64 protein-coding genes, 1 pseudogene and 1 other annotated feature (1 of these 66 running past the window's edge) are annotated in these 54,398 nt (G+C 64.8%); of the genes and pseudogenes, 43 read left to right on the top strand and 22 right to left on the bottom strand.

Features of this window, described 5'->3' with window-relative positions; genetic code table 11:
• The coding region (locus VQ042_RS12915) for an MFS transporter (protein ID WP_331819865.1) at positions 1–831 on the top strand (831 nt) is incomplete at its 5' end.
• The gene (locus tag VQ042_RS12920; protein WP_331819867.1) at positions 824–1,261 is read left to right on the top strand and encodes a YqaA family protein; all 438 of its coding nucleotides are present in this window, start codon (positions 824–826) and stop codon (positions 1,259–1,261) included. The genes VQ042_RS12915 and VQ042_RS12920, both read left to right, overlap by 8 nt.
• A 10-nt stretch (positions 1,262–1,271) precedes the next feature.
• Here the strand turns inward: VQ042_RS12920 and VQ042_RS12925 are convergent, their stop codons facing one another.
• On the bottom strand, positions 1,272–1,871 hold the full coding sequence (locus VQ042_RS12925) for an ABC transporter permease (protein WP_331819869.1): 600 nt from the start codon (positions 1,869–1,871) through the stop codon (positions 1,272–1,274).
• Positions 1,872–2,309: 438 nt separating this feature from the next.
• Positions 2,310–2,358: a sequence feature (sul1 is cis-regulatory element that is thought to sense ions involved in sulfur or methionine metabolism; They are found in Alphaproteobacteria), on the top strand.
• Between the two features lie 58 nt (positions 2,359–2,416).
• Here VQ042_RS12925 and VQ042_RS12930 point away from each other — a divergent pair.
• The 7 genes and pseudogenes from VQ042_RS12930 (at position 2,417) to VQ042_RS12960 (ending at position 9,062) form a co-directional block, all read left to right on the top strand.
• Positions 2,417–3,901 carry a SulP family inorganic anion transporter gene (locus tag VQ042_RS12930; RefSeq protein WP_331819871.1) on the top strand — a complete coding sequence of 495 codons (1,485 nt, stop codon included), beginning with the start codon at positions 2,417–2,419 and terminating at the stop codon, positions 3,899–3,901.
• 11 nt (positions 3,902–3,912) lie between these two features.
• A complete protein-coding gene (locus VQ042_RS12935) occupies positions 3,913–4,767 on the top strand; it encodes a universal stress protein (RefSeq protein WP_331819873.1) in 855 nt (284 codons plus the stop codon).
• Entirely contained in the window at positions 4,767–5,333 is a 567-nt protein-coding gene (locus VQ042_RS12940; RefSeq protein ID WP_331819875.1) for an NYN domain-containing protein, read from the top strand. Before VQ042_RS12935 ends, VQ042_RS12940 begins: the two co-directional genes overlap by 1 nt.
• A 283-nt stretch (positions 5,334–5,616) precedes the next feature.
• Positions 5,617–5,907, top strand: a pseudogene (locus VQ042_RS12945) (transposase); the annotation flags it as partial.
• Positions 5,908–6,360: 453 nt separating this feature from the next.
• The gene (locus VQ042_RS12950; protein WP_331819876.1) at positions 6,361–6,906 is read left to right on the top strand and encodes a cysteine hydrolase family protein; all 546 of its coding nucleotides are present in this window, start codon (positions 6,361–6,363) and stop codon (positions 6,904–6,906) included.
• A 13-nt stretch (positions 6,907–6,919) separates the two neighbouring features.
• Positions 6,920–7,480, top strand: a complete 561-nt coding sequence (locus VQ042_RS12955) for a peroxiredoxin-like family protein (protein WP_331819878.1) — start codon at positions 6,920–6,922, stop codon at positions 7,478–7,480.
• A 151-nt stretch (positions 7,481–7,631) separates the two neighbouring features.
• Entirely contained in the window at positions 7,632–9,062 is a 1,431-nt protein-coding gene (locus tag VQ042_RS12960; RefSeq protein WP_331819880.1) for a dihydrolipoyl dehydrogenase, read from the top strand.
• Positions 9,063–9,217: 155 nt separating this feature from the next.
• Here VQ042_RS12960 and VQ042_RS12965 read toward each other — a convergent pair whose 3' ends face one another.
• The 9 genes from VQ042_RS12965 to VQ042_RS13005 all read right to left on the bottom strand — a co-directional run bounded on the left by VQ042_RS12965 (position 9,218) and on the right by VQ042_RS13005 (position 15,405).
• A complete protein-coding gene (locus tag VQ042_RS12965; RefSeq protein WP_331819882.1) occupies positions 9,218–10,456 on the bottom strand; it encodes an MFS transporter in 1,239 nt (412 codons plus the stop codon).
• Entirely contained in the window at positions 10,453–11,037 is a 585-nt protein-coding gene (locus VQ042_RS12970; RefSeq protein ID WP_442880077.1) for an urease accessory protein UreH domain-containing protein, read from the bottom strand. The genes VQ042_RS12965 and VQ042_RS12970 overlap by 4 nt, the downstream gene beginning before the upstream one ends.
• Before the next feature lie 140 nt (positions 11,038–11,177).
• On the bottom strand, positions 11,178–12,629 hold the full coding sequence (gene merA / locus VQ042_RS12975) for a mercury(II) reductase (protein ID WP_331819886.1): 1,452 nt from the start codon (positions 12,627–12,629) through the stop codon (positions 11,178–11,180).
• 61 nt (positions 12,630–12,690) lie between these two features.
• The gene (locus tag VQ042_RS12980; protein WP_331819888.1) at positions 12,691–14,046 is read right to left on the bottom strand and encodes a dihydrolipoyl dehydrogenase family protein; all 1,356 of its coding nucleotides are present in this window, start codon (positions 14,044–14,046) and stop codon (positions 12,691–12,693) included.
• The gene (locus tag VQ042_RS12985) at positions 14,043–14,201 is read right to left on the bottom strand and encodes a hypothetical protein (RefSeq protein ID WP_331819890.1); all 159 of its coding nucleotides are present in this window, start codon (positions 14,199–14,201) and stop codon (positions 14,043–14,045) included. The genes VQ042_RS12980 and VQ042_RS12985 overlap by 4 nt, the downstream gene beginning before the upstream one ends.
• An 11-nt stretch (positions 14,202–14,212) precedes the next feature.
• Positions 14,213–14,437, bottom strand: a complete 225-nt coding sequence (gene merF / locus VQ042_RS12990; RefSeq protein ID WP_331819892.1) for a mercury resistance system transport protein MerF — start codon at positions 14,435–14,437, stop codon at positions 14,213–14,215.
• Positions 14,424–14,687, bottom strand: coding sequence for a hypothetical protein (locus VQ042_RS12995; protein WP_331819893.1), 264 nt, complete (start codon positions 14,685–14,687; stop codon positions 14,424–14,426). Before VQ042_RS12995 ends, merF begins: the two co-directional genes overlap by 14 nt.
• A 5-nt stretch (positions 14,688–14,692) precedes the next feature.
• Positions 14,693–14,998, bottom strand: a complete 306-nt coding sequence (locus VQ042_RS13000) for a cation transporter (protein ID WP_331819895.1) — start codon at positions 14,996–14,998, stop codon at positions 14,693–14,695.
• A gap of 17 nt (positions 14,999–15,015) precedes the next feature.
• Positions 15,016–15,405 carry a mercuric transporter MerT family protein gene (locus tag VQ042_RS13005; protein WP_331819897.1) on the bottom strand — a complete coding sequence of 130 codons (390 nt, stop codon included), beginning with the start codon at positions 15,403–15,405 and terminating at the stop codon, positions 15,016–15,018.
• A gap of 76 nt (positions 15,406–15,481) precedes the next feature.
• On the opposite strand from VQ042_RS13005, the gene VQ042_RS13010 reads away from it, so the two are divergent.
• A complete protein-coding gene (locus VQ042_RS13010; protein WP_331819899.1) occupies positions 15,482–15,898 on the top strand; it encodes a MerR family transcriptional regulator in 417 nt (138 codons plus the stop codon).
• A gap of 347 nt (positions 15,899–16,245) precedes the next feature.
• Here the strand turns inward: VQ042_RS13010 and VQ042_RS13015 are convergent, their stop codons facing one another.
• Entirely contained in the window at positions 16,246–16,728 is a 483-nt protein-coding gene (locus VQ042_RS13015; RefSeq protein WP_331819997.1) for a cytochrome P460 family protein, read from the bottom strand.
• A gap of 214 nt (positions 16,729–16,942) precedes the next feature.
• Between VQ042_RS13015 and VQ042_RS13020 the strand changes: the two genes are divergently transcribed.
• From VQ042_RS13020 to VQ042_RS13055, 8 genes are all read left to right on the top strand, one after another.
• On the top strand, positions 16,943–17,593 hold the full coding sequence (locus tag VQ042_RS13020) for a TetR/AcrR family transcriptional regulator (RefSeq protein WP_331819901.1): 651 nt from the start codon (positions 16,943–16,945) through the stop codon (positions 17,591–17,593).
• A 492-nt stretch (positions 17,594–18,085) separates the two neighbouring features.
• A complete protein-coding gene (locus VQ042_RS13025; protein WP_331819903.1) occupies positions 18,086–18,892 on the top strand; it encodes a deiodinase-like protein in 807 nt (268 codons plus the stop codon).
• A gap of 35 nt (positions 18,893–18,927) precedes the next feature.
• Positions 18,928–19,347: a DUF6789 family protein gene (locus VQ042_RS13030; RefSeq protein WP_331819905.1), complete on the top strand. Its 420-nt coding sequence runs from the start codon at positions 18,928–18,930 to the stop codon at positions 19,345–19,347.
• A complete protein-coding gene (locus tag VQ042_RS13035) occupies positions 19,344–20,402 on the top strand; it encodes an SDR family oxidoreductase (protein WP_331819907.1) in 1,059 nt (352 codons plus the stop codon). Before VQ042_RS13030 ends, VQ042_RS13035 begins: the two co-directional genes overlap by 4 nt.
• Complete coding sequence (locus VQ042_RS13040; protein WP_331819909.1) at positions 20,399–22,297, top strand: glycoside hydrolase family 15 protein; 1,899 nt, start codon at positions 20,399–20,401, stop codon at positions 22,295–22,297. Before VQ042_RS13035 ends, VQ042_RS13040 begins: the two co-directional genes overlap by 4 nt.
• 105 nt (positions 22,298–22,402) lie before the next feature.
• The gene (locus VQ042_RS13045) at positions 22,403–22,924 is read left to right on the top strand and encodes a hypothetical protein (protein WP_331819911.1); all 522 of its coding nucleotides are present in this window, start codon (positions 22,403–22,405) and stop codon (positions 22,922–22,924) included.
• A gap of 61 nt (positions 22,925–22,985) precedes the next feature.
• A complete protein-coding gene (locus VQ042_RS13050) occupies positions 22,986–23,807 on the top strand; it encodes an alpha/beta fold hydrolase (protein ID WP_331819913.1) in 822 nt (273 codons plus the stop codon).
• Positions 23,791–24,507, top strand: coding sequence for a TVP38/TMEM64 family protein (locus tag VQ042_RS13055; protein WP_331819915.1), 717 nt, complete (start codon positions 23,791–23,793; stop codon positions 24,505–24,507). Before VQ042_RS13050 ends, VQ042_RS13055 begins: the two co-directional genes overlap by 17 nt.
• A gap of 27 nt (positions 24,508–24,534) precedes the next feature.
• Here VQ042_RS13055 and VQ042_RS13060 read toward each other — a convergent pair whose 3' ends face one another.
• The 4 genes from VQ042_RS13060 to VQ042_RS13075 all read right to left on the bottom strand — a co-directional run bounded on the left by VQ042_RS13060 (position 24,535) and on the right by VQ042_RS13075 (position 27,991).
• Complete coding sequence (locus VQ042_RS13060) at positions 24,535–25,431, bottom strand: FG-GAP repeat domain-containing protein (RefSeq protein WP_331819917.1); 897 nt, start codon at positions 25,429–25,431, stop codon at positions 24,535–24,537.
• 313 nt (positions 25,432–25,744) lie between these two features.
• The gene (locus VQ042_RS13065) at positions 25,745–25,918 is read right to left on the bottom strand and encodes a hypothetical protein (protein ID WP_331819919.1); all 174 of its coding nucleotides are present in this window, start codon (positions 25,916–25,918) and stop codon (positions 25,745–25,747) included.
• Positions 25,915–27,039, bottom strand: a complete 1,125-nt coding sequence (locus tag VQ042_RS13070) for a YeeE/YedE family protein (RefSeq protein WP_331819921.1) — start codon at positions 27,037–27,039, stop codon at positions 25,915–25,917. The genes VQ042_RS13065 and VQ042_RS13070 overlap by 4 nt, the downstream gene beginning before the upstream one ends.
• Positions 27,040–27,046: 7 nt before the next feature.
• Entirely contained in the window at positions 27,047–27,991 is a 945-nt protein-coding gene (locus VQ042_RS13075) for a sulfurtransferase (RefSeq protein ID WP_331819923.1), read from the bottom strand.
• A gap of 128 nt (positions 27,992–28,119) precedes the next feature.
• Between VQ042_RS13075 and VQ042_RS13080 the strand changes: the two genes are divergently transcribed.
• The 6 genes from VQ042_RS13080 to VQ042_RS13105 all read left to right on the top strand — a co-directional run bounded on the left by VQ042_RS13080 (position 28,120) and on the right by VQ042_RS13105 (position 33,527).
• Positions 28,120–28,278 carry a hypothetical protein gene (locus VQ042_RS13080; RefSeq protein WP_331819925.1) on the top strand — a complete coding sequence of 53 codons (159 nt, stop codon included), beginning with the start codon at positions 28,120–28,122 and terminating at the stop codon, positions 28,276–28,278.
• A 464-nt stretch (positions 28,279–28,742) separates the two neighbouring features.
• Positions 28,743–29,741 (top strand): DUF3179 domain-containing protein, encoded by a 999-nt coding sequence (locus tag VQ042_RS13085; RefSeq protein ID WP_331819927.1) that lies wholly within the window; start codon positions 28,743–28,745, stop codon positions 29,739–29,741.
• A gap of 284 nt (positions 29,742–30,025) precedes the next feature.
• The gene (locus VQ042_RS13090) at positions 30,026–31,186 is read left to right on the top strand and encodes an adenylate/guanylate cyclase domain-containing protein (RefSeq protein ID WP_331819929.1); all 1,161 of its coding nucleotides are present in this window, start codon (positions 30,026–30,028) and stop codon (positions 31,184–31,186) included.
• Positions 31,187–31,674: 488 nt separating this feature from the next.
• On the top strand, positions 31,675–32,112 hold the full coding sequence (locus tag VQ042_RS13095) for a hypothetical protein (RefSeq protein ID WP_331819932.1): 438 nt from the start codon (positions 31,675–31,677) through the stop codon (positions 32,110–32,112).
• A gap of 667 nt (positions 32,113–32,779) precedes the next feature.
• Complete coding sequence (locus VQ042_RS13100) at positions 32,780–33,019, top strand: NrsF family protein (protein ID WP_331819934.1); 240 nt, start codon at positions 32,780–32,782, stop codon at positions 33,017–33,019.
• A gap of 43 nt (positions 33,020–33,062) precedes the next feature.
• The gene (locus tag VQ042_RS13105) at positions 33,063–33,527 is read left to right on the top strand and encodes a DUF302 domain-containing protein (protein ID WP_331819936.1); all 465 of its coding nucleotides are present in this window, start codon (positions 33,063–33,065) and stop codon (positions 33,525–33,527) included.
• A gap of 40 nt (positions 33,528–33,567) precedes the next feature.
• Here VQ042_RS13105 and VQ042_RS13110 read toward each other — a convergent pair whose 3' ends face one another.
• The 3 genes from VQ042_RS13110 to VQ042_RS13120 all read right to left on the bottom strand — a co-directional run bounded on the left by VQ042_RS13110 (position 33,568) and on the right by VQ042_RS13120 (position 35,541).
• Positions 33,568–34,131, bottom strand: a complete 564-nt coding sequence (locus tag VQ042_RS13110) for a L,D-transpeptidase (RefSeq protein WP_442880078.1) — start codon at positions 34,129–34,131, stop codon at positions 33,568–33,570.
• Between the two features lie 213 nt (positions 34,132–34,344).
• On the bottom strand, positions 34,345–34,878 hold the full coding sequence (locus VQ042_RS13115; protein ID WP_331819938.1) for a peroxiredoxin-like family protein: 534 nt from the start codon (positions 34,876–34,878) through the stop codon (positions 34,345–34,347).
• 39 nt (positions 34,879–34,917) lie between these two features.
• Positions 34,918–35,541 carry a TetR/AcrR family transcriptional regulator gene (locus VQ042_RS13120; protein WP_331819940.1) on the bottom strand — a complete coding sequence of 208 codons (624 nt, stop codon included), beginning with the start codon at positions 35,539–35,541 and terminating at the stop codon, positions 34,918–34,920.
• 113 nt (positions 35,542–35,654) lie between these two features.
• Here VQ042_RS13120 and VQ042_RS13125 point away from each other — a divergent pair, with 113 nt between their 5' ends.
• The 7 genes from VQ042_RS13125 to VQ042_RS13155 all read left to right on the top strand — a co-directional run bounded on the left by VQ042_RS13125 (position 35,655) and on the right by VQ042_RS13155 (position 42,250).
• Positions 35,655–36,062: a thioredoxin family protein gene (locus VQ042_RS13125; protein WP_331819942.1), complete on the top strand. Its 408-nt coding sequence runs from the start codon at positions 35,655–35,657 to the stop codon at positions 36,060–36,062.
• Between the two features lie 76 nt (positions 36,063–36,138).
• Complete coding sequence (locus VQ042_RS13130) at positions 36,139–36,852, top strand: cytochrome c biogenesis CcdA family protein (protein WP_331819944.1); 714 nt, start codon at positions 36,139–36,141, stop codon at positions 36,850–36,852.
• A 35-nt stretch (positions 36,853–36,887) separates the two neighbouring features.
• Positions 36,888–38,321: a dihydrolipoyl dehydrogenase family protein gene (locus VQ042_RS13135; protein ID WP_331819946.1), complete on the top strand. Its 1,434-nt coding sequence runs from the start codon at positions 36,888–36,890 to the stop codon at positions 38,319–38,321.
• Between the two features lie 49 nt (positions 38,322–38,370).
• On the top strand, positions 38,371–39,813 hold the full coding sequence (locus VQ042_RS13140; RefSeq protein ID WP_331819948.1) for a DUF547 domain-containing protein: 1,443 nt from the start codon (positions 38,371–38,373) through the stop codon (positions 39,811–39,813).
• Positions 39,814–39,832: 19 nt separating this feature from the next.
• Positions 39,833–40,444 carry a CDP-alcohol phosphatidyltransferase family protein gene (locus tag VQ042_RS13145; RefSeq protein WP_331819950.1) on the top strand — a complete coding sequence of 204 codons (612 nt, stop codon included), beginning with the start codon at positions 39,833–39,835 and terminating at the stop codon, positions 40,442–40,444.
• A gap of 50 nt (positions 40,445–40,494) precedes the next feature.
• Complete coding sequence (locus tag VQ042_RS13150) at positions 40,495–41,262, top strand: haloacid dehalogenase type II (RefSeq protein ID WP_331819952.1); 768 nt, start codon at positions 40,495–40,497, stop codon at positions 41,260–41,262.
• A gap of 241 nt (positions 41,263–41,503) precedes the next feature.
• A complete protein-coding gene (locus tag VQ042_RS13155; protein ID WP_331819954.1) occupies positions 41,504–42,250 on the top strand; it encodes a flavodoxin family protein in 747 nt (248 codons plus the stop codon).
• Positions 42,251–42,292: 42 nt separating this feature from the next.
• On the opposite strand, the gene VQ042_RS13160 is transcribed toward VQ042_RS13155, so the two are convergent.
• From VQ042_RS13160 to VQ042_RS13175, 4 genes are all read right to left on the bottom strand, one after another.
• Entirely contained in the window at positions 42,293–42,856 is a 564-nt protein-coding gene (locus VQ042_RS13160) for a carboxymuconolactone decarboxylase family protein (RefSeq protein WP_331819956.1), read from the bottom strand.
• Positions 42,857–43,355: 499 nt separating this feature from the next.
• Positions 43,356–44,087: a DUF6969 family protein gene (locus VQ042_RS13165; RefSeq protein ID WP_331819958.1), complete on the bottom strand. Its 732-nt coding sequence runs from the start codon at positions 44,085–44,087 to the stop codon at positions 43,356–43,358.
• A complete protein-coding gene (locus VQ042_RS13170; RefSeq protein WP_331819960.1) occupies positions 44,084–44,725 on the bottom strand; it encodes a DUF1109 domain-containing protein in 642 nt (213 codons plus the stop codon). Before VQ042_RS13170 ends, VQ042_RS13165 begins: the two co-directional genes overlap by 4 nt.
• Positions 44,725–45,318 (bottom strand): sigma-70 family RNA polymerase sigma factor, encoded by a 594-nt coding sequence (locus tag VQ042_RS13175; protein ID WP_331819962.1) that lies wholly within the window; start codon positions 45,316–45,318, stop codon positions 44,725–44,727. Before VQ042_RS13175 ends, VQ042_RS13170 begins: the two co-directional genes overlap by 1 nt.
• A gap of 179 nt (positions 45,319–45,497) precedes the next feature.
• On the opposite strand from VQ042_RS13175, the gene VQ042_RS13180 reads away from it, so the two are divergent.
• The 12 genes from VQ042_RS13180 to VQ042_RS13235 form a co-directional block, all read left to right on the top strand.
• The gene (locus VQ042_RS13180; protein ID WP_331819964.1) at positions 45,498–46,646 is read left to right on the top strand and encodes a hypothetical protein; all 1,149 of its coding nucleotides are present in this window, start codon (positions 45,498–45,500) and stop codon (positions 46,644–46,646) included.
• A 59-nt stretch (positions 46,647–46,705) separates the two neighbouring features.
• A complete protein-coding gene (locus VQ042_RS13185; RefSeq protein ID WP_331819966.1) occupies positions 46,706–47,677 on the top strand; it encodes a DUF3179 domain-containing protein in 972 nt (323 codons plus the stop codon).
• A 183-nt stretch (positions 47,678–47,860) separates the two neighbouring features.
• Positions 47,861–48,685, top strand: a complete 825-nt coding sequence (locus tag VQ042_RS13190; RefSeq protein WP_331819968.1) for a YiiX/YebB-like N1pC/P60 family cysteine hydrolase — start codon at positions 47,861–47,863, stop codon at positions 48,683–48,685.
• 601 nt (positions 48,686–49,286) lie between these two features.
• On the top strand, positions 49,287–49,631 hold the full coding sequence (locus VQ042_RS13195) for a hypothetical protein (protein ID WP_331819971.1): 345 nt from the start codon (positions 49,287–49,289) through the stop codon (positions 49,629–49,631).
• Between the two features lie 241 nt (positions 49,632–49,872).
• Positions 49,873–50,751: a hypothetical protein gene (locus VQ042_RS13200; protein ID WP_331819973.1), complete on the top strand. Its 879-nt coding sequence runs from the start codon at positions 49,873–49,875 to the stop codon at positions 50,749–50,751.
• Between the two features lie 11 nt (positions 50,752–50,762).
• Positions 50,763–51,266 carry a DUF411 domain-containing protein gene (locus VQ042_RS13205; protein WP_331819975.1) on the top strand — a complete coding sequence of 168 codons (504 nt, stop codon included), beginning with the start codon at positions 50,763–50,765 and terminating at the stop codon, positions 51,264–51,266.
• Positions 51,267–51,398: 132 nt separating this feature from the next.
• Positions 51,399–51,887, top strand: coding sequence for a c-type cytochrome (locus VQ042_RS13210; protein WP_331819977.1), 489 nt, complete (start codon positions 51,399–51,401; stop codon positions 51,885–51,887).
• Between the two features lie 166 nt (positions 51,888–52,053).
• The gene (locus VQ042_RS13215) at positions 52,054–52,254 is read left to right on the top strand and encodes a hypothetical protein (protein WP_331819978.1); all 201 of its coding nucleotides are present in this window, start codon (positions 52,054–52,056) and stop codon (positions 52,252–52,254) included.
• A gap of 25 nt (positions 52,255–52,279) precedes the next feature.
• Positions 52,280–52,582, top strand: a complete 303-nt coding sequence (locus VQ042_RS13220; protein ID WP_331819979.1) for a hypothetical protein — start codon at positions 52,280–52,282, stop codon at positions 52,580–52,582.
• Positions 52,583–52,988: 406 nt separating this feature from the next.
• Positions 52,989–53,591, top strand: a complete 603-nt coding sequence (locus VQ042_RS13225; protein WP_331819981.1) for a peroxiredoxin family protein — start codon at positions 52,989–52,991, stop codon at positions 53,589–53,591.
• 89 nt (positions 53,592–53,680) lie between these two features.
• On the top strand, positions 53,681–54,124 hold the full coding sequence (locus tag VQ042_RS13230) for a DUF411 domain-containing protein (RefSeq protein ID WP_331819983.1): 444 nt from the start codon (positions 53,681–53,683) through the stop codon (positions 54,122–54,124).
• Positions 54,125–54,147: 23 nt separating this feature from the next.
• Positions 54,148–54,398: the 5' portion of a copper chaperone PCu(A)C gene (locus tag VQ042_RS13235; RefSeq protein WP_331819984.1), read on the top strand. 211 nt of this gene lie beyond the right edge of the window; 251 of the gene's 462 nt are visible here — the first part of the coding sequence; its start codon is at positions 54,148–54,150; its stop codon lies beyond the right edge, outside the window.

The following is a 54,398-nucleotide window of genomic DNA, read 5'->3' on the forward strand; positions in this document are numbered from 1 at the left end:
GTCGCGCTTCCGGTCGCGAAGGCCGCCGCAGGAGGGCGGTTCGTCGACAAGCTGACCCGGGGCATCCGCGTCTACCTCGCGACGCCGCGCCTGCGGGGCCTCTTGGCACTGTCCTTCGCGGCCTCGTCGGGCGGGTCGATGGTGATCGTCAACACCGTCGTGCTCGTGCGCGCCGATCTTGGAGGCACCAACGACGACGTCGCCTTCCTCTTCGCCGCCTATGGCCTCGGCTCGATGGCCGTCGCCATACTCCTCTCGCGGCTTCTCGACCGGGTTCCCACCCGCACCGTCATGCTCATGGGTGCGAGCGCCATGGCAGGTCTCCTCGTCGCCGCCAGTCCAGGCCCCGGATGGACGGGCAGCCTCTTCCTCTGGGCGCTGCTCGGCGCGGCCGCCTCGGCGATCGGCACGCCCGGCGGACTTCTCCTGCGCCGCTCCTCGGACAGTGAGAGCCGGCCCGCCGTGTTCGCCGCCCAGTTCGCCCTTTCGCACGCCTGCTGGCTCGTCACCTATCCGGCGGCCGGGTGGCTCGGCGCCACGATCGGCCTCGGTCCCACCTTCCTCGTCATGGCGGCGGGTGCGGCGGCGGGCGTTGCCTCGGCGTTGGTCCTTTGGCCCGCGAACGATCCCGTCGAGGTCGCGCATGTCCACCAGGCATTCGCGCATGACACCCCTCACGTCCACGACGAGCACCACCGGCACGAACACGAAGGCTGGGAAGGCCCGGAGCCACACAGCCATCCGCATCGCCACCAGCCGGTCCGCCACCGGCACGCCCTGGTGATCGACGACCACCACGCGACCTGGCCGACCGGCACCGCTGGTGGGTGACCTGACGGCCTATGCCGGGGTGTTCTGGTCGGCCTTTCTGGCCGCCAGCATCCTGCCGGGTGCCTCCGAGGTGCTGCTCGTCCGCGGGACGGGCGAGCCATTGTTCGTCATCGCCACCGCAACTGTCGGAAACACCCTCGGCTCCGTCACGAACTGGGCCTGCGGCCGCTTTCTCTTGCACTATCGCGACCATCGCTGGTTCCCGGTATCCCCACGGCAGATCGATCGCTTCTCCGGCCTCTTCCAACGCTGCGGGATGGGATCGCTCCTGTTCGCCTGGGCGCCGGTCGTCGGCGACGCGCTGACCGTGATCGCCGGGACGCTGCGTGTCCCGATCGTGCAGTTCACGCTCCTCTTCGGAATCGGCAAGCTCGGGCGCTATCTCGTCGTCGCGGGCGGTGCGATGGCTATGGGTGGGAGCGAACCGTGAAGGCCGCCGGTCACGGTCGAGACAGTTCGGCCATCGCGATGACGATGAGGAACACCCCGGCAGCCGCCTCGATTCCCCGACCCGCCGCCACCCAACCTGCGCCACCGAGGATCGCGGCCGCCCGCTCTCGTAGGAAGACCGTCGCGAGCGCGACGACGGAAAGGGTGAACGCGACGCCGATCATCATCGCGAAGGCAAAGGCGATCCCCGCTTCCGGAACACCTCGGGTCACCGCGAAGGTCATGGCGAAGAGGGTCAGCGGGCAAGGGATCAGTCCAGCCGCCATCCCGACCCAGGCTCCGCCGTGCACGTGTCCACGCGGCCCCCGTGCGGCACGCCACAGCATCCAGAGGCCGACGGCGACGAGGATCCCGCGGCTGACGTTCATCAGGAGAGGGGCCTGCCCGGCATCGCGCCCGAAAGCGAACTTCACCAGGGGAAGCGACAGCCAGGCGATGGCGACCGCGGTCAACACGTGCGTGAACGCCAGCGCCAAGGTGACGCCGAGGCTGCGTCGCCATCCTATGGGCGATCCCGCCAGATAGGCGGAGAGGACCGTCTTGCTGTGGCCGGGCGTGATCGCGTGGATCGCCCCGAACAGGATCCCCATTGGGAGGACGGACGCGAGCGAGAACCAGTCCCGGCTCTCGGCAAAGGCTTTCAGGTGTCGGCCAATCCGGCGTGGAGTTCCGTCTGGATTTGGACGAGATAGGGGAGCATCGAAAGCGCATATACCGTTTTGGCGGCAGCGTCTGGGAATCCAGGCCACAGATCCCGACATCCATGATCGGTCTAAACCCCTCGCCTCCGGCTTATTAATGTATTACAACATCAGCCTGACTTGCGCCCCGGCGACTGTGCGTACTCAACATGTCTATGACGGTTCAGTCCTAGGTAGAGGCCAAGGCGCTTTCTAGCGCTGAAGGTGCTAAGGCAGACAATAGCTGTTCCGACACAAGTACTTGCGCCATTCGGGAGCAAGCTCTGAGAGCACGAACCGATGGCTCAGCTTGATTTTGCAGTTGCGAGATGGCAGAAGGTAGGCACGCAAGGACCCAATTGGGTGGCTACGCCGGGCGCCTATCCCCCGGCTAATTTACGACCGATCTGTCGAGCCGCGGCCGACACCTCGCTCCTCCCTGCAAAAAGCAATCAATGAATTCCATGGAAACACTCCGTCGCGAGTGGTTCGGCAACGTGCGTGGCGATCTTCTCGCCGGGCTCGTCGTCGCCCTTGCGCTGATCCCCGAAGCCATCGCTTTCTCCATCATCGCCGGCGTCGATCCGAAGGTCGGCCTCTACGCCTCCTTCTCGATCGCCGTGCTGATCGCCTTCACCGGCGGGCGCCCGGGGATGATCTCGGCCGCGACGGCCGCGACCGCCGTGCTGATGATTACGCTGGTGCGCGATCACGGGCTGGAATACCTGCTCGCCACGACGGTTCTTGCGGGACTCTTGCAGATCGCGGCGGGCTTCCTGAAGCTCGGCAACGCCATGCGCTTCGTTTCGCGGTCGGTCATGACCGGCTTCGTCAACGCGCTGGCGATCCTGATCTTCATGGCGCAGATCCCCGAACTCGTCGGGGTCCCGAGCCTTACCTACGTTATGGTCGCGGCCGGGTTAGCGATCATCTATCTGTTTCCCCGCCTGACCACGGCGATCCCGTCGCCGCTGGTGGCGATCGTCGTCCTGACTGCGGTGTCGCTGTTCTTCGGCTTGGATCTGCGCGTCGTCGGCGACATGGGCGAGCTCCCCTCGACCTTGCCGTTCTTCCTCATTCCGAACGTCCCGCTCAATCTCGAGACGCTGATGATCATCCTGCCCTATGCGGCGGCGGTGGCGGTGGTCGGCCTGCTCGAGTCGCTGATGACGGCGCAGATCGTCGACGACCTGACCGACACCGGCTCCGACAAGAACCGCGAATGCGTCGGGCAGGGCATCGCCAACACGGTGACCGGCTTTCTCGGTGGCATGGCTGGCTGCGCCATGATCGGCCAGTCGATCATCAATGTGAAGTCCGGTGGCCGGGGCCGGCTCTCATCCTTTGCCGCGGGTGTGTACCTCCTCTTCATGATCGTCGTCCTCGGCGAATGGGTAGCGGCAATCCCGATGGCGGCGCTGGTGGCGATCATGATCATGGTGTCGATCGGCACCTTCTCCTGGGGATCGATCAAGAACCTGCGCGACCATTCGCGGCGCTCCTCGGTGGTCATGCTGGCGACCGTGATCACCGTCGTGTGGACCCATAACCTCGCGATCGGCGTGCTCGTCGGCGTCATGCTATCCGGCGTGTTCTTTGCCTGGAAGGTGGCGCAGATCTTCCGCGTCACCTCGGATCTGTCGGAGGAAGGCCGCACCCGGACCTACCGTGTCGAGGGGCAGGTGTTCTTTGCCTCGACCGACCAGTTCGCCGAGGCATTCGACTTCAAGGAGTCGCTCGACAAGGTCGTCATCGACGTCGGCGCCGCACACATCTGGGACCTCTCTGGAGTCGCCGCCCTCGACCGGGTGGTGCTTAAGTTCCGGCGGGAAGGTGCCGAGGTGGAAATCCTCGGCCTCAACGAAGCGAGCGCGACGATCGTCGACAAGCTCGCCATCCATGACAGGCCCGGGGCGATGGACAGCCTCTCGGCTCACTAGGGAGGATTGCCATGAACAAGATCATCGCCTGCATCGACGGTTCGAACTACGCGACGAGCGTCTGCGACCATGCAGCCTGGGCCGCCAAGCGGCTGGACGTGCCGGTGGAGATCCTCCACGCGCTCGGCCGCCGCGAGACGTCGAGCCGACCGTTCGATCTCAGCGGCAGCTTGGAATTCGGTGGCCGCGAGACGCTGCTCGCCGAACTCGCCGAGCACGATGCGCAACGGGCGAAGCTTGCCAGCCAGCGCGGTCGGCTGATCCTGGAACAGGCGGCGGCGCGCGTGAAGGCCGACGGCGTGTCCGAGGTGACGGAGCGGTTGCGCAACGGCGAGGTCACCGACGCGATCAAGGAGATCGAGCCGGAGGCCCGGCTGGTGGTCATCGGCAAGCGCGGCGAGGCCGCCGACTTTGCTAAGGGCCATCTCGGGTCGAACCTCGAGCGGGTGGTGCGTTCGATGACCAAGCCGCTGCTGGTGGCCTCGCGCGCCTTCCAGCCGATCGAGCGCTTCATGGTCGCCTTCGACGGCGGCCGCAGCTCGCCGATGATCGTCGAGCGGCTTCTGGCGAGCCCATTGCTCAAGGACGTCGCCTGCCATTTGTTCATGGTCGGTGACGGAAGCGGCGAGCCCGGCCAGCGCCTGCAAGGCGCCCGCGAGCAGCTCGCGGCTGCCGGCTATGCCGTCACCGTCGGTGTCGAGAGCGGCGAACCGGAAACGGTGATAGCTGAGAAAGTGAAGCGCGACGGCATTGGCCTTCTGGTCATGGGCGCGTACGGCCACTCGCGGATCCGCAACCTCATCGTCGGCTCGACGACGACGGCGCTGATCCAGGCCTGCACCGTGCCGGTGCTGGTCATCAGGTGATGACCGTTTCCGATACCGGGGCGAGGGAAAGCGGCATTGAGAACGTTGCCGTTGTCTTCGACGGGAGCCACTGCGATCGCCTTCGAAAGGCGCTCGCCTTGTCGATACGCTTCGAAGAGCTGGTCTCTCGTCTCGTCCACCCGCACCGCCTCGCGAGGGCGGTCTACTACAAGGATCTAAGAGACGAGGCAGAGCGCAAGGGTCAGGCCGCTCTGCTGATGCGAGTTGCCTCTTCCGGCATTGCCGTGAAGGGCTCGCTCCCGGAAGATATGAGAATCGATTCCAGAGAGCGCTATGGGACCAACCTGGTCGAGCTTGCGGTCGAAACACTGACCAATTGCGAGAACTTGGACCGCGTCATCCTCTTCGCCGGGGATCGCAAGCAAGTGCCACTGGTTCGTGCGCTTCAGGACCGAGGCATCCGCGTGGTGGTCACCACAGCGCTCGACGTTCCGACTGCGATCCGCGCGTCGCCGCTTCTGCTCGATACAGCAGACGAATATCGCGATCTCTCCGATTACCTCGTCTCAAATTTTCAACGTCACAGGGCGAAGGGATTCGAATAGGCGGCATGCATTATCCGATCAGAGACCCCCGAGATTGGGCCGCCGTTGGGCGCCTGTCCCCACTCTGTCCCCACTTCAGAAGCTGACCCTCGCCTATCGAAATGCGCGCTATCGCTGGCGCGCCAGAAAATGGGGTCCCGTCGACCTGACACGGATCGGGGCGGCAAAGTCTGACCCGCCTGCGGACGAGATCATCCTGATCTGCGTCGTCAAGGACGCCGCGACCTACATCCCTTCACTGCTGCGCCATTATCGCCGGCTCGGGGTGGCCCGTTTCGCCTTTGACCGCGACGCGCTCCTGGCCTTCTTCGACTTTCCGGCCGAGCACTGGGACCATTTGCGGACCTCGAACCCCATCGAGAGCGTCTTCGCCACGGTCCGGCACCGGACGGTCAGAACAAAGGGAGCCTTGTCGCAGAAGACCGCCCGGTTGATGGTCTTCAAGCTCGTTATCGCCGCATCGAAGACCTGGCGGCGGCTGAAAGGCGATAATCGCTTGCCTATGGTCATCGCTGGCATCAAGTTCACCGACGGCGTCGCGTTCACCGCGACCGCCGATCAACGCGCCGCCTGATCGGCCCCGTCACCCAACTCCGGCCATAGCTCGCCGTCGGCCACTCGCCCGCCTTGCCCTTGCTGTGGCGGACAACGTCCGAAGGGACCGGCTTGAGAGCCAGGCAAATGCTGCGAGCGAGAGCATCCCAGGTACGAGTCAGAGCGGTGACCGATCGAGATTAAGCCTCGCCCAGAAGGCAAAGCAACCTGCGATCTCGGCGAGCGCCGAGGCGGCTTATACGGCACGGGTCATGCAATTCCCATGTCGGTCCTGAGGGGTTAGGGTGCCTGACTGCCCGCTCTGCAGGGGCTACGCAACTTGCACCGCCGATGGGCGGCCCGCTTGCCGACGGTCCCACCCTGTCTTCGGAGAGAAGATCGGTGTCTACGGCGACAAAAATACGCAGCGATGCGTGTTCAGGGATCGAGAGGATTCTTGGGATCGCTCAGGTCACTGGCGCGTTGCATCTGGATGACACTCCGAACCGTCTACCGAAGTGCGAATGGCGACGACCGGCTCCTTGGTTACCGGACTTTCGTGTCTCCGCACTACTACTATCCAGCGGACAAGGAGTGGCAGTTTGGAGGCACCCTCGAATATAAAATGCATGAAATCGGCATGTTTGCCCGCAGTGGTCCGCTGGACCTGTCCGGATTCGACAGATCTGGGGCTGACTGGCTGGAGCGGCTAAAGCCGCTGCTGACCGATAGCAACGTTATCGTGGTCAGTCCTCACAAGGTTTACGGGCCCCAGAACAACGACTTGGCGCTGCAGTTGCGTAAACACGGGATCGGGAAGGTCGTTCTGGCCGGGATGTCGGCGAACCTGTGCGTTGAGTCGCACATGCGCGATCTGGTTGAACAGGGATTCGAAGTGTTCGTCGTTTCAGACGCCACCGCAGTCGCAATCGATCCGGATCTTGGTGACGGCTACCAGGCCGCCGTCATCAACTTCAACTTCATCGCCAGTAAGGTCTTGACTACCCGAGAGGCAGTTGAAGTGCTCCAAGCGATGTAACGGCAATGCTGCGTTGTCCAACTTCAACACGAAAGAGGAAATGGACATGACAAACAAACCCAACGCAGGTGAGCGCCTTCCCGAAATCACCGTGCCACAGCTTGGCGGCGGTGAATTGCGCTTCGGCGTTCCAACGGACGATCACGACTGGCAGATGGTGGTGATCTATCGAGGGAAGCACTGCCCGATCTGCAGAACCTACCTTGCGGAACTTGAGCGCATGGCGCCCGAATTCGCCAAGGCTGGGGTCGGCGTCGTCGCTGTCTCCGGTGATCCCGAAGATCGCGCCCGCAGCTTCACCGATGAGATCGGCGTGTCGTTCTCGGTCGGCTATGACCTGACCGTCGAGCAGATGCGGACGCTCGGCCTCTATGTCTCGGAACCGCGCTCGGAGAAGGAGACCGACCGTCCCTTCGCCGAGCCGGGCCTGTTCGTGATCAACGCTGATGGATTGCTGCAGGTCGTGGACATCTCGAACGCGCCGTTCGCAAGACCGGATCTTGGCGGCCTTGCCAAGGGGCTGAAGTTCATCCGTGATAATGACTATCCGATCCGTGGCCGTCTGGCGGCCTGAGGTGTCGATGATGCCCGCAACTGACGCGCTGATAGGGTTACCTACTTTCCGGCGCGTTTTTCGATCCGATCCGAGTGAACGGGCGACATCACCATGAAGCGTGCTGACAAAAGATGTGGTGGTCAGCCACCGCTGGTGGATGAACAGAGCCATGCGCGAGGTTGACGTCGCCATCATCGGCGCGGGCACGGCCGGCATGGGGGCCTATCGCGCGGCGCTGAAGCATACTGACAACATCGTTCTGATCGAGGGCGGCCCCTACGGCACCACGTGCGCGCGGGTCGGCTGCATGCCCTCGAAGCTGCTGATCGCAGCGGCCGAGGCGGAGGAAGCCGTACGCAGGGCCGCTGGATTCGGTGTTCTTGCCACCGCGCCGCGTATCGACGGGGTCGAAGTCATGAACCGGGTGCGGCGCGAGCGCGACCGCTTCGTCGGCTTTGTGAACGAAACGGTAGAAGGGTTCGATCCGTCCCTCCGCTCGAAAGGATGCGCGAGGTTTGAGGATCCGCACACTCTGCGGCTTGACACCGAAGAGGTCGTGCACGCCGCGCGCATCGTTGTCGCAACCGGATCTGCTTCGGTTATACCGAAAGTGTTCGACGCGGTTGGCGACCGGCTGATCGTCAACGACGACGTGTTCGACTGGACCGATCTGCCGGGCGCCGTCGCAGTATTCGGCGGCGGGGTTCTTGGGCTGGAGTTGGCGCAGGCGCTAAACCGCCTGGGGGTGCGCGTGCGACTGTTCGGCAAGGGCGGCGGCGTCGGATCACTGAGCGATCCTTCGGTGCGCGACGCGGCTGCGGCGATCATTGGCGCCGATCTGCCGTTCGACCCGGACGCCGACGTGCAAGGGATCACCCGTGAGGGCGATACTGTGGTGGTAAGCTTCCGCGGGGGGAACGCCATGCACGAAGAGCGGTTCGACTGGCTTCTCGCCGCGACGGGTCGGGCCCCGGTTCTCGACGGGTTGAACCTTGCCGCCTCGGGTCTGACGCTGGATGAACGCGGCGCGCCCAAGGTCGATCCACTGACGATGCAGGTTGACGGCGGCCACATCTTCTTCGCGGGAGATGTCGCAGCTCGCATCCCGCTGCTGCACGAGGCGGCCGATGACGGCCGCATCGCTGGCGACAACGCCGGGCGCTTTCCGCAGGTGCAGACCCACCGCCGCCGCACGCCGCTGGGGATCGTGTTCACCGATCCCAACATCGCAACAGTGGGCGCATCCTTCGCCGAGCTTTCCGAAAGGTCATGCGACTTCGCGACAGGAGAGGTTGATTTCGCCGACCAGGGCCGCGCCCGGGTGCTGCGTCAGAACCGCGGTCTGCTGCGCGTTTATGGGGAGCGCGCCACGGGCCGTCTGCTCGGCGCGGAGATGGTCGCGCCGCGGGGCGAGCATCTGGCGCATCTGCTGGCATGGGCGGTGCAGGCCGACATGGATGTGGAGACGGCGCTGGAGATGCCCTTCTACCACCCGGTGATCGAGGAAGGCTTGCGCACGGCCCTGCGCAATCTGAGCGTGAATCTGGGCCGTCGCACTGAAAATCCACCTCGCTCCATCGACTGCGGCCCAGGTGCCTGACGCCGACAGAAAAGGACACCGCGCGACGGACCCTGCGAGGCGCGCTCAATCGCGGCAGGCGCATCCAAGGCCGGACAGGGCCGATCCATGGCACGGAAATCCAGACCCGCGACCCTCGCCCCGATGCCATGGGGCGCGCGCGGCGCGGTGTCGCTTCAGTCGCCTGTCTTCATCCTCTGCAGGATCGCTGCCTGACCTGCTGCCGCAAGCAGGGACACGATGAACACGCTTGCCGCCCCGGCAAGGCTGAACAGGACCCCACCCAATAGCGGCAGAACATAGGACGGCGCCGTGAGCGCATTGAAATACCCGCTATAGGCGGGACGCCGATCTTCGGGCGATATTTCCATTAGCAGCCCGAGCACCGCGATCGTCAGCCCGTTAGCCAGAGCGCCGAGCAGGATGAAGATCAAGATCAGGATCGGCAGAATTGGGATGGCGAAGGTGGGAACCCCGAGCAGCACCAACAGAAACACAGGCGGTGCCATGCGCAAGACCGCGACGAGGCGCATCAGGCTCAGTTTGCCTCGGCTGTCTCCCCACCACCCCCAAAGGGAGTTCGACACAAGCGCTCCGGCGGTTTGTGCCCCGAGTAAAAGCGCGACATTCTCAAGCCCGATCCCCAGTCCTTCGGCGGCGACGACGTAGAAAGGCATGGCGATCATCACGCCGGCGCCACACCATTGGGCGAACACGAAGCGGCGAAAGCTTGAATTGGTCCGGAACGTCTCGATCCCTTCGCGGAGGTAGACGGAGAACCGCGTGGGCGCCTTGGAGGCGACAATGCGCTCAGGTTCGCCCATCGCCAGGAAAACCAGAGCGGACAGCCCCATCAGCATCGCCGCGACGCCAAGAATGGCGGCAAAGGACAGGGGAAACGTCAGCGTGTGCAACAGGTTGTCGGCAAAGACGGCCACGGCGAGCGCGACCAGCCCACCCCCGAAGAACCGCAAGGCCAGCAACCGGCTGCGCATCTCCGAAGGCACGGACCGCGCCACGATGTCGTTATAGGGCACGCCCACGATGCCGCTGAGCCCGGCGTAAAGTGTCCAGAGGATCAGCGTTCCCGCCCCAAGCGCGGCATGGCTCCAGCCCGCCTGCGACCCCAGCCACAGCAGTCCGGCCAGAAGGGCGATGGCCGCCGCCCTGCCGACTGCCCCAACGATGTAGTATGGCATCGACGCGCCGCTGCGCCCTGCGAGAAAACCTATGAGGATCTGCGGCAGCAACCAGCCCATGCGCAGGATGGTGGTGACCGCACCCACGGCCAGCGGACTGCCGGTCAGTTGAAAGACCAATGCCGACATCACCGTCGCGCTGTCGACGCCTGCCGAGCCTGCCTGAAACGCGGTGCCCGCCCCTGCGACGTGCCAGAACCTGCGCCGCGGCGTCATGTGCCGGCCCAATCCGCCGGGTCGACGAACAGGCCGAACCAGACCGACCAGAGACCGAGGGCGATGAAGACCACACCGAGGACAGCGCGTCTCGGACGCAGCCAGTCGGCGAGCCGATCGAGAGGTCGAGCAAGAACCGGCCATGCCGAGAGCGGTAGAAGCGGTAGAGACAGGGCCAGGGCGAAGATCGCCATCAGGGAAAACCCGGTCAGCACAGATCCCGTTGTCGTCGCCACCCCGATCAGGGCAAACAGAATGGGGGCGGCGCAGGCTGGAATGTTGAGGCCGAAAGCGACCCCCTGCAAAATCGGGTTCGAGGCCGTGCGCCACGCCTCGGACGCAATGCGGATGCGGCGGCGCAGCCGCCCCCCGAACCCGCCAAGCATCAGGCCGCCAATCAGGAGATAGATCAGTCCGAAGATGAGCCAGAAGCCCGTTTGTGCGCCGATCAGCTCCTGCCCAAGGAACACGATCAGCCCGCCGAACCCGCCCATGACGAGAAGTCGGGCAACCACGAAGATCACTACCGCGCCGAGGCGTTCTCGCATCGGCCGTGCCCGCTGCGCGCCGAGAAACAGCATGTGCGCCCCGATCGTGCAGGGTTCGATGAAGCCCAGCAGCCCGAGCCCCAGCGCCAGAGGGATCAATGAGACGTCCATGAATTACCAGGTTGTGCTGACGTCAATATTTTAACAGACTCCTGCAACTGGAAGGTCAAGCTTCATCCCGCGCAGCACGATAGTTTCGCCACGTCCTTGTCGAACGTCTGGGCGGCGAGCTTCAGGCCTTCGACCGTGGTGAGGTAGGGAAAGATCGTCTCGCCGAGCGCCTTGGTCGTCATGCCGAACGTCAGCGCCATGACCAGCGTCTGCACGCTATCGGCCCCTTCGGGCGCCATGATCACGCCGCCCAGCAGGCGGTCGGTCCTGGCATCTGCTACCAGCTTGATCAGGCCCCGCGTATCGCGTGCTGCAAGCGCGCGAGGCACATTGTCGAGGCCGACAAGGCTGGTCTTGATCTCGTGCCCAGCTTCGCCCGCCTGCGCTTCAGTCAGGCCCACGCCAGCCACCTGCGGGTCGGTGAATACCACCCAGGGCATCGCGACGTTGTCGTAGCGCTCCGCCCCACCCAACACCGCGTTGCGCGCGGCCAGCTTGGCGCCATAGGCGGCCATGTAGACGAACTGGTCGCGGTCGGTCACGTCGCCCGCTGCATAGATGCCGGGGCGTGTCGTGGCCATGTCGTCGTCGATCTTGATCGCGCCGCGCCGGTCGGTCTCGACGCCCATCTCGGTCAGACCCAGCCCCTCGGTGTTTGGCGCGCGCCCCGTGGTCAGGACGAGGTGGTCCGCCGTCAGCTCCCGCGATGCTCCGCCCACTGTCACCGTCAGACCCGCACGGTCCCCGTCGCGCCGCGCGGCGTCATAGCGCACGCCATCGAGGATCGTAATGCCTTCGGCGCGCAAGGTCGCCGTGAGCGCGTCGGACACCTCCGGCTCGGTGCGCGACAGCAGGCGCGAGCGGCAGACGATGGTGACGCGCGTGCCCATCCTCGCCATCATCTGCGCCAGCTCCGCGCCGATGTAGCCGCCGCCGAGAAAGATCAGGCTCTCGGGCAGCCGCTCCAGCTCCAGAAGCGACGTGCTGTCGCGCGTTGGCGCGTCTAAGATACCGGGGATGTCGGGAACGGCGGGCCGCCCGCCGGTGGCGACAATGACCTTGGATGCTGTGATCTTGCGCCCGCCGACTTCGACACCGTCAGGGACGAGCCGCGCTGGACCCTCGTCGATATAGGTGACGCCATCGTAGCCCGGCAGCAGATCGGCGTATTTCTTCTGCCGCAGCGTCCCGACCAGATCGTCCTTGGCCGCAACCAGCGCCGCCCAGTCGTCCACCCGCGCCTCACCCTGCAAGCCGGGAAACCGTTGAGCGGCTTTCGCACTATGCAGGGCCTCAGCCGCGCGGATCATCGTCTTGGACGGCACGCAGCCCACGTTCACGCAGGTGCCGCCAATGGTGCCATGCCCGATCAGCGCCACACGCTTGCCCCCCTCGGCCGCCGTGATCGCGGCGGAAAACCCCGCCGATCCTGCGCCGATGACGGCAAGATCAAATTCCCGGGTTTTTGCGCTGTCGGGTGTGCAGCAGTCATGGGTGTCTACGCGCTGGTCCATTGTCGATTTCTTTCTGTGTCGGTGGGACCAATCGCCTTGGCGACACCCCGAAAGTCCTGCGTCAGACCATCGAGCCGAGGTCGGAGGCGTAGCTGGGGTAGGCGAAGATCATCGCCTTGATCTGGTTGGCGGTCAGACCGGTTCCCATCGCCATGGCGAAGAGATTGATCTGTTCCTCGGCCCCGGGTCCGATCAGATGCGCGCCCAGAATGCGGCCGGTGCCATGCTCGACCAGGACCTTGTAGCCCGACCATTTCGCACCCACGCGCAGCGAGGAATACCAGCTTTCGGTCTTCTTGGACTGCGTGTCGAACTTCAGCCCCTGGTCCCGCGCCGCGGCCTCTGACAAGCCCACGGTCGCGACCATGGGCAAGGTGAAAACGACGCTGGGGATCGGCGGATAGTCGACGGAGCGGTCGTCGCGCCCCGCGAGCAGGTTCTTGGCGGCGACCCGGCCCTCGTTGGCGGAAACCGGCGTCAGGTTCGGGCCGCTGTCGGCGCAATCGCCAGCGGCAAAGATCGCCGGGTTGGTCGTGCGCATGGCGGGGCTGACCTTGATACCGCGCGGCCCATGTTCCACCCCGGCGGCCTCGAGGTTCAATCCGTCGATATTGGGCACCCGGCCGGTGGCATGGACCACGGTGTCGCAGATTACAGTCTCGACGCCGCCCGAACGCTCGACCGTGACGACAAGCGCGCCGTCCTGTTTTTCCACCTTCAGCACCTTCGCGCCCAGTAGCAGGTCGATGCCGAGATCGGTCGTTGCGTCAACAAGCATCGCGACCAGATCGGGGTCGAAGTTCCCCAGCGGCCGGTCCATCATTTCCAGCACCGTCACCTCGGTCGCACCGGCGCGCCTGGCGATGTGAGAAAACTCCATGGCGATGAAGCCGCCGCCCACGAAGGCCACCCGGTCCGGCCGCTCGGGAAGGTCGAGGAACTCGGTGCTGGTGGTAAGCAGGTCTTCGCCCGGAATGTTCAGCGTCATGGGTCGCGCGCCGGTGGCGATATGGAAATGCTTCGCACGCAGGGTCTGCCCGTTCAACGCGATCGTGTCCGACCCGCTGAAGCGCGCCTCACCATGCAACGTCGTGACACCCGCCGTCTCCAGCCCGGCCTCGATCTTTGGCGGCATCGCGTCGGTGAAGGTCCGCTTGAAGGCGATCATCTCTGCCCAGTCCACCGAAGCCCGCGCCGCGAGGCCTTTGCCCATCAGGTTCTGTGCCCAGTCCACGCCTTCGGTGACGGCAATCAGCATCTTCTTGGGATCACAGCCGCGCAGGGCGCAGGTGCCGCCGTAGGGAAGGCTGTCGATGCTGGCCACCTTCCAGCCGGCCGCCGCCGCCATGCGGGCGACGCCGTTGCCGCCGGTTCCGGCACCGATCACGATCAGGTCGTAGTCATACTTGTCTGTCACGTGGTGCGCCTTTCGTTTCCGTTCTCATGGTCGTACTGCGCATCTGTGCGCCTTGTTGCCAGGTAGGTCAGCGCGACCGCAGCCACGATCAGGGTGACGGTCAGGGTCCAGCCGGGGCCAGACGCGGCCATCGCGGAAAAGCAGTGGGTCATCATGGGTTGTCCTTTCAGGTGTGGTTCTGGCGCCGCTGCCTGCGCCAGACGGCGTAGACGGTCAGCGCGATGAAGAAGGCGAGCGCCGGAAACAGCACATAGTCGATCCAGCCCAGCACCGCCGACAGGCCGACAACCCCCAGAGCAACGACCAGCACCGGCGTAAAACAGCAGAGCGCGGCTATGACGGTGCCGACGATCCCGATGCCGAACAGCTTGCGGTCGTCAGGATTGGCCATGGACCGTCTCATTCGCGTCAGCCGCATCAATGCAGCAGGCGTCATCGCCCGTTCGCCGCCGCAGGCTGCGCCAAGTCAGCGCGGCACCCGCTGCGACGACAAGTGCCGCAATGCCTCCAAGCCCGCTCAGCCAGCCGCCGACCGCGCCGGTCAGCCCGGCCAGCAGAACCCCGCCGCCGCCACAGCAGACGATCACGGCAGGGGCAGCGACCGCCGTTGCCAGAGCACCGCCCATCAGGTCATCACGCATCAGGTTCAGCCCTCGACGAGAGCGGGATATCCTGCGTTGGCAGAGGCGGCGGCGATGGCCTCGGCGCTTGTCGATGCCGTTTCGAATAGCACGGTGGCGGTTCGCGCGGCAAAGTCGATCTCGACGGAGCGCACGCCCTCGACGCCCTCCATCGCGCGCTTCACCGTCACCGGACAAAGCGCGCAGGTCATGTTCTCGACCAAGAAGGTCACAGTCTGCTCGGCGGCCACCGATTGGGCGACGGCGGGGACTCCAGTCATCGGCACCACGGCCGTCAGACCAAACAGGGCAAGGGCAAGTATCTTCTTCATCGGGTTCTCCTTCGGGGTCAATAGAGTAGCGGCGCCCACCAATCGATGGTGAGGGCGGCAAGAACGAGGGCGAGCGAGGCCCAGAGAAGGATCTTGGTGATCCGGCCTGAATTGGGTCGCGCGCAGTAGGATCCGGGCTCGCAGACCGTGGGCTGGCGGAAGTAGACCTGCCGGAAGCCCGCGCCGATGAAGCCGAGCGCGATGACGGCGAAGATCGGTTTGTAGGGCTCCAGCGCCGTGAGGCTGCCGATCCACGCGCCGGAAATCCCCAGTGTCAGCAGCACCAGAGGTCCGATGCAGCAGGCCGAGGCGAGAAACGCCCCGACAACACCACCTGCCGCGAACCAGCCCTTGCGCGCCGGGCGACCCGCGACCGTGCGCCCTGTCTTGTCTTCCGCAACGCTCATGCGCTTCACCTCTCGTCTCTCATCGAGGATCGGTGTACGGTCTGTAGCAACTACAGGCTCAAGGGAATTCTGCGCGATGTCCGGTCACGAGAGCGAGAGCGGCCTGTCGCGCGGCGAGTTGGCCCGCGCGACAGGCAGCAACATCGAGACGATCCGCTATTATGAGAAAACCGGCCTGCTGCCTGACCCGCCCCGGACGGGCGCGGGCTACCGTGTCTACTCTTCGGCCCACGCCCTGCGCCTTCGCTTCATCCTGCGCGCCCGCGAACTCGGGTTCTCCATGGACGACATCCGTGGGCTTCTAGGTCTGGGGGATGGTGCCGCGCCAACCTGCTCGGAGGTCAAGGACCGGACGGAACGGCATCTTGCGGATGTGCGGGCGAAGATCGCGGACCTGAAGCGGATCGACGCGGTTCTGGCGCAGACTGCAGCGCAATGCTCTGGCGATCAGGTGCCGCACTGTCCCGTACTGAATACGCTCGCCGGAGAATGAAACGGGCTTCCGGCTGCGTCACCGGCTCGGCGTGTGGCACGCTCGCGCCTGGTCATGCATCACAACATAGTCGCTCAGCATCTCGGCAATGGCCGAGCCATGCGGCAACAATGCCAGTTCCACGGCAGCCCTTGCCTGAAACTCCCGGCTATACTCGACAACGGGCGCACACGTCCCGAGCCCGCTCGTCTCAAAACCCGCCGTCGCGCAGCCGCTCAGCCGACTCGCCGCGATTGCGAGGACGGCGAGCCGCCGCCTCCAGTATCTGACGTTGGAGTTGGATATTTCGCCGAGGGAGCCTCGGATTTCCGTGGCTCAGTAAAAGTGCTATCTCCTGCGCTCAGCCTTCATCGCAGCTCCGCATTCGTCGTGAACAGATAATCCTCGCCTTCCGCCGTGGCGTGGCAACTTATGCAGCCCTGAGCCAATCCTGCTATGGACGTGCCCTCTGCAGTCTGGTCGAGGGTGCCGTCGGGCAGGTACTTGGCCCAAAACCAGTTGCCGGAGTCGGAGGCATAATCGTTTGCTCGGCGGAACATGATCGTCACCGCGCCGAGATGATCGCCGGGACTGCCAAGCACCTGATCTACAGTGACGCCTTCCGGACCATAATTGCGCTTAATTACCAGCGTTCCTGTGTGACCGTCGACCGTCGCGTCGGTATAAAACGTCTCCAGCATCATACCGTGCGGATCCGTCCCCGGATACGGGAAGGCCTGAACAGCGTCCTCCCCCGCCAAGTTGCGCTCCTGCATGATCTGCCAGAGCTGCCCGGCGTAGTCTTTGTCACCCTGTTTGCCGAAATCCTGAGCGGCCGCGGCGCTCGCCACGAGGCTCAAGGCACTTCCAATTATCACCAGTCGCATGTGGGAGTCCTCCTCTCGTTCGTCCCAACAGGGACACTGAGGTCAAACGGGCGAAGGACTGTTTTGTTGCAGTCGCTGCAGAATGGCGGAGGGGCTGCGTTGCCGACGCAGCCCGGTGCGGAACTTTCCTGGCCGAGGCATATTTTACAGCATGTGCTGCAAAACAACGGAGGAGCGTTTGGCGCGTCCAAGAGCTTTTGATGAATCTGCTGTTTTGGAGCAGATCGTTCGCCTGTTCTGGAAACGCGGTTATGGGGCGACCTCAGTACGGGACCTCGAAGCCGCAACCGGAATCGGCATGACGAGCCTTTACAACGCCTTTGGAGGCAAGCGCGAAATTTTTCGTTCTGCGCTGGAGCATTATTCCGAGCACCGAACCCGTCGCTGTCTCGACGACATCGAGCACCTGGCGTCGCCGTCGGATCGCATCCGGACCTTTGTCTCGCGGGTCACCGATGCGGCGTTGGGTGACCCGGATCGTATGGGTTGCCTCGTGATCAACACGGCGATCGAACTCGGTCCGCATGACGAGGAAATCGCGGAAACCGTCGCCGGATACCTCGCTGAGGTCGAAGCCTTTTTCCGGCGCAACTTCGAAGCTGCTCAGAGGGGGGAAGGCGCGGATCCAGACGTCACGCCCGAAGATGCAGGGCGCTCCTTCAGCGCATTGATGTTCGGCCTGCGAGTGCTGGCGCGTACGCGCCCCGACCGCGAGATGATGGAAGGAGCGGCACGGCCGCTTCTGGCCCTGCTGCGAAATGGCGATCGCCATTCTGCAGTCAATCAATGCCTTACGAGACCGGAGAATTCTCATGTTGAACAATCCTAAGTTGATGCCCGGAAACCCGACGCCGACGATGACCCTGCCGCTGGTGGATGGCGGTGAGGCGAAACTCGGCGGGGGCGGGGACTGGCCGGTCGCGGTCGTTTACCGGGCCGACATTGCCGCAAGTATCTCAAGACGCTTGACGGGCCGCTCGCAGAGTTCAGGGACGCCGGCGCCGAGATCATCGTCGTTTCGGGCGATCCACGCGAGCGCACCGGGAAGTCGAGTAGGAAGGCTGGCGCTTTCTCGTCGCCTGCGAGCTTTCCCAGGAGCAGATGCGCGCGCTTTGCCTCTACATCTCCGAGCCGCGCTCGCCTCAGGAGACGGATCGACCCTTCGCCGAGCCAGGGCTCTTCGCCACCAATCCCGACGGGTTTCGGCAGATCGTGGACATATCGAACGCTCGCCTTCAGGGCGCTTCTGAGCGGGCTGAAGTTCATCCAAGAAAGAATTACCCGATCGACGGCACTGTCCGCCAAATAATGGGAGATCAAGATGAGCACTGCACGTTACGCTTATGAACATGTCTCGTCGGAGATCCTGTCCGAGGATATGCAATTTGGAGACAGCGCCCCCAAGCCGGGCGGTCGGCTGCCAGAGTTCGACCTGTCCACCGTAAACGGCGGCCAGTTAAGAACGAGCGACCTCGCCGATCGTCCGATGCTGCTGGTCACCGGCTCGTTCACCTGCCCGATGACGGCCAGCTCCAACCCGATCCTGAAAGAACTTTATGCGAAGTTCGGCTGTGCGATCGAATTCGTCACGCTCTATGTGCGGGAAGCGCATCCCGGAGAGCATTATGACCAGGCCAGCGTGGCAGAGGAGAAGCGAGAGGCAGCCAGCGCACTGAAGAGCCGCGACCAGCTTCCCTGGACGGTCGCGGTCGACGACCCGGACGGTTCCGTCCATCGGCGGTTGGATGAGAAGCCGAATGCTGCGTATCTGACTGATCGGACCGGGACCATCGTTTTCCGTTCACTTTGGGCCGGAGACAAGCGTGGCCTTACACAGGCGTTGGAAGCTGTCGCCAAGGGAGAACGACCGCCCGAGGAGGAGAGCACGCGCCGGCTCGTCCCGATGGCCCGCGGCGTCGGAACCATGCGCGAGATGACGCGGCGGGCTGGCCCGCGCGCGCAAAGCGACCTTTGGCAGGCGGCCCCTCCGATGGGCGTGATGGCCTGGCTCGCGGATCAATATCGTCCGCTGCCGCCGGTTTGGCGCACGGCAGCCGCCGCCGCGACCATCGGGGTGGGTGTCGCCGTGGTTGCCACGCTCGCAGCACGGGCCGCGAGTCGCAGGTAATCCGCCAGATCCATGACAGAAAGGAAGTTCGAACAATGACGCCACTCTGGGCCGGACTGATTGCGGGTTTCGTCGCGACAACCATCCTCTCGATGATGCAGTTCGTGAAGCAGAAGATGAACATCATGCCGCAGCTCGACATGATCGGGATGATCTCGGGCATGATGGGTGCCTCGCGCGGGATGGGTTGGGTTGTACATTTCATCGTGGGCACGGTGCTTTACGGGCTGACCTACGTCTACCTGTTCGCCGGTCTCGGGCCGGACGCGCACTGGCTGAGTGGCGCGGCATTGGGTGCGGCTGGATGGTTGATGGCAATGCTGGTCATGATGCCGATGGCAGGAAACGGCGTATTTGGCCTGAAACTGGGCAGAATGGTGCCGGTGATGGCGCTGATGATGCACATCGTCTTCGGCGCCATCCTCGGCTTTGTCTACGGCTGGATCGTCGCATGATCGGCGCGGCGGAGCATGCCAAGCCCGAGGGGCGGGCCCCGGAGCGCGTCATCATCACCGGCGCCTCCGCAGGAGTGGGGCGTGCGATCGCCGAAGAGTTCGCACGACACGGCTGGCGCGTCGGCCTGATCGCCCGTGGGCGGGCGGGCCTGGAGGGCGCCGCCGATGCCGTCAGGCGCCTTGGAGGCGAGCCGCTCGTCCTGCAGGCTGACGTGTCCGATCCGGAGGCGCTCGATCGGAGGGCCGGTGAGGCAGTTGCCGCCTGGGGTGGCATCGACGTCTGGATCAACGTGGCCATGGTGACGATGATCTCGCCGATCGCGAACATCGAGCCCGATGAGTACCGGCGTGTCACCGACGTCACCTATCATGGGCAGGTCTTCGGAACCATGACGGCCCTGCGCCGGATGAAGCGCCAGGGCCATGGCACGATCGTCAGCATCGGCTCGGCGTTGAGCTACCGAGGCATCCCGCTCCAGGCCCCCTATTGCGGCGCCAAGTTCGCGGTGCGCGGCTTCCTCGATGCGCTGCGCAGCGAGCTCGACCACGACGGCTCGCCGATCCGGGTCACCGAGGTGCACCTGCCCGCGGTCAACACGCCGCAATTCCACTGGGCGCGCAACAAGATGCCGAAGCGGCCACAACCGATGCCGCCGATTTACCAAGCGGAAGCGATAGCGAGGGAAGTCTGGCGGGCCACGCACGAGGCGCCGCGCGAGCTGTGGCTCGGCGGCTCCGCGATGCAGGCCATTCTCGGCGATGCCGCCGCGCCGGGGGTTGTGGACCACATGCTTGCCGGCAAAGGCTATTCTGGTCAGCAGACGGACGAGCCGGCCGAGGTGCGGCGGGATAACCTTTTCGAGCCGGTGGACGACGAGCGGGGCCACGGCGCCCACGGCCGTTTCGACGGGCAGGCCCGCGAGCGGCTGTTGGCGTTTCGGCCCGAACGTTTGCGGGTCGGCGCGGCGTTGGGCGCAGGTCTAGCGGCAGCGCTCCTTGCGCTTGCGCTCACCTCTGCTGCAAAACGCGCTCGTCCGCGTAGGGACCGGCCGTGAGCGCCCGGGCTCCCGTCCCAGCCCCTGACCAGGTAGCGGCCTATCTGCCGATCGAGAAGCTCGGAATGATCGGTGACCGGCGCACTGCGGCAATGGTCGACGCCAATGGAACTATCGGCTGGTTCTGCCTGCCGAACTTCGACGGCGCGCCCGTGTTCGGCGGGCTCATCGATGCGGAGCGTGGAGGGGCTTGGCGCCTCGGACCGCGCGAGCCATCGGTCGGCCGGCAGCGCTACGAAGGATCGACAACCACACTCCTCACGACCTGGGGCGATGCTTCGGCCGGTGTGGAACTCGCCGATGCGATGCTCTGGCCGCAGAATGCGCGTGACGGCAGCGAGCTGAGCCGTGTCATCGTGCGGAGGCTCCGGGCACGAGGCGTCGGCGCGCGCTGCGCGATGACGTTTCATCCGCGCGACGATTTTGGCGAGGCCGCTGTCGTGTCGGAGGCCGATGGCGCGCTGCGAGTGGAGGTCGGCTCGCACGTGCTGCGCGTTTGGACGAGCTTTCCGGTCCGGGTCGTCCCTGGCGGCGCCGAAGCCGAGTTCGAGCTGGCCGAGGGCGACGAGGCTTGGGCCGTGCTCGCACTCGCGGACGAAACCCTCTGGACCCCGGAGCGCGCCGCGCAGGCGCTGCGCGAAACGGAGTCCTACTGGCGGAACCGGGCGAGGCGGCTCACCTTTTTCGGCCCGCGCCGATCCCGGATCCTCCGCTGCGCAACAGTCTTCCACCTCCTCAGCTTCGCGCCTACGGGAGCGCTCGTTGCAGCTCCGACATGCTCGCTCCCCGAGCGGATCGGCGGCGACCGCAACTACGACTACCGTTTCGCTTGGATCCGTGACGTGTCGCTCGCCATGGCGAGTCTGGCGATGCTCGGCGATCTCGAGGCGGCCGAACGCTATATGGACTGGTTGGCCGGCCTGGGATCATCAACCGATATGCCGCTCCAGGTGCTCTACCGGATCGACGGCAGCACCAATGCCGCGCAAGAGGTCCGGGACGATCTTTCCGGCTATTGCGGCTCGCGCCCCGTGCTGTTCGGCAACCATGCGGCCGGCCAGCACCAAATCGACAGCTTCGGCTATCTCGTCGACTGCGCCCTCATCTACCTCCAGCAGGGCGGGCGGTGGAAGGACGCGTACTGGCAGATGACCCGTCGCCTTGCGGACTATACGGCGACGAAGTGGCGCGAGCCGGGGCAGGACATCTGGGAGCTTGGCGATGCCTGCCACTTCGTCAGCAGCAAGGTGCTGGCCTGGGTGACGCTGGAGCGCGCGGTCCGCATTTCGGAACGCACAGGCGCTGAGGGGGACGTTGCCCGCTGGCGGCTGGAGATGGACGCCATCCAGAAGGACGTCCGGGAGCGCGGATGGAGCGAAAAGCTCGGCGCCTTCCGTCAGCACTACGAGGCGGACGACCTCGACGCCTCGGCGCTCCTGATGGCGATGTTCGACTTCCTGCCGATCGACGACCCGCGGCTGGTCGCCACGATCGACCGCATCGAAGAGTGCCTCACGCGCAACGATCTGGTCTTCCGCTTCGACCCCGAGAAGATCCCGTCGCCCCTGGGGCTGCCGCTCGGCGCGGCGGAAGGCGCATTCCTGCCCTGCACCTTTTGGCTTGCTGCGGTGCGCGCCAAGCAGGGGCGCCCCGACCGCGCCGAGGCGATACTGGCGCGGGTCGAGAAAACGATGGGAGAGCTCGGGCTTCTTGCCGAAGAGATGGACCCGGCGACCGGCGCGTTCCTCGGCAACACGCCGCTGCTGTTCAGCCATGCCGAATACCTGAAGGCCGTGCTGTCTATCGCCAAGGCAAGGCCGATGGGCCGTATGCTGCTGATGGCATCGCAGATCATAGGCCGGATCCGGAAGCACGTCCGAGGGGACCGGAACTGACCCCTCGAAAGGAGATGAGATTGCCGATAATCAACGAGATTGATCTGGTTGAGCATGGCGCGGGACGCGTGCCGGCCCTCCAGGATCTTGACCTTGAGGCCGGCAATGTCGCTGCGGGCAAGGATGGTGTCGGATTCGATACTCATCTGCGGAGCGTATCGAACCCGGTCGTCTATTCGGCAGGCGATGCCGCCGCCACGGCGGGCCTCCACTGGCACCGGTTTCGGCGTTGGGGGGCAGGGTGGTGGCAGCGAACCTCCTGGGCGGAGACATAGCCGCCGCGAAGTATGCGGGCATCCCGAGCGCGGTCTTCACGATCCCGGCGCTGACCCGCGTGGCTGGAGCGAGGACGAGGCACTGAAGCAAAACCTGACCTTCGAGACGAAGTTCACCGACATGCGAGGCTGGTTCACCACCCGACGCTTCGCGGAAAGTGCTGCGGTGGCCAAGGTGCGAATCGAGCCGGGCAGCGGTCGCATTCTCCGGGCGCACATCCTCGGCCCCGAGAGCGTGGAGCTCATTAACCTCTTTTCACTTGCGATGCGAAACGGGCTTCGGAACGCGGACCTCGAGAATTTCGGCAGCGCCTACCCATCTGGTGCGTCCGACCTGACTTTGCTCATCTGATCAAGAACACGCCGCAGCTCCCGGTTCGCCGCAGCTAAACTTTCAAAGGAAAGGCACAACGATGGAGATGAAGACCCGAACCGTCGACGGAATAGCGCTGCGCTGGCACGAGCGGGGTGAGGGCATACCGCTCGTGCTGATTCACGGCATCCCGACGGGGCCGCGCCTCTGGCGGAACGTCCTGCCGAGGATCGAGGGGGCGCGCTGCATTGCTTGGGAGATGGTGGGATATGCCGGCTCGATCCCGGCCGGCCGGGATCGCGACATTTCGGTGGCGAAGCAGGCGGAGTATCTGGCGAGCTGGATGGCCGCGCTCGGGATCGAGCGGGCGATCCTTGCGGGTCATGACCTCGGCGGCGGCGTGGCGCAGATCGCGGCGGTGCGCCATCGCGACCGTTGCGCGGGGCTTTTTCTGACGAACGCGATCGCCTACGACTCTTGGCCGATCCCGAGCGTGAAGGCGATGCGCGCCACTCGCGGCGCCGTGCGGCACCTCCCGAATGCGGCGTTGAAGATAGTGATGGCGACGCTGTTCCACCGTGGTCACGACGATAAGGGGCAGGCGCATGAGGCTCTGGAGGTGCACTTTCCCGCCTACCGCGACAGCGACGGTGCCGCAGCGCTGGCCCGGCAAGTGGCGGCGCTGGACGTCCGCGACACGGAGGCGGTGGCCACAGACCTGCCCCGTCTCAATTGTCCGGCGCGGCTTGTGTGGGGTGTAGCAGATCAGTTTCAGAAGGTCCGCTACGGCGAGCGGCTGGCGCGCGACCTCAAGGCACCGCTCAGGCGGATCGAAGACGGCAAGCATTTCACTCCGGAGGATCATCCCGACATCGTGGCCGAACAAATCAACGCTCTCGTGGCAGATGTTGCCGGGGGATAGACACCGACATGCGATGCTACGCGCACGCGGCCGAACGCCTTACCTGATCGCGGCGCTGATTGTCTTGGCGGTGCTTGGTCTTCTCGCGTCGGATCACCAGACGGGATGGCTCCGGGCTCTCACCGAGCAGGAGCGGCTGAACCGTCTGATCGACGCGGCCGGCGCTTTCGGCCCCGCCGCTGTGGTGCTGCTGCTGGCGCTGGCGATCGTGGCGTCGCCCCTTCCGAGCGCTCCGATTGCCATGGTCGCGGGCGCGGTCTACGGGCCGTTTGGCGGCACGGTGTTGGCAGTTGCTGGATCGTTCCTCGGTGCGTCAATTGCCTTCGTCATCGCACGGTTCCTCGCCTACGACGCGGTGCGCCGGTGGGACCTCGTTAGGCGGCCGCTGGACTGGCTCGAACGGGGTCACTCGCAGACCTGGCTCATGGGAGTCGTGTTCCTGACCCGCCTTGCGCCGTTCCTCTCCTTCGACGCGATCAGCTACGCCGTCGGGCTGACACCGCTCAGCTACTGGCGGTTCGCGGTCGCGACGCTTGCGGGCGTGGCGCCGATCAGCTTCCTGCTGGCCTACGGCGGCGGCACGATCTACGCGGCCGGGAGCGGCAGCATCCTCGTCACGATTCTCGCCTTCGGCGGGATCACCGCAATCCCGGTCCTCGCGCGCGTGATCTGGGTCTGGCTGAAGCGGCTCCGTTCCTGATGGCTCTTATCAGAGCGGGTAGCCTCGTCACCGCAGGTCGACGCGCACGCTTCCCCCGATTTCCAGAGGCACGTGAAGAAAGCCTCCGGCATCGACCTCAACCGGACCCGCGACCCGTGCAGGAAGATCGACAGCGGCGATAGGCACCACGCCATCGACGAGGCGCAGTACCAACAACCGCCGTCGATTTTGCTCCGGCAGGATCAGGTCGGCGACGCCATCGCCGGAGACGTCGGCGGTCGCGGCGAAGCTCACCTCGGTAGCTCCGATAGTGTGCGACGTGTAACCTGGCTGTGGCGGGTAGACGCGGCGAAGCGTCCCGTCCCGCAGGGACAGCAGCTCCAGTACGCCGTCAATATGCGGTGTCCGAACCACCGCGATCTCATCACGACCGTCGCCGGTGAAGTCTTCGATCGCCGCGATTGAGAGCCATCGGTTCGGCTGACCGATGGGCGGCGTTGCCGCCCGCTCGACGAGCGCTTCGCCGCTCAGGCCATAGACCGCCACAGCCGCCCCCGCGCGGACGTCGGTGCGGATTGCCACGATCTCACGCCTGCCGTCGCCGTCAAGATCGGCAAGACGCGGCGTCACGTCTTCGAACACGTACCGCTCGGGCAGCACGATCTCGTGGATCGCGCCGCGCTCGTCGCGCACAACGAGGCTGCCACCCTCGATACCATCTCCGAGCACGCCGTGGGCGTAGCGGGTGGTGGGCCTGCCGTACCAAGTGGCAGCGACGTCCGGTTCCAGAGTGGTCGCTACGCTGCCATCGGCTAGTCGAACCTGCGCCGCCGCCGGTCCGGCAATCGACAGTGTTATCGCAGCGGCGGCGCAGTGCATGAGTGCCCGGAAGTCCAGCAATTCCGGGCGGGGCCGGACGGCGGTTCTATGTTGCACGGCCACGCATCCCCACAGATTGGACATAGAACCGCGTGGATAGCATCTCACTCCAGTCATGTTGGCTCCAGAACATGAACTGCGGTCCTCTGTCGGCACCCTTGCGGCGCGGAGTGCCGAAAGGGTGGAAACAATCGCGAAGTTTCCATATCTGTCACTGGCACGTTCAACTTCATGAACCGGCTGCTGGAAGGTCACGGTGTACACGGCAACGAGGCGCTCTATCGCGAGCGCGGCCCCATGCTGAAGCAGCACGGCTATCTTCCGGTGATCCGGCGGCTGAAACCGCGGCTTGTCGCGGAGCAGGGCCGCCCGGCTGGGAGTAGCCCGACCCTTCGCATCAGTCATAGCTTGGCAGCGCCGCGCAATGTGCGCCGCCCGCCGCCTGACCGGAGCCGAGTGCCAGAATCGGCGGCGCCTGGAACGGATTAATCGGCGCGCTCGCGGTTAGATCGAAGGCGAGGAGTGTGACGACGAGAAGCGCCGTTGCGGCCATCGTCACGAGCCGGGTCACCGCCGCACCTCAAGGCCAAGTGCCGGGCGAAGGCGGATGCCGCACCAGGCGCCGCCGAAGGCCATCACGAACCACGCCCAGCCGTGGAGGCTGCCTGTCGAGACGCCACTGAAGAAGGCGCCAACGTTGCAGCCAAACGCGAGCCGCGACGAATAGCCGAGAAGGAAGCCTGCCACCACCGTTGCCGCCCAGGCCCTGAGCGGCAGTTCCGGTATCGGTTGGGTGAAGCCGTGCCGCCATGCGGCGACCAGGAACGCGCCGCCGATGATGCCGAGGTTGGTTAGCGATGTGACGTCGGTGAGAATGCTTTGGCTCATCCGCTCAACATTGGTGGGCGCGCTCCAGAAGGCCGAGGCGGAGAGGTCGGCACCAAGCGCTCCCGCCCCCTTCGCCGCCCAGAGTCCTAGGCCATAGACAACACCCCAGGGCTGCCCCGCAACGACGAGATTGGCCAGCGCTAAGGCCGCGAGCAGGCCGGCGGCGAGCCACAGCCGCCGCGGAATCCATCGCGTTCCCGGCGCGGCGACCAACAGGGCGACGGCAGCAACGAGAGCGAGGCCCACGAGCGTCACCGCGACGCCGTCAAAGCCGTCGAAGACCACCACCGGCGCGGTTCCGAGTTCGGTCCACCAGGTCAGGTGGTAGGCGCCCGCGAAGCTGCCGATGGCGAAGAAGGGCAGCGCCAGTACGCCCACGGGGTTGCCGCTTCCTGCGTTGACCAGCGTCCCCGAACCGCAGCCGAGTACCACCTGCATCGCCGCGCCGAAGACGAAGGCGCCCCCCAGCATGGCGACGCCCACGGGCGCATGCGCCCCTAGGAGCTCCGTACTGTTTGCGGTGATGAGCGGGATCGCGAAAACCGCGACAATGGCGATGGAGACAAGCTGCGCCAGCAGGCCTGCCGGCTCCCGCCGTACAATCATAGCCCGCCACGGGCCGGCGAACCCGAAGCGCAGCCCCTCGAGCGTGATCCCGAAGCCAAGTCCTATCACCAGGAGTAGCCCGTAGTGGGCGCCCGCCGTCGCCGCCACGGCTAAGGCCGCGGCGAGCGCCAGCAGGATCAAAACGGAACGTTCCACGCCCGGGCCGAGGCGGCGGTTCGCCGTGATGACATCAGTCATGGGCGCCTCAGAAGACGTTGGTGATCTGCAACCAGATCCGACGCAGCGGCCCGGGAACGTTGGCCATCTCGTAGCCGGCGTTCGACCAGCCGACCATCGATTCGGGATACAGCTTCACGTTGTTGATGCCGGCGAGCTCGCTCAGCGCGAACCAGTTGGTCGCCGCCCAGTGCCCGGTGTTGCAGAACGAGATCAGTTGCGCGTCGTCGGTATAGCCGGCCTTGAACGCAAGTTCCCGTGCGGTTTCGGGGTCGATGATCACCGGGCCGTTCTCGAACCAGTTTGAATGCTCAAAATAGTCGGCCTGTGGTAGCGTTCCCGGCTTCGCCGCAGCCGGGTGCATCTCAGAGCCATCGTAGTACGATTCAGGCCGCGCATCGACGAGCGTCGCCTCGTCTTCGCCCGAAAGCACCGCCTGCACGTCATCGGCAGTAGCCAGCCACTCATCCGAGAACGTCACCTCGATTTCGCTCGGCTCGGGCGTTGCCGGGTTGACGTCAAGCGCCAGTCCCGCCTTGGTCCAGGAGTTGATTCCGCCATTGAGGATTGCCAGCTCGCTGACGCCGCTTGACTTCAGTGTCCAGTAAACGCGCGCCGCGGCGCCGAAGTCGCTGATGTCGACTCCCTGGTAGACGATGATCGTGGGCCGGTCCGGTGTCACCCCGAGCGACCGAAGCGTCTCGGTCAGCGCGGCATCCGAGGGGAGCTCCCCCGGGTTCTCCTCCGGACCGCGGAAAAGCGGATAGGGGGCGCTCACAGCACCTTCGATATGCCCGGCGGCGTAGGACGCCTCGCCCTCAGGCCCCCGGATGTCGAGCACGAGTGGATCGCCCGCTTCAAGGACCTCGGCCAGATCCGCGGATCCAAGCAAGGGAGGCAGATCGGACTGCGCGACCGCGAGCCCCGCTTGGCCCGCGATCACGGCCGCGAGTGCAACGCTTCGCATGATCATGAAGATCTCCTATTGATTGCGTCTGTCACTTAATCGCGTAGCGCCGACCTTCAAGCCTGCGGCGCGTCCTCGGGTGCACTCCCGGAGGACCAGACGTTCCACCAGAATTCGAGCCGCGACGACCTTCCTTGGTGCAGCAGTTGGCGCGGAACTTTGTCTCCGAGCCCGCGAACTATCTTTCGAAAGTCTTGAATGGGATGTCGATCGAACGCGCATTGTTGGGGTTGTCGGAGATCGAACGCCGCGCCTTCACGCTGGTGCGCCTCCGGGGAATGTCGCTCGACTAGGCGGCGGGGTCGAGCAGTTCCTCACCTTCGTCGCGGCGCCCATGGCCGCCGTCCCCGTTCCGATGACCCGCGCCTGCTCCCGCGTCGCGGCGCAGTTGCTCCTCATGTCACTGACAGCCGAACCCTCCGGTAACATCGCCAACTCCTCGGTCGCCCGCGCCTCAAAGTCGCGGCAGCAATTCCCAACGGCTGGACACGCCGCAAGCCAGAGCGTCTCAAAAGCCTTGAGGCTGGCGCGACCTTATCCCGATCACCTTGGCTTGATGGCGCGTAACGGCGCCGGCTTCGCCAGCGAATAGCTGTCCAACGGAAGGCAGGGTAATTCGATGCAGTAGGGCAACATCCGGTTTCTGGCAGGAACGAACATCGTGACCGGGCGCGAGGCCGCAGACTGCGATCCGGCAAAGGCACCGGGCGAAATGACCTATGCGAAGCCCCGCGCGGATGTGGATAAGGGATCTAAGATGCAACGCTTGTCCATGCTCGGAGTGATGGCTGTCTTTCTCGGCACGTTCATCGTATCCACCTGCTATGCCGATACCCCGAAAGGCTGGAGCGGGGAGTGGGCCCGCACCGACTTTTCCGAGCATGCCGTGCCGTTCGACGAAATCCTCTCCGGCGGGCCGCAGAAGGACGGGATTTCCTCGATCGATCAGCCGAGGTTCGAGCGGATTTACCACCTCGCCATGTCGCCGCTCCCGAACGATCCGGTGATGAGCGTCGAGATCAATGGGGATGCCCGGGCGTACACGCAGAGCATTCTGGTCTGGCACGAGATCGTCAACGACACGGTCGGAGGCATGCCGTTAGCCGTGACCTACTGTCCGCTCTGCAACATGGGCGCAATGTTCCGCCGCAAAGTCGGTGGCGAAGCCAAAACCTTCGGTACCATCGGCAAGCTTCGGCACTCGGACCAGGTAATGTGCGCCCGCGCCACGGAGAGCTGGTGGAAGCAGTTCGATGGGCGGGCGATCGTCGACGAGCGCACCGGCGACATGCTGGACCGTGTTCCCTCGCGCCTGGAGTCCTTCCGCGACTTCCGCAAGTGCTATCACGACGGACTGGTGCTCGTCCCGAGGGATCCGGCCCACCGGGACTATGGCCGGAATCCCTATTTTGGCCATGACGACTCGGCCATGCCGTTCCTCTACCGGGGCGACTATGACGGCCCTGGAACGTCCCTCATGCGTGTCGTAGCAGTGCTCGGGCGTGACGAGGCCTGGAGCTTCGATTTCCTCCAGAAGAAGCTGAAGGTCGAGGTCGACGATCTCGTGATCAACTGGAACCCGGGCCAGGCTTCGGCTGTCGACCAGGACCGGATCGCAGAAGGCCGGGACGTCGGCACCGTGACGGTGCAGCGCCACCTCGCCGGCGGCGAGTTCAAGGACGTCGCCTACTCCGTCCCGTTCGCTTTCGCCTTCCGCGCCTTCAACCCGGACGCGCCGATCCGGCATTTCGAGTGAGAGGCGGAACCGACCTAAGGCGGCCGGCCGATGAACACCGCGTCAGCGGGTCCATGCCGTCCGGGCCGGGTAGTCGGCGGCCGGTGCGCTCGGCCGGCCGGCTCTGCGCGGTGGCCGATTCTGTACTCGGCCAGCGGCCGCCGCGGAGAATCCCGGCCCGGGTGCATGGCGCCATCCTCGCCGACCAGCGGGCGAGCGAGGTTCTCGTCTGCATCGTCCAGTTCTCCGCCATCGCTTTCTTCGGCGCCTTCTATGCCCTGACCCCGAAGGCATTCCCCGCGGAGGTGCCGTTCGAGCCGGTGCCCTGGGCGCTAGTCATCTACGCGGCGTTCACCGGGATGCGCCTCTGGCTGGCGCTGACGAGACGGCTGAATGAGGTCGTGCTCCACGTCTCGGTGGTCGTCGACGTCGCCGTCCTGATGCTGACGATCTGGAGTTTCCACCTCCAGTACCAGCAGCCCGCGACTGTGTACCTGAAGGCTCCGACGCTGCTCTACGTCTTCATCCTGATCGCGCTAAGGGCAATGCGCTTTGAGGCGCGCTACGTGCTCCTGACAGGCCTCGCGGCCATCCTCGGCTGGTCCGTGCTCGTCGGCTACGCGGTGCTCACCGCAGGTGAGATGCAGATCACGCGAAACTTCGCCGAGTACGCCACGTCCGGCGCCATCCTCATCGGCGCCGAGGTCGACAAGATCGTCTCGATCGCGGCAGTGACGGGCATCCTGGCGGCGGCGATCGTCCGGGCCCGCCGGCTGCTGGTCCGCGCAGCGACGGAGACGGACGCAGCAAGCCAACTATCGCGTTTCTTTGCGCCCGAGGTCGCCCGCGAGATACGCGCGACGGAGTCCGGGTTCGCCCCCGGTGATGCGGTAATGCGCGAGGCTGCCATTCTCGTGCTGGACCTGCGCGGCTTCACGGCGCAAGCCGCGCGCCTCTCCCCGGCCGAGACGGTCGCTCTCCTGCGCGAGTACCACCGGGAGGTCGTCCCCGAGGTCCAGCGGCACGGCGGCACCATCGACAAGTATCTCGGAGACGGCATAATCGTGACCTTCGGAGCGGCATTCCCGAGCGAGACGCACGCGCGCGACGCGTTTCGCGCCGCGGAGGCGGCGATTGATGCAGCGTATTCCTTAAACGCCGCGCGCGCCGGCGATGGCGATGAGCCGATCGAACTGAATGCAGCGATCACCGTCGGCCCGGTGCTCTTCGGGGTGACCGGCGACGAAAGCCGACTCGAGTTCACCGTCATCGGCGACGCGGTTAACCTCGCGGCGAAGCTGGAAAAGCACTGCAAGGTTACCGGATGTTCGCTGCTTGCGACGGCGACGGCATTGGACCGGGCGAGGAGCCAGGGACTGACGTCATCCGACGCCTGGCGGCGGCTGCCGACCCAGGACATTGTCGGCGTGTTGCCGCGATTGGAACTGGTCGGCTGCGTTCCTTAGCCAGTCGGCCCTGAGCCAGCACCTCACAAAGTTTCGCGGGGCGCGTATGGCGGACATGTGCCGAGAAAGTCAAACGATCTAATATCAGATCAGCGATCCAGACTTTCCCATGGCGGCGCTCTACGAGGCGTTCTGCAAACGTGTTTGGGATGCCCAAGCCCAGCGGCACTGAGTTCGGTTCTGATCGTACAGTTCGATCGAACGCGAAGAATCTGTGCCGCAATTCTCCGGCTTCCTCGCGGGGCCGGCCCATGCCGTCGTCAAGACGAGAACGGAATACCGGCTGGTTTTGGGAACGGTCGGATGCAGGGTTGGGCGTCGAACTGCTGCGCGACATCAGCCAACTGATCTTTATCGCCGGTGAAGTCTTGCAGGGTGCGCGCGGCACCGTCTCGAACACCTTGGCGTGATGGCACGTAACGGCGCCGGCTTCGTCAGCGAATAAACCTATATCAGAAACACGATTATGCAAAGCGGATACACCGCTGATGCAGAAGAAGGATTTATCTCAAATGAATAACGCTCGTAATTTCACTATCGCCGTGTTTTCCGCCACCTTGCTTTCCGGCGCTGTCCTTGCGCAGGACGCCGCGACGCAGATCCCGGGCTCCGAGACGACCATCGAGCTGAATCGCGCCGCCGAGCGTAACGCGGTAGCCGCAATGCCGGGCAACGAGACTTCTGTTTCGGTCAACAGCCCGATTAACAACACCATCGTGCCGGGCAACGAGGCCGAACTCGAGCTCAACCGAGCCGCCGAGCGCAAAGCGATCGCAGAGGGTGTAACAGGCGAAACGATCGGCCCTGCCGATATGGTTTCGGACGTTCTCGTCCCGGGTTCCGGCGCGACTTTCTCGCCGAGCACAGCGCCGGTCACACAGTCGGGTATCGCGCTGCAGGACGATGCGATTACCAACGTTCAGTAAGCCGAAAACGGGTCACTTCGACTCATTCTAGGAACTATAAAGGGTAGTCACTGCTGGGACGGCCCATTTTTGTGTGCGTCCGGGGCGTGCTGCCATCTTCTTGGGCAATGACGGAGGCGACGTACTCGACTACCTACCAGACGCACAGGGTCATGACGCGAGTATCGAACACCAACTTCCCGGAGCCCCGATTCCGGCAGGGAGCGGCAAGTCGAGCGAGCCGGCGAGGGCGAGGCTGAAGAACGTTGGTCATGGGAACTCTCTTTGGACGATGAGCGAGCCGATCATCGGTCTTGCATTCCATCATTCGAGGTCGCCCGGAAATCTGTTAATCCTTTAGAGATCTCACGGGCAACGCGGACTGTATGCAACGAGAAAAACTCCGCTTCTCCGCGTAACAAACACCTTTGCCTCGACGAATGGCGTACATGATGCCTGCGTTCCCGACCCGGTTAGAGGGGCTTTATGCGCTTCTCAGTGTGACTCTCAGGGGATATGCAAGGGCCTATGGCGCTTTCCTGAGGGAGGTCGCCGCCGACCCTGCGCCCGTCTGCGGGGCGTCGCGTGCGCGGCCATTAGGATCTCTTCCACCGAGGTCTTCCGCCTGTCCCGTTGCGGAGATGGTTCCTACCCCACGGGATGTGGCGCGTGCGGTGGATACCCTGGATTGCTGCCACCTACGCCATGGGAGGTTTGCCACTGGCGATCCTGCTCCGGACCTCCGAAAGGAAGCGACCACGCTACCTTTACTGGCAGACAGCCTGTACGGCCTTGCCGCTGCTGCGGTCTCTTCTACGCGGTTCACTGCATTGACGACACTCCGCTCTTCGTGGTCACCTGGTATCCGCTGGCTGCAAGCGAGCTTGTCGTTGTGGGCGCTTCACTGGGCCGGGCAATTCTCCGGTGATGAACCATCCCCAGCATCAACCCCTCACTCGGAGAGATCACTAATGATCCGCCAAGTTCTGCATGCCGCCACTCTGGTCGGCGCCATCCTCCTCAGTGGGGTGACGGCGCAAGCGATGGAGGGAATGAATATACGCTCTGCCTCGGGTTCGGTGGAGGAGACCGTTGCCCGGCTGACCGCGGCGATCGAGAACGCCGGGGCCAAGGTCGTGGCGGTCGTCGACCATGCTGCCAACGCCCGGTCGGTCGACGCAGACATCCCGGAGACCCGGGTCATCATCTTCGGCAATCCGAAACTCGGGACGCCGCTGATCCAGGAGAACGCCCTGGTAGCGATCGACCTGCCGCAGAAGATGCTCGTCTGGCGCGACGGCGAGACGACGAAGGTCGGCTATCTCGAGCCGGACGTTCTGGCGACACGATATGGGCTCGATCCGGCGAGCGAACCGGTCACGTCGATGACGACCGCCATGGACCGCCTGGCGGGGATGGCGGCCTCGACGGACTAAAGGACGCGCCAAACCTGGTCCCGCTAGCGATCCCTCAGGCTCAGACGGCCAACGGGGCTGTCCTCGACGGCAGCACGACGATCGGCGTGCCGTCGGGCACACGGTCGTAGAGGTCGATGACATCCTGGTTCAGGAGCCGGATGCAGCCCGACGAAACGGCCTTGCCGATCGACCATTCCTGATGCGTACCGTGCAGGCGGTAGAGCGTGTCCTTGCCATCCTGGAAGATGTAGAGCGCCCGGGCGCTCAGCGGGTTTTCCAAACCGGGCGGCATGCCGCCATTGGCGATCGAGTACGGCTCGAGCTCCGGCTGGCGTGCGACCATCTCGTCTGGCGGGGTCCATTTCGGCCATTTGCGCTTGTACTGCACTCGCGCGCGACCGGACCAGGAGAAGCCCTCCCGCCCGACGCCGATGCCGTAGCGCATCGCCGAGCCGTCGGCCTGCGTGAAAAAGAGATACTTTGCGTCGGTATCGACGACCAGCGTGCCGGCCGGCTCATTGGTGGTATTGGGCACCTCCCTGCGCCAGAATGCTGGGTCGACCTTTGAGACATCGACGGCAGGCACGAAGAACTGCTCGTTCGGCATCGCGTCATACATCATCGGGCGGGATGGCGCCGGAGGTGGAACCGCTGGGCTTGGTGCGACCAACTGGGTTCGAGGCGTGCTCACGCAGCCCGAAAGCGCCAAGGCCGACAGGCCGAGCATGACATGACGACGCGAAAGCGCCGATCCGGCTGTGTCTGTTGGGGTCAAGGTGACGCCTCTCTTCTTGGACGAAGGATGCGACGCTTTCGGGCGTCGTTTTGCCGTGTATCAGGCGGCAGCCGGAAGGGAACCGCGCACAGGATAGTCGTTCGCGAGGACAAACTTCAGCCCTCCCAGAAGATCGTCGAGGCGTGGCCGAGCGAAGGGTACATTCTGTAAATAGAGGGCGTAGATGCGGCCGTCCGGATAGACGACGGCGATGCCGGGTTCGGCGAACAGGTCGGGCTCGGGATCCTTCGCCTTGGTCGAGATGAACAGGCCCCAGGCGCGGGCGCTCTCTTCCGCAAGGCCATAGCCGACCGGTAGGTCGGCGATTTTCCATTCGTCGGACTGTCGTTTCGCTCGCTCGGCAGAATCCATCGATACGGCGTGCACTTCAATGCCGAGCGCGTCGAAGTCCGGGAGCTTTTCAGCAAGCTCCTGCATCTGGCTCTTGCAGATGGGGCAATGGACGCCGCGGTAGAAGAAGACGACGCTAAAGGACTTTGGGGTCACAACAGAGAGATCGAGCGTTGGACCCGCGAGCGTCGAAACCTTGAGAGCGGGTGCGTGGTCCCCGGGGAGGGGAGTCGTGTGGTTCATGGTCTATTCCTTCAGGTTTGAGACGATCCCGCGTGTTGATCAGCCTTCGGTGGGTGTGGCCGGCGCTTCCGCACGCCGGGACGGCGACGGTGCCAGCATGGCGATCTGACTGTCGGAGAGCGCCTTGAGATAGCCAGCGCCCGAGACCGTGCGCGACATCACCCGAATGGAGACGATGGTCCCTAATATCGCCTTGGCGAAGACGCTCGCGTCCAGGCTGTCCGAAATCGATCCGTCGGCCTGTCCACGCAGCAGGACGCGATGAAGGGCGTCCTCCACTTCGCGAAGTCCCGACGCGACATCCTCGCCGAGTTCGGCATCGTGAGCCGCGACCTCCGCGGCGGAATTGACGAGAAGACAGCCGTCGCGGCTTCGCGACGAGGATTCGACAATGGCATTGAGGAACGTCTCAATCGCCTCACGAGGCGACGTGCTCGCATCCAGAAGGGTCACACGGCGGCGGCTCGACTGGTCGAGGTAGCGCTGGAGCGATCGCTTGAAGAGGGAGCGCTTGTCACCGAACGCATTGTAGAAGCTTGCCGAACTCATCCCCATTGCCTTCTCGAGATCGCGCACGGAGGTCGCGGTGTAGCCGTACGCCCAGAAGCGAGCGACCGCCCTGTCCAGGACTTCGTCTTCGTCAAAGCTTCTGTTTCGTCCCATCACGCGATTTCCCGAGTCGATCACGACCACGGCATGGGGCCGTTCGTGTGCTTGTTATTTTGGACCGAACGATCCAAAATCCAAGTCCCCTGACCATCGATCGAGGAAAAAAGATGCTCGTCACCACTCTTCGTTCCGCCGCGGCGGCGCTCGTCCTGACCGTCGCATCAATCGCACCCCACCTCGCGTTGGCGGCCGAGATCGTGCCTTTCGAGACAGCGGCCTTTGAGAAGGCACAAGCCGACGGCAAGGCGATCGTCGTCGACATCGCGGCCCCCTGGTGCCCGACCTGTGCCACGCAGAAGCCGATCATCGAAAAGCTCGCGGCCGACCCCGCTTACGCCGACATGCAGATCTTCCATGTCTCGTTCGACGACCAGAAGGACGTGGTCCGAGCCCTCGACGCGCGGATGCAGTCGACGCTGATCGCCTTCGACGGCGAAAGGGAAACGGCGCGCTCGGTCGGCGACACCAACCCCGATTCGATCGCTGCCCTGTTCGCGTCAACCAAGGGCCAGTGAACGCAGCTCTTGCCGTTGCCGCCTCCGGCGATCACGCGACCCGACGTGAGATCCCGTTGACGCACTAGGAGAACCCATGACGACGCTGCTCGCCCTCCTCGCCGGCGTACTGTCCACGCTGTCGCCGTGCGTCCTGCCGCTTCTGCCCGTCGTTCTGGGAACAGCGGTGTCTCAGCACAGGCTCGGCCCCGCGGCGCTGGCCGCAGGTCTAGCCATCTCGTTCGTCGTGATCGGCCTCTTCGTAGCGTTGGTCGGCTTTTCGATCGGCCTCGACCTCGATGTTTTCCGGACCATTGGCGGATTCGTGCTCGTTGGCATCGGTGCCGTCTTGCTGGTGCCTCAGCTCCAGACGCGGCTGGCGACGGCGGCGAGCCCCGTCGGTACCTGGACGGAGCGCCGTTTCGGCGGGTTCGAATCCGGCGGGCTTCGGGGGCAGTTCATGATCGGACTGCTTCTCGGAGCGGTATGGAGCCCCTGCGTCGGGCCCACACTTGGCGCTGCCTCGATGATGGCCGCGCGCGGCGAGAACCTCGGACAGGTTACTCTCACCATGCTGGCCTTCGGCATCGGGGCGGCCCTGCCCCTGCTCGTGCTGGGCGCTCTGTCGCGCGAGGCGCTGTTGCGTTGGCGCGGGCGCCTGCTCGGCGCTGGCAAGGGCGGCAAGATGATCCTCGGCGCGGTGCTGGTGACTGTCGGGATCCTGGTGATCTCCGGCCTCGACAAGCAGGCCGAGGCGGCCATCGTCGCAGCGTCGCCGCAGTGGCTGACCGACTTGACCACCCGGTTTTGAGCGTTGGACCGCGGTTGCAACAGGAGGAACCGGGTTTGAGCGACGGCAGTGGATACGACGTCTGCGTTGTCGGCGCCGGATCCGGCGGGCTCTCGATTGCCGCCGGAGCGGCGCAACTCGGTTTGCGGACGATCTTGATCGAAGCAGGACGGATGGGGGGCGACTGCCTGAACACCGGTTGTGTGCCGTCTAAGTCGCTGCTGGCTGCTGGCAAGCTGATGCATGCACACCGCTCCCCACATTTGGCCGGCGTGCCTGCGCATTTGTTCGAGACCGACCGTTCTGCGGTTAACACACACGTTCGCGGCGTGATCGATGCGATCGAACCACATGACTCGGTCGAACGCTTCGAGGGCCTCGGGGTTCGCGTCGTCCGGGGGCGGGCCAGCTTTCTCGATGAACGCAGCCTCACCGTCTCCGGCGAGATTGTCCGTGCGCGTGACATTGTTCTGGCGGTCGGCTCCCGTGCCGCCATACCACCGATCCCCGGGCTGGATCCCCGGCGCGTCTTGACGAACGAGAGCCTCTTTGACGTCGACATCGTGCCGGAGCATCTCGTCATCGTTGGTGGCGGTCCAATCGGGATCGAGATGGCGCAAGCGCATCGCCGCCTCGGATCCCGTATCACCCTCGTTACACAAGGCCGGATCCTGCCGAAGGACGAGCCGGAACTCGTCGACGTTGTGCGCCGGTGCCTCTTGGGGGAGGGGATCGTGATCATCGAGAACGCCGAAGTCCGCTCCGTTCGACACGAGGCGAACGGACACGTCGTCGAGGTTGTCCATGGGGAATCGACGCGTAGCTTCGCGGCCTCCCACCTCCTTGTCGCTACGGGCAGGACGGTGAACATCGAGGGGCTGGCACTCGAGCGTGCCAACGTCGAGTTCGGCCCCGAGGGCATCCACACGGATAGGCGCTTGCGGACCACGAACCGCCACATCTACGCCGTGGGCGACTGCCTGGGGGGTCCGCAGTTTACGCATATCGCTGGCTACCAATCCGGGATCGTGATCCGGAACCTGGCATTACGTATTCCTGCCAAGGTCGACTACGGCGCCTTGCCGTGGGTTACCTATACCGATCCCGAGTTGGCCCATGTGGGCCTGACGCTGACCGAGGCGAACCAGCGTTATGGCGACAGGGTGCGGACCGTCGTCAAGACCCTGGACAATCTCGACCGGGCCGTCGCGGAAGGCCGCAACGAGGGAATGCTGAAGATTGTTGCCTTGCCTGACGGCCGGGTCCTCGGCTGCTCGATCGTCGCTCCCGGGGCTGGAGAACTGATCGGGCTATGGTGCCTCGCCATCACCAAGGGTCTGAAGCTGAAGGATATCGCCTCGCTCGTGCTGCCTTATCCGACGCTGTCTGAACTCTCCAAGCAAGCGGCAGGAGAATGGTATCGGCCGAGGCTCTTCAGCGAGCGCACACGCCAGCTTGTAACGTTGCTGCGCAAGCTTCCGAACTGGTGAGCGAGACGTGATGTCTGTCGCTCATGTCGTCAAACGAAAGGTGTTGTCCATGTCTCTTCGCGGATGGATCCTCCTCGTTGTCCTGGGGGCGCTCACGTTGGGTGCCTATGGCGCGGGAATTTCCGACGTCCTCAACATTGAGGCGGTGAAGGCTCGGCGGGGCGATTTCCTGTCCGCCGTGGAGGCTCACCCGTTCTGGTCCGCCAGCGCCTTCTTCCTCGCCTATGCCATCGTGGTGGCTCTCTCGCTGCCTGCCGCGTCGGTCATGACACTGCTGGGCGGATTCATGTTCGGCACAGTCCTTGGCGGCTCGCTGGTGGTGGTCGCCGCGACTCTCGGGGCGACTATCCTGTTCCTGGTGGCGCGATCGTCGCTCGGCGGAGCCCTGCGCGACAAAGCCGGTCCCTTTGCCGCACGCGTGTCGTCGAACTTTCAGGCCAATGCCTTCGAGTACCTGCTGTTCATGCGGATCGTCCCGATATTCCCTTTCTTCGTGGTGAACGTCGTCCCCGCGTTGTTCGGCATGCACTTGCGGGCATTCGCGTTGGCGACTCTCGTGGGGATCATCCCCGGCACCTTCGTCTACGCACATCTCGGGCGGGAACTTGGAACGATTTCCAGCCTTGGAGACCTTCTGTCGGTGGATGTCCTTGTGGCCTTCACGCTGCTCGGGTTGATTGCCCTCCTTCCCGTCGCATACCGAAAATGGAAGTCTGTGCGGTCTGGCCCCGCAGTTCCCGTCGCGCTGCTCGCGCTTGCGCTGTCGGCTGGCTTCGCTCCGGATGCAAACCAGGCAAGGGCGGCGGACGCACAGTACGACCGCTTCGTCGAGGTCTATGGCAGCCTGCTGGATGATCACGTTCGGCCTGCCCGGAAGAGCGGCATCACCTATGCGGGTGTCGACTACGTCGCCTGGCGAAAGGACCCCCGGCATGCCGAAGCGCTGGCGGTCCTGCTGGCTTCAAATCCAGCGATGGCTGGTTCACGCGCCGAGAAGCTCGCCTATTGGATAAACGCCTACAACTTTCTGACCGTCGACCTCATCGTCCGGGAGGGCGAGGCCCAGTCGATCAAGAACCTCGGCGGTATCTTCTCCAGTCCCTGGAAGAGTTTCCAGTGGCCAGTCGGTGGAGGGCAGCGAAGCCTCGATGACATCGAGCATGGGATCATTCGCAAACTCGGCGAACCGCGGATCCACTTCGCGGTGAATTGCGCGGCGATCTCCTGCCCCGATCTCCGCGGAGAGCCCTATGCGGCCGCGACCCTCGATAGTCAGCTCGCCGAGCAGGTCGCAAGGACGTTCGCCAATCCCACGAAAGGCTACGCCGCCAACGGCAAGTCTGTCTGGGTCAGCAAAGTGATGGACTGGTACGGAAATGATTTCAACGGTGGCGCCGTCGCGACGTGGATCCGGGAAAACGCTCCGGTCAACATGCCGTCCGGAGCGAGGGTTGGTTTCTTTGCCTACGACTGGGCGCTGAACGACCTCTGAGAAGGGGTGAAGGATACCCATGCTGGATCACCGTATTGTCCCGTTGCAGAATCGGATCCTCGTTCCTGTCGCACGCGTCCTGGCGGCCAGGGGTGTTCGCGCCGACACGCTGTCATGGGCGGGATTTGGCTTTGGCGTTGCGGCGTTCTTCCTGATCGCGGCAAGCTTCTATGCATTCGGGCTCGTGGCGATCGCAGCCAACCGTTTGTTGGATGGTCTCGACGGAAGCGTCGCCCGTGCCACGCACCCGACAGACCGGGGAGCGTTCCTCGACATCGTGTTGGATTTCGTCTTCTACGCGTTGGTGCCCCTCGGCTTCGCGATTGCCGATGCCGAAGCGAACGCATTGCCGGCCGCCGTGTTAATTGCATCCTTCGTCGGGACCGGCAGCAGCTTCCTTGCGTTCTCGCTGCTGGCGGAGCGACGAGGACTTTGCTCGACGCGGTTTCCGTCAAAGGGGCTCTATTACCTCGGCGGCTTGGCGGAGGGGGCTGAGACGATTGCGGTGTTCGTCGTCATGTGCCTCTTCCCCTCGTACTTCGCCGCTCTGGCCTATGGCTTCGCATTGGTGTGCGCGCTGGCAACCGTCTTGCGCTGGCGTCACGGGCTCACCGTTCTTGCCGGGACCTGACACCCTGGACTGGTTCATTGAAACATGTGCCTCCAGAGGGTGTTCGGCACATGACAGGCGATACCCTCCGCCGGCGGGCGGACGATGCCCTTCGAGACACCTACAGATGGAGGACTACTGTGATCTCATCGCGTACCGCACCGGTCATCGTCTTCGACGTCAACGAGACGCTGCTCGACATTACGGTCCTCGAGCCGCTGTTCGCCAGACTCTTCTCCGACGCGTCGGTGATGCGCGAATGGTTCGCACAGTTGATCCTCTATTCAGAGGCCATCTGTCTTTCCGGTCGCTATGTGCCGTTCGGCCAGATCGCCGCGGGTGTCCTGAAGATGGTGGGGCAGACCCGGGGCGTTTCAGTCGGTTCGGCCGACCTTGACGAACTGCGCGCGACGCTCGCCAACATGCCGGCACATCCGGACGCGGCCCCCGCTCTTGGCACGTTGAAGACCGCGGGGTTTCGGCTGGTCACCCTGACAAACTCTCCGCCTGCGGATTCGCCCACTCCGCTGGAGCGCGCCGGCCTCGCTGACTTCCTCGACGCGTCATACAGCGTCGACACGGTTCGCCGGTACAAACCGGCACCCGAGACCTACCGGATGGTCGCCGAAGCCGAAGGTGCCGAAACCGCCGATCTTTGCATGGTGGCCTGCCATGTGTGGGATACCATTGGAGCGCAGGCCGCCGGGTGCCTCAGTGCTCTGGTGACGCGACCGGGCAACGCGGTCCTGGAAGTGGGCGAGATCCCCGTTCCTGACATAGTTGGCCCGGACCTCAAGGTGGTTGCGCACGAGATCGTTAATCGATGGTCGGTGCTGTGACGGCAAAGTTCTGCCGAGCGTGATGATGCAGGTAAGGCTCCAGACTACCGGGCCCGGAGGGATGACGCCAGGCAAGAGGTGTTCATTCACATTCGAACGCCCCAATCCTCGGCGAACTCGCTCGGAACCTGGCAATCCGAACGTCGTCGGGTGCGAAGAAAGAGCCATGCGTCACGCAGCGCAACTTCATATCCGCAAACAGGCCGAAGGCCGCTGAATTGAAACAATGGGAGGACACTCCATGGCGCTGAACGAACGGCAAGAGGCGCTCTGCGCCGGAAACCCGGCGGAGTTCTCCGGTCTCTCGGCGGTGATCCTGAATTGCACACTCAAGCGGGCGGACGAGCCCAGCCATACCGAACTGCTTCTGACGGTACCGGCCGAGATCATGCGGCGTGTCGGCGTCACGGTCGAGATTATCCGGCCGTCGGGCATGCCCATCGCCTTTGGCGTGCAGCCCGACATGACTGAGCATGGCTGGCCGGAAGACGCCTGGCCAGGCATCTGGAAGAAGATCGCCGCCGCCGACATCCTGATCCTCGGCACGCCCATCTGGCTCGGCGAAGAGAGCTCGGTCTGCCGGCTGATGATAGAGCGGCTCTATGCCATGTCGGCGGAGTTGAACGACAAGGGGCAGTCGAGCTTCTACGGCAAGGTCGGCGGCGTCGTCGTCACCGGCAACGAGGACGGTATCAAGCACGTGGCGATGTCGATCCTCTATGCGCTCCAGCATCTCGGCTATACGATCCCGCCGCAAGCCGATTGCGGCTGGATCGGCGAGGCGGGGCCGGGGCCGTCCTACGGCGACGACGGCGCCGGGTTCGACAACGATTTCACCCAGCGCAACACCACGATCATGACCTGGAACCTGTTGCACATGGCCCGGATGCTGAAGGCGGCGGGCGGGTTGCCCAACCATGGCAACGACCGCCGCGCTTGGAAGGCCGGGTGCCGTTTCGGCTACGAGAATCCCGAGCACCGGGCCTGAGCCGGAGGGGAGCCGACCTCGCGGCTCTCTCCAGCCGCCGTCTTAGACCTTGTAGCCGGCGAACATCTCGTCGACCTCTGGTTTGAAAACGTGGTTGCTGTAGTTACTGAGCGTCTTGACGGCGATGGCGAGGATGATGGCGGGGATGTGCCGCTCCTCATAGCCGGCCTCGCGGAACGCGGCAACCTCGTTGCCGGTCGGGTTGCCACGGCTCTCGACCATTCGCACGGTGAAGGCACGCAGTGCCTCGAGCTTCGCGTCAGGCAGCGGCCGTCCCTCGCGCAGCGCGGCGAGCGACTCAGCGGGGACGCCGGACATCTTGTCGGCGATCATCGAATGCGCTGCCATGCAGTAGCCGCAGCCATTGAAGTTCGAGATGGCGAGGAACACGATCTCCTGCTCGGCGGGGGAGAATCCGGCCGACTCGCGGAACCGGTTGTAACCGTCGAGATAGGTGTCGAGGACCCCCGGTACGGCGGCCATGCCGCCGTACATGTTGGGCACGAAGCCGAGACTCTTCTTCGCACGCTCGAGCGCGGCCTTGGCGCCGCTCTGTGCGGTGTCGAGAGTCTCGGGCTTTACGTCGATGATGTAGTTCGTGGTCATGGTCTTCCTTCGGTTGCTGGGGTCGGAGGTGGTCGGCAGCGCCTGCGCCGATCGAGTGCGAGTACGTCAAGGAGATGTGCGGCGAGCGAGGCCGAGGTCCAGGGCGCCGGTACAGTGCGAATTGTGAGACCGTCAACGAGAAGCGTTGCGAACGGACGGTGCCCGCGCTTCGCGAGGACACTGGGGCTCTGGTTCAGCGGCATCGACGTTCCGGCGTTGTCCTTTCGTCGAACGGACCGTCCCGCACTCTTCGATCGAAATAGGCGCCGCGTTACGCCGACTCAAGCGTTTGTGTAGCCTGCGACATCGAAGATCCGCCGCGCCACGCGGTGGAAAGCGCCGAGCGGAAGCCGGGCCCAGCATCCCGGGCCTGATCGCAAGGGGGTGCTCGAGATCTTGCTCGCCGCGGCGATCCGGGAGATGGGCGGCAGCACCGCGGCGAAGACGTCTGCGCCGTCAGGCGAGTAGCCGACCTGCCACGCCGTCGCCCGAAGTCAGGCTAGCGCGCGGCAAGGGCGGCGAGGACACGCGCCTTCTGCGCGGCGGGGTCGATCGCGATCTCACTTAGCGTCTCGAGTTCGCGGTCCTCCCACGGGTTGCGGTCGGGATGGCGCGCGGCGTGTTCCGCGAAGACACGGTCGCGTGCCGCAACGAGGGCCTCGATCTCAAGGCGGAAGAGGCGTGTCATGGCGGTGAGCCATCGGTTGGTCGGCCAACTCGGAAACGCATGATCGACCGAGAAGCGCTCTATCATGCGCGTCACGTCCGCCGCCGGATACCAGGTCTCGGCCGTCACCCAGCGGTTCGTCGTGAAGAGACGGATCGGCGCGCCGAAGCGGTCCATCGAGATTGCGACGAGATGCGCGATGGCCTTGTCGCCAGCGGGCCATCCCTGCGCCACCGGATCTGCGACGGGAGTGACGCCCCCGGGCATGCCGCCGGCACGCAGGAAGCAGTGGAAATGGCCGTGTTCGGCCTCACGGTGAGCATGGTAGTAGTACTGCGAGTGCGTCTCGGCATCGTAGACGTCGCCCTGCGGGTAGTGCGTCATCTGTACGAACTGACCCGCGCCCTTCAGTATCTCGCCGACAACGTTGAGCCGTGCCTTGCCGAGCACGCGGAGGCATTCGTCGATCTCGTCCGCGGCTGCCGCCATGCGGCGCAGCTCCGCAGTATCAAGGTCGTCGAGCGGTGGCGGGCTCTCAAGGATCAGGACAGCGCGGTCGCTCATGCAGTCACCGGGCGGTTCAAGATGGTTCGGCCGAGAAGCCAGCCGCCAAAGGACAGCAGCGCCACCGAACCGCTCTGCCAGATCAGCACCATCAACGCAGCGTCCTGCGCGTGAAAGAGGCGCAGGCCGACATTGCCGAGCGCCGCCGCGGCGAGCATCGCGAGCGCCAGGTTGAGACGGGGTCGCACCGGAAAACCGCGCCGCAGCATCGCCACCAGCGCGATGGCCGGCACCGAGCCTGTAAGTGCGATAAAGATGAGGCATTCCGGCTCGCCGGTGATGCTGACGCCGGAGCGCCCGGTTAGAGCCGAAAGACATCCTACCCCTTGCGAGCCGAGCCAGAGCGCCGCAGGAATGATCGGTGCGAGAGCCACCCGGCGGCTGGTGCCGGGAACACTGAGGGCAAGCGCCGCATGGGCCGCGAGGATGGCGGTGGCGAGCGCCGCGAGCTGCTCGACCCAGAAGTGGGTCTCGCGAAGCTGCGCGGCGAGGTCGGGGCGCGGCGACATCAGGAGCACGATGACCGCGGCAAAGCCTGCCGCCAGCGCAAACCATCCGAGGCAACGCCGCCAGGCGGGGGGCAGCGGGCGAACCGGTCCGGCATGGGCGAGGCGGTCGATGAGGGCGTCGGTCTGCATCAGAGGCGACCCTCCCCGACAAGTGCCTGTAACTTGCGGGCGGCGCGGTGGACGGCGATCTTGAGGGCGGCGACGGTCGAACCGCTCGTCCCCGCCGCCTCGTCAAGCGACATTCCGCGCAGGCGCACCAGTGTAAAGGCGCGACGTTCGGTCTCCGACAACCCCAACAATGCGCGTTCCATCGACATTCCGTTCATGACTTCATCTGAAGGATTGTTCGCACGGGACCCCGAAAAGGTTTCAGCGATGGCCGCCATCTCTTCGAGAAGCATGCCGGCACGGCCGCGGCGGCGGTGAAGGTCGGCCACCCGGTAGCGCGCGATTGCGGCGATCCAGGGCAGCACCGGCCTCGTCTCGGCCCAGCTCGCTCGCGCCACATGGACCGACATCAGCACCTCCTGCACCAGATCCTCGACGTCGGCCTCGGACAATCGGGTCGCACGCGCCCGCATCTGCCGGCGCAGACGGAGACTGAGTTCGGCGAGGAAAGCGCGGTAGGCGCCCTGGTCGCCGAGTCGGCCACGGCGCAGCAGGTCGGCCAGCCGCTTGTCGTCAGCGATCGTCTCGTCGTTCGGGCGTCGCTCCGTCGGCATGGGCTTTGGGCTTTCGTCACTCGGTACGTCTCGCTGATCCTGCCTCGACACCGGACCGCTGCGAAAGGAACTTTTTTGTAACCGCCGGGGTGCGACCGGCGAAGAGGCTAACGACGGACTGCCTAATGGCAGGCCCGCGGCAACGACAGACACGACAATCCACAACTTGGGAGGACCGAATGAACATTCTGACGCAGGTACCGAGGCGGGCCCGCAGCGCGCTGCGCCTTTCGACCGCAATGCCAATGGCGCTGATGATGGGTGCCTTCGCGCTTTCGGCATCGGTGGGTGCTGTCGCAACCACCTCGGCAGCGGCCCAAAGCCAGGCCGTCAACCCGTGCGCGGCCAATCCGTGTGTCCCGAAACCGAGTGCCGCGCCGGCCAATCCGTGTGCAGCCAATCCATGCGCAGCGGCCAACCCGTGTGCCGCAGCCAACCCGTGCGCGGCGACCAAACCGAAAGCAGGCAACCCCTGCGCGGCGTCCCAAACCGAGCCGGCCAACCCTTGCGCGGCTAACCCCTGCGCCGCCAATCCGTGCGAGGCCCAGGGAGCCGGAGCGAAGACGGACTGCGTGCTGCCGTCGGCAAACCCCTGCGCGGCGAAGAACCCTTGCTCCGCCGCTGCCAACCCATGTGGCGTGGCTAACCCGACAGCCGCGGCCACCCCGTGCGGAGCTGCTAATCCGTGCGCCGCTTCGGCCAATCCGTGCGCTGCTGCCGCCAACCCCTGCGCCGCCGCTAATCCTTGCGCGGCCAACCCCTGCGCGGCCGACGCCGTCAAGGAGGTCAGCGACGAGGAAGCGGCGCAGATCTACGACTGCCTCCTCGACAAGATGGAGGAGCAGGCGGCGGCGCTCGAGGCGGGCGAGAGCATCGAGGGGCCCTCCTGGCTGAAGTCTGACCTGTCCGAGGCGCGCGCCTTCCTGTCCTGGGAGACCGTGAGCACCGGACCCTACAGCTCGGCCACCCATGGCGGACGGTATGTCGTTAATCTCGCCGACGAGAACGCGGCACCAACCTATCGGCAATTCGAGGCAGGCGGCGCGATGCCCGCGGGCGGCATGCTCGGCAAGCCGAGCTTCACCGTCTCGCCGGACGGCCACGCCGTGCTCGGCCCTCTCTTCCTGATGGAAAAGGCCGAGGCCGGTGCGTTCCCCGAAAGCGGCGACTGGATCTACACCGCGATCATGCCAGACGGCTCGCTGATGGGGCGGACCGGCGGCGAGAACGGCGCGGCGATGGAGTTCTGCGCCGCTTGCCACATGAGCATCGGCGCCGACACCGACAGCATGACGTACCTCCCCGAGGCGTATCGCGTCTCCAACTGACGCCCCGGCCGCGGGACGCCTTAAGCGGCCCGCGGCCCCTTACCCTGGAGTTCATGACGATGATCCAGCTCTTGGCCGCTCTGGCAATGATCCTCGTGGGCGATGCGGCGCGGGCACAGCCGGATAGCTGGCGGCAGGAGTGGCCAGAAACCGACTTTTCGCGCAGCGCCGTCGACTTCGCCGAAATCGTCTCGGGCGGCCCACCCAAGGACGGTATCCCGGCGATCGATGCGCCGCGGTTTCGCAAGGCGTCGGACGAGACGCGGCTCGATCCACGCGAGCCAGTGATGAGTTACGCCCCCAAGGGCGTGCCGGGCCGAGCCTATCCGATCCGGTACCTGATGTGGCACGAGATCGTGAACGACGTGGTGGCGGACATACCCATCGCGGTGACCTACTGCCCGCTCTGCAACAGCGGCATGGTCTTCGACACGCGCATCGACGGGATGCCACACACGTTCGGCGTCTCGGGCAAGCTGCGGCATTCCGACATGATCATGTACGACCGGCAGACCGAGAGCTGGTGGCAGCAGGCGGTCGGCGAAGGCATCGTCGGTGCCCTTACCGGCCAGAGGCTCACCGCGTTGCCGGCGCGGATGGAGAGTTGGCAGGCATTCCGCGCGGCGCATCCGGACGGGCTGGTGCTAGACGAGCCGGACCGGGCGCGCGCCTACGGCCACAATCCCTATGTGGGATACGACGGCGCGCGCCGCCCGTTCCTCTATACCGGCGAGAACCCGCCGCACGGAATCCCGCCGCTCGCCCGCGTGGTTCGCGTCGGCGAGCGCGCTTGGCCCCTCGAGCGGCTGCGCCAGGCGGGCCGCATCGAAGAGGCGGGGGTGACGCTGGAATGGCGGCCGGGTCAAGCCTCGGCGCTCGACAGCGACCGAATCGCGGAGGGGCGCGAGGTCGGCGACGTGGTGGTGCGGGACGCGCAGGGGCAGGACATCGCCTACGACATCCCTTTCGCGTTCGCGTTCCACGCCTTCTACCCGAAGGGGGGCTGGATGCTCGGGCGCGGCGCCAGGTAGCCGAAGCGGCATCGCCGTGGATGTTCCCTCGTTGTCGCCGCAGACGCTATCGTGCTGCTCAGTGATCGTGGTTGGCGTCGCGGTCGCGCTTGTCGGCTCGCGTGCCCTTGGCGAGGCCATGTTGCCCGCCGTCTGCCCCGGCGACGTCTTCGCGCGAAGAAGTTCGACACTTGGGTCCGTGCAATGACCGCCTTTCTGGAGAACGCCTGTGACACGATGCTCGACCGAATCGGGCGGTGGATGGCCCGGCGCCTCGACGCACCGACGCCCGGCTACCAGCCTTACGCGCTGTCGGACTACGATACGCTCTGCCAGACTCTCAGGATCGGCGACGTGGTGCTGGTCGAAGGCCGCCAGAACGTCTCGGTCGCGATCAAGTACCTGACGCAGTCGACCTGGTCACATGCGGCGCTCTATGTCGGCAACATGGCATCGTTGTCAGCCGACGGCGAGCTACCGCGGCTGGTCGAGGTCGAACTCGCCGAAGGATGCGTCGCGGTCCCGCTATCGAAATATCGCGACCACAACATTCGCATCTGCCGTCCCCGAGGGCTGCCGCGCGCTGATCGTCTCGCCGTCGCGCGGTTCATGGTCGAGCGGATCGGCATGCGCTACGACTTTCGCAACATCCTGGACCTGGCGCGCTATTTCCTGCCCACGCCCCCGGTGCCGGTTCGTTGGCGCCGCCGCATGCTGGCGCTGGGGTCGGGTGACCCGACGCGGGCGATCTGCTCGTCACTCATCGCGCAGGCCTTTCAGTCGGTCCGCTATCCGATTCTTCCCGACATCCTCATCACGCCGGGGGGAGTCGGCCGTGAGGCGCAGCGCGAAATCTTCCACATCCGGCACCACTCCTTGTTTGCGCCCCGCGATTTTGATCTGTCGCCCTTCTTCGAGATCGTGAAGCCGAGACTTGTCGCCCACTTCAATCCTCGTGAGATTCCGTGGGGCGATCCGGCGCCGAAGATGCCGCCGTTTCCGGGCCTTGAGATTGCGGCCTGCGACTAAACGGGCCAACCTTAGCACGACATTCTTCGTCATGGCGGCGGGGGCGGCTGCCTGCGTGGCACCGCGCTGAGCTTCTGGTCGCGAACGTTTCCTTCAAGGTTCAGCACGTCCACCACGCGTCACTGCATTTTCACGGCTCCCCACCGGCACGAACACAAAGCCCGGGAAGGCCCAGAGCCGCACCACCCCCCGCATCGACACCAGCCGAACCGTCACCGACATGCCCCCGTTATCTGTGACCATCACGCGACACGGCCGGTCAGCATCGCCGGTGAGTTACGTAACGGCGGCTGGGATGATTGAGCGGCATCATCCGAGCCGCTACGAGTCCGGGTGCACGCTTGTGTTTCCACATGACAGCGACCTCGGCGAAGCCTAATCGGTGGCTCTCGCCGAAGGCGACGAAAATCGTCGCCCATCGCTCTTGACCTTCCAGCGAGTGGAAGCCCCACTTGTTCACAGCGAGGCTGCTTAGCCATCGTGACGCTACACGTCGGAGGTGTAGGAGAGCCAGGTGGGCCGCTCGCCATGACCCGTCTGGCTCCAGGATCGCCAATGTGCCGCGCTGGCAATTGGATCGAACGAGGAATAGCCTACGCTCATGCAGTTCATCGCCCGCCTGATATTTGTCGCACTCCTCGCCGCATTCGCGGCGAGTTCGGTTGCGCATGCGGCTGGCTCGGCAAAGATGGCCGCCGACATGGTGGCCATCGACGTCGCATCCATGGACATGGCGGACTGCGAGGCCTGTGATGGTCCCGAAGTCGGCGGTATGGGCCTCGCCTGCGATTTCCATTGCGGCTCAGGCAGTCTTGCGGCCGTCCTCGGACCGCAAGGCGATCGGTTCGTTCAGCCGACGGGCGGTCTCTTGGACCCGGCGGTAACTGACGACCATTGTGGCCTGACGTGCCCTCCGACAGAGCAGCCCCCTCGAACTCTCATCTAATCTGACGCCCGGCGCTATCGCGTCGGGGCGTCTTGCCGTGACTATCGGTGCGTTGGCGCCGAAGCACGGTGGTGACCGATGCCGGATTATTTCCGGCTTTTCGGCAGACGACCAATCGATCAGTGAGAGTTGAACAATGGCTCGAAATCCCGACCCGGCGCCTTCGCGCGCCACCATGTCCGCCCCCGGGAGCCCGCAGGGCTTCCTCCATCAGACCCGACGCGGATTTCTGTCTGCTTCCTTGACCGCAGTCGGACTTCTGGCGCTCCCGGTCGCATTGCGCCCGGCCATGTCGGCATCGTCCCCGGCCGTGGCTCTCGCATTCGACGGGGAGGCGCTGATCGCGGCAGGGGCGACCCTCAGCCGCAGCGACGACGGGGGACGCACGCGGATCTCACTGTCCGGGCCTGACGGCATCCTTGCGCTGGCGACCCACCCCGAGCGGCCGGGCCGCGTCGTCGCCGGGCTCGCTTCCGGCGGGGTTGCCGTCTCGGAGGATGGGGGGCGCGCGTGGGAAAGTCAGGTCGTCGGATACGGCAAAGGTGCCGTCGATGCGGTCACGTTCGCGGCTCGCCAGCCCGATATGATGTACGCCGCGATCCGCGGCGACGGCCTCTGGAAGAGCGAGGACGCCGGCAGGAACTGGAGCCTCGCGATGGACCGCCCGTGGCTCGACGATGCGGAGCGTGACCTTCGGTCGCTTGCCTCGGTCGATCTCGCGACCGGCATGGGCGGGATCTGGATCTACGCGGGCACCGACACCGGGATCACGCGCGTGCCGGATTGCTTCTGCCGTTGGCAGGACGTCCAGCCCGGCAACGCGATGGACGCTCTGGTAGCCGGCGACGCACCGCCTCCAGAAGCGCCGCTGCCGTCGGGCGAGCCGGTCCGTGCGCTGGCTGGCGCACATACCGCGTCGGGGATGCTCTACGCCGCCCTGCCGTCGGGCGTCTGGAGTTCACGGGACGCCGGGGTCGTCTGGTCACGTTTGACGTCGGGTGACGCCTCCGCAGTGGCGGTGAACCCGTCCGATCCCAAGTACCTCGTCGCCGCGCTGGATGGCGGTTTGAAGCAGAGCCGCGACTGCGGCACCACCTGGTCCGCGCTCGCGACCTCCTGAAGGATTTCATCATGAAGAACGCTCTCGTCATCGCCTCGATCGTGACCGTCGCAGTCGCTGGAGGCATCGCCTTCGCCACATTGTCCTCGGCGCAGGATTCAAGTCGGTCGCCCACTGCCGCGATCGCCGCTGCGGAACAGATCGTGCCCTCCAAGAGGATCACGATCTGGCGGGATCCAAACTGCGGATGCTGCGACACCTATGCCGAATATCTGGAAGCCAAGGGCTATCAGGTGACCCGCGTCGACGATCCGGGTTTCGATCGGCGCTCAGTCGATGTCGGGGTGCCGCAGGATGGGATCGGCTGCCATCTCGCCGAGATCGACGGCTACTACGTCAGCGGGCTCGTGCCGGCAAAGATCATCGAGCGCCTGGTGACCGAGCGCCCGCAGATTGCCGGAATCACGCTGCCCGGCATGCCGGGCAACGCCCCCGGAATGGCGCCGGAGAAGACCGGCACGTTGAAGACCTATGCTTTCGGTGAGGGCGGAATTTCCGTCTACTCCGATGAGTGATTGCATTGGCGGAATGATGGACGGGCCGATGATGGGCTTGATGATGGCGGGCGGCGGCCTCGTACTCCTGCTCGTCGTGACGGTTTTGATCCTCAGCCTCATGGCGTTGGTGAGATACCTCCGGGGGCCAAAATGAAGCCGATAGCGATTGCTATCGTCACCGGTGCTGCGGCGGCGGCGTTGGCAGTCATCGCCGCGCTGGCGCAACAGCACGGCGGCGAAGCGCCTGCGCAGGACGTCACCTTCCTGGGCGAGCCGGTCACGGCGGATGAGATCGCCCTTGGGCAGGATCTTTACGCCGCGAACTGCGCGTCTTGCCATGGTGACAATCTGGAGGGTCAAGCCGACTGGATGCGGCGGCTCGAGAACGGCCGAATGCCGGCGCCGCCGCATGACGAGTCCGGGCACACCTGGCACCATCCGGATCGGCAGCTCTTCACCATTACAAGGCTGGGCGTTGGTGGGGTCGTGCCGGGCTACGACAGCGACATGCCCGCCTTCCAAGACGTGCTGACGGACGAACAGATCCGGGCAGTGCTCGCCTTCATCAAGAGCACTTGGCCGGAGCGCCAGCGCAACTTTCAGGCGGACGTCACAGCGAACGACGAGGGTGGCTCGTGAACACGGCAGTCGCTCGAGATCCTTGGCAACGGGACAGCGCGGAGGACAACGCGCTGTTCGGAAACATCATCGCAAACGGAAGGAACTGAACTTGACCGACACATCTCATTCGGCCCCAAGGCCGCGATCCGCTGGGTTTCGCATGCCGCTTGGCCGCAGGGGACTGGTGATCGCCGCGATGGCGATCACCAGCGCGGGCATGGCGTTGAATTGGGATTGGCTTACGGCGATCGGGGCCGCACCGCTGATTCTGGCGCTCGCCCCCTGCGCTGTGATGTGCGCCACCGGATACTGCGTCATGTGCAAGAGCAAAAGCTGTGACGCAGACAGGAGCCCGACCGACGCGCCGGGTACGACCAAGGACTGAAACCAACCCAACCGAGGTGACGACCATGAAGACGAACACCACACTTGGCTTTGTAATCGCTTTTGCGGCCATGATTTCCGCGCCCGTGACCTTTGCGCAGGAGGACGCCGCGCCGGGGAAGATGACGCAGGGCGACGCCATGAAGGGCAGTGACATGCAGGGCGGCGACATGTCCGGCATGAAAGGCATGATGGGCGGCGATGAGTCCGGCATGCAGGGCATGATGCAGATGATGCAGCAGATGCGTCCGATGATGGAGGACTGCACCGAGATGATGCAGGCAATGGCCGCTCAGCCTCACCACGCCATCCCGAAAAACGACGGCTGATAGCCGTGCAGGCCCGGCCCCGACGGTCGGGCCTGCGTTTCCACGTTGAAAGAGACCCGATGAACTCAGTCTACCTCTCCCTGTCTCGTCTCCGTCTCCGGGCGCGACCGGGTGTCGACACGCTCGATGTTGGCGCTGCTCAACCCAGGCAAGGGTGCGCAGCGGGGCCCATCGGTCAAGCTCGTCACCGACGGGACAGCCCGACCGGGGTAAACCAGCGACGTCGAAGCCCGGCCGCTCTCGGTATTATGCCTGGTCCCGGATTAGTTGACGAACCGGCCAGTCGAAGCGGGAGAACCCAGTGTTTCGCAGGCGCGCGTCGCAGCGCTCGAGACGCTCACGGAAAGGTCACAGTCGGGGGGGCAGTTCCAACCATAGACTCCGCCGCCGGGTTGGAGGGCGGATATTGAAACGTATCGTTCTTGTCCTGGTGTTGATGCTCGCGCCCATTGGCGAAGCTTTCGCGCACAGTTCCGACGCCCCGATTGACGAGCTTATGGCCGAGCGGGAGCCCGCCTTCGAGCATTCCGATGGACGCCTTGCGCCACCGCTGAACGGGACCGATCCCGACGGATCGACGCTGCGTCTGGACGGGCTTCAGGACAAGATACTCGTGGTCAGCTTCATACCCGCGGGCTGCGGTTCGCCTTGCAATGCGCAGCAGGCACTTTTGCGCGCGGTGCAAGAGGGGGTGAACATCACGCCGATGCGCGATCGGGTCACCTTCCTCACGGTGGGTGCCGCCTCTGTGGCAGGCTTGGACAGATCGAACTGGCTACCCGTCACGGTGGGTGAAGGCGCCGCCAAGGCGGCGGCATCCTTCGCAGCCCTGTCCGCGCGTGAGGACTACGCGCCAATGATCCATGTCATCGACCGCGGTGGACGCCATGCCGCCATCTTTCACGGCGCGGAATTCGCCCGCACGAACCTGATTGTCTACATCAACGCATTGACGAACACGCCACCGCCGGAGAGCGGCTGGCTCGACAGCATACTTGGAGCGTTTTGATTATCGTGGCGCACGTTCGGCTCCGCCTATCCTAACTACCGAAGCGCCGTCCGGCGCTGGATCTGACGACAAACGAAAGGTCGAAACCCATGATGTCCAAGCGGACGACATTCCTCGCCGGCATGCTTGCCCTCCTGTCTACGTCCGTGCTCGCGGCAGAGAACGTCGAAATGTTCTCGACGTCTGGATGCGGGTGCTGCACCGGCTGGATGAAGCACCTTGAGGAGGCCGGGTTCGAGGTCGAGAACGAGAACCTCGCGATGGCGGATCTCTACGCGAAGAAGATGGAGGCCGGACTGAAGCCGGGCCTGACCTCGTGCCACACGGGTTTCGTCGGCGGCTATGTCGTCGAGGGTCACGTTCCGGCCGCGGAGGTCAAACGGATCCTCGCCGAGAAGCCCGACGCGATCGGCCTAACCGTTCCCGACATGCCTGCCGGCAGTCCCGGTATGGGCGAGAGCGACAAACCCTACGAGGTGCTCCTCGTCGCGCGAGACGGCACCGCCACCGTCTATGCGCGGTACCCGAAATGAGGTCGACGCATATCGCGACCGCGGTGGCCATCAGCCTCGGCTTTGTCGGCCCCATCACGGCACATGAATTCAAAGCCGGAAGTCTGACGATCGACCATCCGTCGTCCCGACCGACCCCGCCGACCGCGAAGGTCGGGGTGGGGTATTTGTCGGTCACCAACGTAGGAAGTCGAGCAGACCGACTGATCGGCGGATCGGCTACCGTCGCGGGTAGATTCGAGATCCACGAGTCGTCGGTGGAGAACGGCGTCGCACGGATGCGTCCGGTCGAGAA

The organism is Aurantimonas sp. A2-1-M11, from assembly GCF_036549475.1.
In the GTDB taxonomy this organism is placed as follows: Bacteria; Pseudomonadota; Alphaproteobacteria; order Rhizobiales; family Rhizobiaceae; genus Aurantimonas.

Excerpts from the sequence above, each read along its gene's own strand:
- VQ042_RS13160 (WP_331819956.1), bottom strand. The coding sequence starts at position 42,856 with ATGACCACGAACTACATCATCGACGTAAAGCCCGAGACTCTCGACACC.
- VQ042_RS13165 (WP_331819958.1), bottom strand. The coding sequence starts at position 44,087 with ATGAGCGACCGCGCTGTCCTGATCCTTGAGAGCCCGCCACCGCTCGAC.
- VQ042_RS13010 (WP_331819899.1), top strand. The coding sequence starts at position 15,482 with ATGTCCGGTCACGAGAGCGAGAGCGGCCTGTCGCGCGGCGAGTTGGCC.
- VQ042_RS13190 (WP_331819968.1), top strand. The coding sequence starts at position 47,861 with ATGACCGCCTTTCTGGAGAACGCCTGTGACACGATGCTCGACCGAATC.
- VQ042_RS12985 (WP_331819890.1), bottom strand. The coding sequence starts at position 14,201 with ATGATGACCCACTGCTTTTCCGCGATGGCCGCGTCTGGCCCCGGCTGG.
- VQ042_RS13095 (WP_331819932.1), top strand. The coding sequence starts at position 31,675 with ATGCAGAAGAAGGATTTATCTCAAATGAATAACGCTCGTAATTTCACT.
- VQ042_RS13115 (WP_331819938.1), bottom strand. The coding sequence starts at position 34,878 with ATGAACCACACGACTCCCCTCCCCGGGGACCACGCACCCGCTCTCAAG.
- VQ042_RS13185 (WP_331819966.1), top strand. The coding sequence starts at position 46,706 with ATGATCCAGCTCTTGGCCGCTCTGGCAATGATCCTCGTGGGCGATGCG.
- VQ042_RS13070 (WP_331819921.1), bottom strand. The coding sequence starts at position 27,039 with ATGACTGATGTCATCACGGCGAACCGCCGCCTCGGCCCGGGCGTGGAA.
- VQ042_RS13150 (WP_331819952.1), top strand. The coding sequence starts at position 40,495 with ATGACAGGCGATACCCTCCGCCGGCGGGCGGACGATGCCCTTCGAGAC.
- VQ042_RS12965 (WP_331819882.1), bottom strand. The coding sequence starts at position 10,456 with ATGACGCCGCGGCGCAGGTTCTGGCACGTCGCAGGGGCGGGCACCGCG.
- VQ042_RS13025 (WP_331819903.1), top strand. The coding sequence starts at position 18,086 with ATGAGCACTGCACGTTACGCTTATGAACATGTCTCGTCGGAGATCCTG.
- VQ042_RS13170 (WP_331819960.1), bottom strand. The coding sequence starts at position 44,725 with ATGCAGACCGACGCCCTCATCGACCGCCTCGCCCATGCCGGACCGGTT.
- VQ042_RS13125 (WP_331819942.1), top strand. The coding sequence starts at position 35,655 with ATGCTCGTCACCACTCTTCGTTCCGCCGCGGCGGCGCTCGTCCTGACC.
- VQ042_RS12970 (WP_442880077.1), bottom strand. The coding sequence starts at position 11,037 with ATGCTGTTTCTCGGCGCGCAGCGGGCACGGCCGATGCGAGAACGCCTC.
- VQ042_RS13060 (WP_331819917.1), bottom strand. The coding sequence starts at position 25,431 with ATGTCCAATCTGTGGGGATGCGTGGCCGTGCAACATAGAACCGCCGTC.
- VQ042_RS13175 (WP_331819962.1), bottom strand. The coding sequence starts at position 45,318 with ATGCCGACGGAGCGACGCCCGAACGACGAGACGATCGCTGACGACAAG.
- VQ042_RS13140 (WP_331819948.1), top strand. The coding sequence starts at position 38,371 with ATGTCTCTTCGCGGATGGATCCTCCTCGTTGTCCTGGGGGCGCTCACG.
- VQ042_RS13055 (WP_331819915.1), top strand. The coding sequence starts at position 23,791 with ATGTTGCCGGGGGATAGACACCGACATGCGATGCTACGCGCACGCGGC.
- VQ042_RS13230 (WP_331819983.1), top strand. The coding sequence starts at position 53,681 with ATGATGTCCAAGCGGACGACATTCCTCGCCGGCATGCTTGCCCTCCTG.
- VQ042_RS13195 (WP_331819971.1), top strand. The coding sequence starts at position 49,287 with ATGCAGTTCATCGCCCGCCTGATATTTGTCGCACTCCTCGCCGCATTC.
- VQ042_RS13130 (WP_331819944.1), top strand. The coding sequence starts at position 36,139 with ATGACGACGCTGCTCGCCCTCCTCGCCGGCGTACTGTCCACGCTGTCG.
- VQ042_RS13205 (WP_331819975.1), top strand. The coding sequence starts at position 50,763 with ATGAAGAACGCTCTCGTCATCGCCTCGATCGTGACCGTCGCAGTCGCT.
- VQ042_RS12925 (WP_331819869.1), bottom strand. The coding sequence starts at position 1,871 with ATGGGGATCCTGTTCGGGGCGATCCACGCGATCACGCCCGGCCACAGC.
- VQ042_RS13220 (WP_331819979.1), top strand. The coding sequence starts at position 52,280 with ATGAAGACGAACACCACACTTGGCTTTGTAATCGCTTTTGCGGCCATG.
- VQ042_RS12940 (WP_331819875.1), top strand. The coding sequence starts at position 4,767 with ATGACCGTTTCCGATACCGGGGCGAGGGAAAGCGGCATTGAGAACGTT.
- merA (WP_331819886.1), bottom strand. The coding sequence starts at position 12,629 with ATGGACCAGCGCGTAGACACCCATGACTGCTGCACACCCGACAGCGCA.
- VQ042_RS12950 (WP_331819876.1), top strand. The coding sequence starts at position 6,361 with ATGACACTCCGAACCGTCTACCGAAGTGCGAATGGCGACGACCGGCTC.
- VQ042_RS13030 (WP_331819905.1), top strand. The coding sequence starts at position 18,928 with ATGACGCCACTCTGGGCCGGACTGATTGCGGGTTTCGTCGCGACAACC.
- VQ042_RS13110 (WP_442880078.1), bottom strand. The coding sequence starts at position 34,131 with ATGATGTATGACGCGATGCCGAACGAGCAGTTCTTCGTGCCTGCCGTC.
- VQ042_RS13105 (WP_331819936.1), top strand. The coding sequence starts at position 33,063 with ATGATCCGCCAAGTTCTGCATGCCGCCACTCTGGTCGGCGCCATCCTC.
- VQ042_RS13045 (WP_331819911.1), top strand. The coding sequence starts at position 22,403 with ATGTCGCTGCGGGCAAGGATGGTGTCGGATTCGATACTCATCTGCGGA.
- VQ042_RS13075 (WP_331819923.1), bottom strand. The coding sequence starts at position 27,991 with ATGATCATGCGAAGCGTTGCACTCGCGGCCGTGATCGCGGGCCAAGCG.
- VQ042_RS13050 (WP_331819913.1), top strand. The coding sequence starts at position 22,986 with ATGGAGATGAAGACCCGAACCGTCGACGGAATAGCGCTGCGCTGGCAC.
- VQ042_RS13180 (WP_331819964.1), top strand. The coding sequence starts at position 45,498 with ATGAACATTCTGACGCAGGTACCGAGGCGGGCCCGCAGCGCGCTGCGC.
- VQ042_RS13000 (WP_331819895.1), bottom strand. The coding sequence starts at position 14,998 with ATGAAGAAGATACTTGCCCTTGCCCTGTTTGGTCTGACGGCCGTGGTG.
- merF (WP_331819892.1), bottom strand. The coding sequence starts at position 14,437 with ATGGCCAATCCTGACGACCGCAAGCTGTTCGGCATCGGGATCGTCGGC.
- VQ042_RS13120 (WP_331819940.1), bottom strand. The coding sequence starts at position 35,541 with ATGGGACGAAACAGAAGCTTTGACGAAGACGAAGTCCTGGACAGGGCG.
- VQ042_RS12960 (WP_331819880.1), top strand. The coding sequence starts at position 7,632 with ATGCGCGAGGTTGACGTCGCCATCATCGGCGCGGGCACGGCCGGCATG.
- VQ042_RS12935 (WP_331819873.1), top strand. The coding sequence starts at position 3,913 with ATGAACAAGATCATCGCCTGCATCGACGGTTCGAACTACGCGACGAGC.
- VQ042_RS12930 (WP_331819871.1), top strand. The coding sequence starts at position 2,417 with ATGAATTCCATGGAAACACTCCGTCGCGAGTGGTTCGGCAACGTGCGT.
- VQ042_RS13005 (WP_331819897.1), bottom strand. The coding sequence starts at position 15,405 with ATGAGCGTTGCGGAAGACAAGACAGGGCGCACGGTCGCGGGTCGCCCG.
- VQ042_RS13145 (WP_331819950.1), top strand. The coding sequence starts at position 39,833 with ATGCTGGATCACCGTATTGTCCCGTTGCAGAATCGGATCCTCGTTCCT.
- VQ042_RS13210 (WP_331819977.1), top strand. The coding sequence starts at position 51,399 with ATGAAGCCGATAGCGATTGCTATCGTCACCGGTGCTGCGGCGGCGGCG.
- VQ042_RS13085 (WP_331819927.1), top strand. The coding sequence starts at position 28,743 with ATGCAACGCTTGTCCATGCTCGGAGTGATGGCTGTCTTTCTCGGCACG.
- VQ042_RS13035 (WP_331819907.1), top strand. The coding sequence starts at position 19,344 with ATGATCGGCGCGGCGGAGCATGCCAAGCCCGAGGGGCGGGCCCCGGAG.
- VQ042_RS12995 (WP_331819893.1), bottom strand. The coding sequence starts at position 14,687 with ATGCGTGATGACCTGATGGGCGGTGCTCTGGCAACGGCGGTCGCTGCC.
- VQ042_RS13155 (WP_331819954.1), top strand. The coding sequence starts at position 41,504 with ATGGCGCTGAACGAACGGCAAGAGGCGCTCTGCGCCGGAAACCCGGCG.